Here is a 57,671-nt window from a genome sequence, read left to right on the forward strand (position 1 = left end):
GAACAGCTTATTGAACAGCAGCAGCACATCAGGCTGGCCGACACTCAGATTGCCAGCCTGACCGAATCCCTGATGACAAAAGTGCGGGAACTGGACGAACTCCAGCAACAGGCCGACGCCGACCAGCAGGCATACCTGACGCTGCAACAGCAAACCGCCGCCGCCCATGACCAGCTACGGCAGCGCAATCAGCAACTGGAGAAACTGAAACGTGAAAATCAACAGCTTCGTGAATGGGCTGATACTGCTTTGCCCGCTGATATTATCCGCCTGCACCAGCACACCACCATTACCGGCAGTGCGGCTTACCGTCAATTGCCCGAAACTGAGGCCCTGCCAGCTTCCGGCGCTGCAACCGCAGAGTAATGAAGATTTAAGCCGCGCACTGCTGGACACTGAAAACGCGTGGCACCAGTGCGCTGCGCAGGTGGATATGACGATTAGCTGTCAGGAGCGTATCGATGCACAAAGCGCAGCTCATCCGTGAACTGCTGGCCGCCAGCGTCCCGCATCTACAGCAGAACCCGGACGCGCTGCGGATCTTTATCAATAAGGGCCGGATCGTCGCCACCGCAGGGCGCAGCACCAGTTTTGAATACCAGTACACGCTGGAACTGTTGATCACCGACTACGCCGCCGATCCCGATACGCTGATGGTGCTACTGGTCGGCTGGATGTCGCTTCACCAGCAGGAAGCCTTCGCCAATAGCGACCTGCGCGAGCAGGCGTTTCAGTTTGAGGCCGAAGCCATCGACCATCAAAGCTACGATATCAGCATCAAACTGGCGCTGACCGAGCGCGTCATTGTTCGCCAGCGCGACGGTGGTCTGGAAGCAAAGCACTGTAACGACCAGCAGCCAGAAAGCGGTTACAACGGCTGGGAAATCGCCTGTCGCGGTGAAACGATTGTGAGCACCTGATGAGCGAAGACCTGCAACAACTCCACCGCTGGGCCGATGGCCTGCTCGTAAAGCTCTCCCCGGCAAGCCGAACCCAACTGGCGCGGGAAATCGCCCGCAGCCTGCGCCAGTCACAAAGCCAGCGGATAGCCGCGCAGAAAAACCCGGACGGCTCATCGTTCGCCCCCCGTAAGCCCCAGCTACGCAGTAAAAAAGGAAAGATCCGCCGCCAGATGTTCCGTAAGCTGCGTACCGCACGCTATATGAAAGGAAAAGGCGATGGGCAGGGTGTAACCATTTCGTTTCTCAGCAGCGTTCGACATATGGCCGCCGTTCATCAGTATGGCCTGCGCGATCGGGTAAATCGCTACGGGTTGGAGGTGGATTACGCACAAAGGCAGTTGCTGGGGGTTTCGGCGGAGGATGTGCGAAAGATAGAGGCGCTAATCGTTCACTTCCTGACTTGAAATGATATCAAAAAATGATATCATCATTATATCTTGGCGGAAGAATAAAATAACTTATGGAAAATACCCTGTATGAATACGTTAAGCGCCAAACATAAAAAAACCTTACAAGCTGTTTTTTCTACGCCAACACCTGTCACGCTGGAATGGCGAAAAATAGAAGCCTTATTTATTGCTTTGGGGGCTATTGCTACGGAAGGAAACGGTTCCCGCGTCAGGTTTGAAATTAATCAGGTTGTGGCTTCATTTCATCGTCCACACCCGGAAAAAGAAGCGAAAGCCTATCAGGTTCGCGATGCCAGAACATTCCTTGAAGCTGTAGGGGTAACACCATGATGAATACCATGACATATAGAGGCTATGCCGCAAAAATTGAATACAGCGATGAAGATCAATGCATTGTTGGTCACGTTGCAGGCATTCGGGATGTCATTGGCTTTCATGCCGATAATGTTGCCGATCTGCGTAAAGCGTTTGAAGAGGCGGTAGACGACTATCTGGCTTACTGCGAGGAACGGGGCCGGGAGCCGTTGCGTCCGGCCAGCGGAAAAATCAGCCTGCGTATTCCACCTGAAATTCACTCTGCCATTAACGTTGCGGCAGAAGTCTCCGGTAAAAGCGTTAACCAGTGGATTAACGATACACTGATGAAGGCTGCGCACGGTTAAGCTCTTTTTCGTTCAACGCCCCTACTCAGGGGCGTTTTACTTGTAGCCCATTATCCTACAAGCCTTAGCCCTTCCCTCTTCGCCCGCGAATCCCAATGATTCCGGCATGAGCGACGCAAACCACCCAGCCAACCTCGCCGAGCTGCACCGGCGCATTGAAAACCTGATCCGTACCGGCACCGTTGAAGAGGTGAAGGGCGATCGAGTACGCATTCACACTGGTGAACTGACCACCAACTGGATACCGTGGCTGACGCTACGCGCCGGTGATGCCCGGACGTGGTGGCGGCCATCAACAGGCGAACAGGTGTTACTGCTCTGTTTAAGCGGTGAGTTAACCACCGCCGTGGCACTTCCGGCCATTTACTCTGACGCCAACCCCGCCCCGCTGCTGGATGAACAGGTTCACCATAGCGTTTACCCCGATGGTGCGGTGATTGAATATGATCCGCGCTCCAGCACGTTAAAAGCTACCGGCATCAAGACCGCACTGGTCGAAGCCAGCACCCGCGTCACGCTGGATACACCGCTCGTCGTCTGCACCCAGCATCTGGAAACCGCCACGCTGTCGGTTAAAAAAGGCGGCACGCTTAAAGGTGCTTACACCCACAGCGGCGGCAGTTTTACCTCCAACGGCGTCACCGTTCATACCCACACGCACACAGGCGTAGAGCGCGGGGGTAGCAATACCGGAGGGCCGCAGTAATGTACCTCGGTATGAACGCGAAACCGGCAGAGTGTTAAGCGACGAGTTGCACATTAAGCAATCCGTAAAAGATATTTTGACCACGCCGGTAGGTACGCGCGTGATGCGTCGCGATTATGGCTCACTGATCGGCAACCTGATCGACCAGCCCAACGATGGCGCTACCCGGCTACGGGTGATGTCGGCAGTGGTCATGGCGCTGACGCGCTGGGAACCCCGCATCGAGATTATCGGTGTGGACTTTGCTGCGGATAATGCCGATCTTAGCGTCACTATTGAAGCCGAACGTACCGATATCCCCGGCCAGCCGTGGACATTCTCCATTCCAATCGACAGGAGACGTCCATGAGCGCACTGACCGATTTAAGCCAATTACCGATCCCCGATGTGGTGGAAACAGTCGATTTTGAAACCCTGCTAACCGCCCGCAAGCAGCGCTTTATCAGCCTGTATCCTGCCGAACAGCAAGCAGAAGTTACCCGCACACTGGGCTATGAATCAGAACCCTTCGTCAAGCTGTTGCAGGAAAATACTTACTTAGAGATGGCGCTGCGGGTACGCATCAATGAAGCCGCCGTTGCTAATATGCTGGCCCATGCCGCCGGGCGCGATCTGGATAATCTGGTCGCTAACTTTAAGGTTTTTCGCCTGCAAATTTCGCCCGGAGACAGTACGGCGATACCGCCCGTTGATCCGGTTTATGAATCCGACAGCGATTTACGAATGCGCGCACAGCAGGCGTTTGAAGGTCTGTCCGTCGCAGGCCCGACCGCCGCCTACGAATATCACGCCCGCAGCGCAGACGGGCGTATCGCAGACGTCTCCGCTATCAGCCCCTATCCTTGTTACGTCACCGTGTCGGTACTCTCCCGCGAAGGCAACGGGCTGGCCAGCGCAGAACTGCTGGCGATAGTCGATTCCGCCCTGAACGATATTGATATTCGTCCGGTAGGTGATCGCCCAACCATTCAGTCCGCCGAAGTGATCCCATATCAGATTGATGCCGTACTTTATTGCTATCCTGGCCCGGAGCAGGAACCCATTCGGCAGGCCGCCGAGCAGCGGCTAAAAAGCTACGTTAATGACCAGCATCGGATCGGGCGTGATATTCGCCGCAGCGCGATTTACGCCGCACTGCATGTCACCGGTGTTCAGCGCGTAGAACTGCTCTCCCCTGCCGTTGATGTCATTATCAACAAAACGCAGGCCAGCTACTGCACCGGATGGAAAATTGCCATCGGGGGAAGCGATGAATAGCTCCCTGCTCCCCAACAATGCCAGCCCGCTGGAGCAGAATCTGGCACAAACCGGCAGCCTGACTGAACAAGTGCCAGTCCCGCTGCGTAGCTTGTGGCAACCGGGTAGCTGCCCCGCCGCGCTGTTGCCTTATCTGGCATGGGCGTTTTCCGTTGACCGCTGGGATGAAAACTGGCCAGTCGATACCAAGCGGCAGGTGATTGCCGCCTCTTTCTACATCCATCAGCACAAAGGCACCATCGGCGCACTGCAACGTGCGGTGGAACCGCTCGGTTTCCTTATCCGGGTAACCGAATGGTGGCAACTGCGCCCGGAAGGTATTCCCGGCACCTTCGCACTGGAGGTCGGCGTGCGCGAACAGGGCATCACCGAGCAGATGTATGTGGAGCTGGAGCGCCTGATCGATGATGCCAAACCCTGTTCACGCCACTTAATCGGACTGGCGATCAGCCTGCAGAGCAACGGATACGTCTGGTTCAGCGCGACGAACTATACCGGCGATACGCTCACCGTTTATCCCTTTATTCCCGAACATGTATACAGCGTGGGCCGTAACTACCGCGGGGCTGCGCTGCATCTGATTGATACGCTAAGGATCGCCCCATGAGCGCTACCTATTTCACGCTATTAACCACTACCGGCGAATCCGCGCTGGCGACCGCCACCGCACAGGGTTCACCTCTTCATCTGACGCAAATGGCCGTGGGCGACGGAAACGGTAACCTGCCAACACCGGAGACTGGCCAAACCCGGTTAATCAACGAACGCCGACGTGCGCCGCTGAATACGCTCAGTATTGACCCTAACAACCCCAACCAGATTATTGCCGAACAGGTACTACCGGAGGATGTAGGCGGATGGTGGATCAGAGAAATTGGCCTGTACGACGAGCACGACCGGCTGATTGCCGTCGGCAACTGCCCGCCAACCTACAAGCCGCAGTTAATCGAAGGTTCGGGCCGCACGCAGATTATCCGCATGGTGCTGATTGTCTCCCATACGGAAAACGTGGAGCTGAAAATCGACCCTGCCGTGGTGCTGGCAACAAGACAGTATGTGGATGAAAGCCTGACGTGCCACGTGCAGTCCCGTAACCATCCTGACGCCACGTTAACTGCCAAAGGTTTTACTCAATTAAGCAGTGCGACCAACAGCATCAGCGAAACACTGGCCGCCACGCCCAAAGCAGTGAAAGCAGCCTACGATCTGGCTAATGGAAAATATACCGCACTGGATGCCACCACCTCACGTAAAGGGATTGTCCAGCTTAGTAGCTCCATCGACAGTATCAGCGAAACGCTGGCCGCCACGCCCAAGGCGGTGAAAGCGGCCTACGATATGGCTAATGGCAAATATACCGCTCAGGATGCCACCACGGCGCGTAAAGGGATTGTCCAGCTTAGTAGCGCCATCGACAGCACCAGCGAAACACTGGCCGCCACGCCCAAGGCGGTGAAAGCGGCCTACGATATGGCTAATGGCAAATATACCGCGCAGGATGCCACCACGGCGCGTAAAGGGATTGTCCAGCTTAGTAGCGCCATCGACAGCACCAGCGAAACACTGGCCGCCACGCCCAAGGCGGTGAAAGCGGCAGTAGACAAAGCGCTGGCGGCGGAAACCTGTCCGGTCGGCACGCCGATACCGTGGTCATCCGATGCAATCCCCAGCGGCTACGCCCTGATGGTCGGTCAGTCCTTCAATAAAACCGCCTACCCTAAACTGGCAATCGCTTACCCCTCTGGGGTAATCCCGGATATGCGCGGCTGGACAATCAAGGGGAAACCCGCCAGCGGACGCTCGATACTGTCTCAGGAACAGGATGGCGTTAAATCTCATAGTCACACAGCCAGCGCCACTAACACAGATTTAGGCACTAAAACTGCCAGTTCCACCGATTTGGGTACTAAAAATACCAGCGCGTTTGACTACGGGACAAAATCAACAGCGTCAGCCGGTGCTCACAACCACGACAGCGGATGGGGTGAAGCCAGCGGTGGACGTCACGGTTACTTCGACAGTACCCGTAATAATCAGGGGTCTGCAGACACAGACTGGGATAACTACAAATTCAGAACCAGTACAGACGGTGTCCATACTCACACAGTAGCCATCGGCGCTCATACCCATTCGCTGACTATCGGCGCGCATAACCACGCTATCGCCTTGGGTTCCCACAGCCACACTATTACGGTGAACGCCGCCGGGAACACCGAAAACACCGTTAAAAATATCGCTTTCAACTATATCGTGAGGCTGGCATGAGCACATTCGCATTTTCCGACGAACCGCAAACCCTGCGCATCTTTAACTACGCGGCAGATACTCAGGAATTTATCGGCGTCAGCGACGCCTATATCGCCCCCAACACCGGCTTACCGGAATGCTGTACCACTATCGAACCGCCCGAATGCCAGAGCGGCTTTGCCCTGACATTCAACGGAGAAACATGGCTTGCGGTAGAAGATCATCGCGGTAAAACCGCGTTTGATACCGATGCGGGCAGTGAGGTACAGCTTCATCATCTGGGGCCATTGCCGGATAACGTCACTCTGCTGAAGCCCGATAACGCCTTTGTCCGTTGGGACGGCAAACGCTGGCAGCCCGATATCGAAAAAGCCCGACAGGCAAAGGTGGCAGAAATAAAGCAGTATCGCGATCGAATCACCGCTGACTACATCATCATCGATAATCACCATTTCCACAGCGACGCTAACAGCCGCATCCAGCAGCTCTCGCTCACCAAAATGGGCGTGGCTAAACAAATACCGGCAGGCTTAATGTGGCAGACCAAAAATCACAACCTGATTGAACTAACCAACGAGATCGCCGCCCGGTTTGAAACCGAAACAATGGCGCACGATATGCGCCTGTTCGCCGCTGCCCAGCAGCATATTGCCGCCGTTGAAGCGTTGACGGAGGTGCAGGCGGTTATGGGTTACGACTACTCATCAGGATGGCAACCATGAGTCAGGTTTACATGGCGTTCTACCGTGGCCGGGCTGAACGCTTTTTCAGCCTTGCCCGGCTCTCCGACTGGTTGACGCGACAGGTCACGCGCGGCCCTTACTCTCACTGCGAACTGGTCGAACGCCTGCCGGATGGCCTGTTTATCTGTTACTCATCATCGGTACGGGATAAAGGCGTGCGCAGCAAACGAATGCCGCTGCCGATTGAGAAATGGGATTTACTCCCGATCAACGCCGATCCGCTGGCACTGGAAACCTTTTTTCGTCAGCACGACGATAAAGGTTACGACTGGCTGGGCGCCATGGGTTTTGTGTTACTCAGTCAGGGTAAACAGGAACGCCTGTTTTGCAGCGAGTTCTGCGCCGAATTTCTGCACCTGCGCGATAGTTGGCGCTGGTCTCCTAATCTGCTGTATGCGTTGGTCAGCAGTCGGTCTGGAAAATTGACAATTTGAATACGTTACCCGTTATTCCGTGGATCGGCGGTAAGCGCAGGCTGGCAAAACACATTCTGCCACTGTTTCCCAAACACCGCTGCTACGTTGAACCGTTCTGCGGGGCGGCAGCGTTGTTCTTTATGAAACAGCCCGCACAGGCCGAGGTGCTGAACGATATCAACGGTGACGTTACCAACCTCTACCGCGTACTTCAGCACCATTTAGAAGAGTTTGTCCGCCAGTTTAAATGGTCGCTGGTCAGCCGCGAAATGTACCGCTGGCTCCAGATCACCCCGGAAGAAACGCTGACCGATATCCAGCGCGCGGCGCGCTTCTACTATCTGCAAAAGCTGGCATTCGGCGGCAAAGTGGAAAGTCGCACGTTCGGTACCGCCACCACCTCACCGCCGCGCCTGAACCTGCTGCGTATGGAAGAGGATTTATCCGCCGCCCATCTGCGGCTGGCGCGCGTCTGCATTGAAAATCTGGACTGGGCCGACTGTATTCGCCGCTATGACCGCCCGCATACCCTGTTCTACTGCGACCCACCATACTGGAAAACCGAAGGCTACGGCGTACCATTTGGCCTTGAGCAGTACCAGCGTATGGCAGAGCTGGCGCGCACCATGCAGGGCCGGATGATTATCTCGGTTAACGACATCCCGGAAATGCGCGATATCTTCCACGGCCTGACATTCTCAACGGTAGGGATTCGCTATACCGTAGGTGGAAAGCCAGCCAGCACCACATCAGAACTGATTATCCTGAATTAAAAACCGCTTCTGCTTGTAGTGCCAGTGGTTACAAGTGGAAGCCGTCACCGCCCTTTTCGCTCTGTGCCACCATCGTCATTTATTGACCTGATGGAGGCTCGCCTCATGGCAACCGACTACCACCACGGCGCGCGCGTTATTGAAATCAATGAAGGCGTGCGCCCGATCCGTACCATTTCCACTGCCGTGATCGGCATTGTCTGTACCGGTTCAGATGCCGATGAAAAAACCTTTCCCCTTGATACCCCAGTACTGTTAACCGACGTGCGATCTGCGCTGGGTAAAGCCGGTGATAGCGGTACGCTGGCACACTCTCTGGATGCCATCGCCGACCAGACGCAGCCGGTGGTGGTCGCCGTGCGCGTAGCCGAAGGTGACTCCGCCGCCGAAACCACCGCCAATATCATCGGCGGCAGCACGCCAGCCGGGAAATACACCGGCATGAAGGCGCTACTGGACTCGCAAACCAAACTGAAAATAAAACCGCGCATTCTGGCGGTACCAGGGCTGGATTCTCTGCCCATCGCCACCGAACTGGTCAGCATTTCACAACAGCTTCGCGCCTTCAGCTATCTGTCGGCGTTCGGCGCGCAGACCAAAGAAGAGGCGGTGCTGTATCGCGATCAGCTAGGTGCGCGAGAGGCGATGATTATCTGGCCGGATTTTGTCGGCTTTGATACACAGGCTGCCGCCGAACGTACCCTATACGCCACCGCCCGCGCCGTGGGCCTGCGTGCAAAAATTGATGAAGAAACCGGCTGGCATAAAACGCTGTCCAACGTTGACGTCAACGGCGTGACCGGCATTTCCCGCAGCGTATTCTGGGATCTGCAGTCCACCGCCACCGATTCGGATTACCTCAACAGCCACGACGTCACCACGCTGATTTGCAACGCCGGCTATCGCTTCTGGGGATCGCGCACCTGCAGCACCGATCCGCTGTTTGCCTTTGAGAACTACACCCGCACCGCGCAGGTGCTGGCGGATACCATCGCCGACGCCCACTTCTGGGCGATAGATAAACCGCAACACGCTTCTCTGTTCCGCGACATTATCGAAGGCGTGAACGCCAAATTCCGCGAACTGAAAGGCAACGGCTACATCGTCGACGGCTCCGCATGGTTCGATCCCGCCGCCAACACGCCGGACATCCTGAAAGCGGGTAAAGCGTATATCGACTACGACTACACCCCGGTGCCGCCGCTGGAAAACCTGATGTTCCGCCAGCGCATCACTGACCGCTATCTGGTCAATCTGGCTGAATCCATCGCCACCACCGTGTAACAGGAGAACGCACCATGGCACTACCCAGCAAACTGAAATACCTCAACCTGTTTAACGAGGGCGATATCTATCTGGCACAGGTGGAGTCCTTCACCCCGGCAAAGCTGACGCGCAAGCTGGAAGCCTATCGCGGCGGCGGCATGAACGGCGCGGCGCATGTCGATCTGGGACTGGATGACGAGGCGCTCAGCGTGGAATGGTCAATCGGCGGCTATGAGCTGCTGGCGCTGCGGCAGATCGGCTGGACGAAGATCAGCGGCGTGATGCTGCGATTCTCCGGCGCTATCCAGCGTGAAGACAGCGAAGAGTACGACGCGGTGGAAATCGTGGTGCGTGGTCGCCACAAAGAGCTGGATCGCGGCGAATACAAGCAGGGCGAGAACTCCGCGACCAAAATCAGCACCCTTTGTACCTATTACAAAGAGAGCGTCAACGGTGAAACCATCGTCGAAATCGACACCGTGAACTTTATTGAAAATATCGACGGCAAAGACCGTCTGGCTGGCGCACGTCGCGCCATTGGCCTGTAAGGATGAACCATGAGCGAACGTAAAACCGTTACCCTGAATACTCCCCTGAAACGCGGCGAAACCGAATTTGTCGAGTTCCAGATCCGTAAACCACTGGGCGGCGACCTGCGCGGTGTCAGTCTGGTGGAGCTGTTAAGCCTTAACGTAGATGCACTCACCAGCGTTCTACCGCGCATCACCGCACCGCCGCTGAATAAGCATGAGGTGGCGCAACTGGATTTTATCGACCTGACGGCTTTCGGTACGGCGCTTGTCGGTTTTTTGCCGCAGACCTCGCCGGAAGCAACGGATACCCCGGACGCATAGAGGAGGCTCAAGGCGACATAGCCGTCATCTTCCATTGGCCACTATCCGCGATGGACGCATTAACCCTTGGCGAAACCCTTTACTGGCGGGAGCAGGCCCGCCAGCGCAGCGGTGTTGAATCATGAGCACACAAAACCTTCGTTTACAGGTACTACTCAGCGCCGTAGATAAAATCACCCGTCCGCTAAAAGCCGTCACGCAAAGCAGCAGCGACACCGCCAGAGCACTGAAAGCGGCGCAGCAGCAGGTCAAAGACCTGAACAAACAGGCCGGACAAATCGATGGCTACCGCAAGCTGGCGCGCGATGTCGCCGTCACCGGCAATCAGCTTAAAAGCGCGCAGGATCGCGTCCGGGCGCTGGCCACGGCAATGCAAAGCAGCACTGCGCCCACGGCTGCGATGCGTCGGGAGTTTGAACGTGCTCAGCAGGAGGCGCGGCGACTTAAAGAACGGCATGGTCAGCTTACTCAGGCCCAGCAGCATAGCCGCACCGTACTGCGCAACGCTGGTATCGATACCCGTAATCTCAGCCAGCGCCAGAGTGAACTACGGCAACGACTGGAGAGTGCTAACCGTAGCATGGAGGAACAGCGCAGGCGACTGGAACGGCTAAACCGGCAGCAGCAGCGGATGAACGCAGCAAAAAATAGCTACGCAGGAGCAATGGACGCCCGCAACAAACTGGCCGGATTCGGCGCAACCACGACGGCCACCGGCGTGGGTATGCTTTACGGCAGCGCGCGGGTAATGATGCCCGGCTACGATTTCGACGTGGGCATGTCGCGCGTACAGGCGTTAACACGCACCGATAAAAACTCTGATGAACTGAAACGGCTGCGAACGCAATCGCGAGATTTAGGCGCATCAACCAGCTTTACCGCCAACGATGTGGCGCAGGGGCAGGGTTTTCTGGCAATGGCGGGCTACACGCCAGATAAAATCGAAAAGGCGATGCCGCACATGTTGGATCTGGCGAAAGCGGCGGGGATGGACACGCAGCTTGCTCAGGTTTCCGATATCGCCTCCAATATTCAGAGCGCCTATAAAATCCCGGCAGACCAGATGCAACGCATGGCTGACGCGCTCACCTTCACGTTCACTACGTCTAATACCGACCTGCAGATGCTGGGTGAAACCATGAAATACGTCGGCCCGGCTGCACAGGCTGCGGGGCAGGACTTTGAAACCATGTCAGCGATGGTCGGGATGCTGGGTAACGTGGGGATTCAGGGAGCGCAGGCAGGTACATCCTTACGTATGGCGCTGTTGCGGCTGGCATCACAGCCGAAAAAAGCCGCCGCCGCGCTGGAAGACCTGAAAGCCTCGGTGGCGGACAGCACCGGAAAAATGAAAGAGATGCCGCAGCTACTGGCAGAAATCTCCGCCGCGTTTGAGAAGCAAGGGATCGGCGGCGTCGGCAACGTGAAGAAAATGTCCTACATCAAGGATATTTTCGGTGTGGAAGCCTCTTCCGCGATGATGGAACTGCTCGACAAACAGGCGTCACTCGATCCGTCGCAGCGTATTGAAGCCTATGCCGAACAGGTGAAAGCCTCCCTCGGTACCGCTGGCAAAGTTGCCAAAACGATGGCCGATAATATGAAGGGTGATCTCCAGAATCTTGACTCGGCGTGGGAAGATCTCGGTATTGAGATGTTCGAATCAGTTGACAGCCCGTTGCGCAGTATTACCCAACGCATAACCGGCGTTTTACAGTCCATCGGCGCATGGATGAAGGCCAACCCACAATTAACCGCCACGCTGGTGAAAATCGGCATGGCGATCGGCGCGTTCGCCGTGGCGCTCGGAGGCATATCCCTGACGCTGGCCGGTATCCTCGGCCCGATGGCGGCGCTAAAACTCAGCCTGTCGGTGCTCGGTATTAAGGGCGGCAGCGCGCTGGGGCTGCTGGCGAATGCCTTTAAAGGCGCGGGAAAAGCGGTAATTTGGCTGGGCCGCGCAATGATGGCTAACCCGATTCTGGCGGTGATTGCGCTGATCGCCGGTGCCGCCATCTGGATCTGGAGTAACTGGGACTGGCTGGGGCCGAAGTTCGCCGCGCTCTGGAATAGTTTTAAGCAGGTATGCAGCGATGCGTGGAACAGTGTAAAAGCCACAACCAGCGCCGTCTGGGAAGGGATTAAAACGTTTCTCTCCGGCTGCTGGAACGGGCTGGTGAATATCCTGCTGAACTGGACGCTTCCCGGCCTGATTTACCAGCACTGGGATACTATCAAAGCCAGTACCGCTGAGGCGTGGAACAGCGTGGTGGCATTTCTGGGGCAAATCTGGACGGGCATTACCACTACCGCCACCGGTATCTGGGAGGGAATTAAAACCACCGTCAGCACTGCCCTGAATGCCATCATTGCTTTTTTCACCAACTGGAACCTGTCCACGGTGTTTACCACAGTCTGGGATAACGTTCTGAACAGTTTCAGTAACCTGTCCACCCGCTTTACCGAGATCAGCGGCAATATCATGGAAGGGCTGAAACAGGGGATCTTTGCCAAATGGGAAGCGATTAAACAGGGCGTGCTGGATCTGGGCAGCAATATTTCCAACTGGTTTAAGGACAAGCTCGGTATTCATTCACCGTCGCGGGTGTTCGCCGAAATGGGCCGCTATACCGTGGACGGGCTGGCGGTCGGGATTGAGGGCAACACGCAAACGGCGCTGGCCAGCGTAGGGCAACTCTCGAAGCAGTTAATCGCCGCCGGTGCCGGGCTGACGCTCAGCGCCGCCGCTGTCGCCATGCCCCCTATCGCCGCCCTGCCGGATAATCGCGCCCCGCTCGCGCCAGCATCCCTTTCTGTACCGGCAGCCAGCGGCGGGCCTGTCACTATTCACATCCACGCTGCTCCCGGCATGAATGAACAACAACTGGCGAAACTGGTGGCGCAGGAACTGGACAAGCGCGAAAGGCAGAATGCCGCCAGAACCCGCAGCAGCCTGCGCGATATTGATTAAGGAGGCTCTTATGATGATGGTACTGGGGCTGTTCGTCTTCAGCCTGAAAACCCTGCCCTATCAGGATATGCAGCACGCCGTAGCGTGGCGGCATCCTGCCAGTTCCCGCGTGGGGCTACGTCCGGCCAGCCAGTTTATCGGCGTGGGTGACGAAACCATTACGCTAAACGGCGTGCTGTTGCCGGAACTGACCGGCGGGCGATTTACCCTGTTTTTCCTGCGAAAGATGGCCGATCAGGGGATGGCTTGGCCGCTGATTGAAGGCACCGGATCGCTGCATGGCTGGTTTGTGATTGAGAGTCTGAACGTCACCCGGAGCGTCTTTTTTCGCGACGGTGCGGCCCGGCGCATTGAGTTTACGCTGGCGTTAAAACGTGTCGATCCGCCGAAGCTGGGTGGCTTGCTGGGCGACATCATCACGATGGTAGACGGACTATGACGATGTTAAACGCACTCTTAAACGCCCAGCCGCAGCCGGAGTACAGCGTGGTGCTGAACGGTAAGGACATTACGCGGAATCTGGACAACCGCTTAATCAGCCTGCGTATCACCGACAACCGGGGCTTTGAGGCCGACGAACTGCAGCTCGAACTGGACGACAGCGACGGCCTGCTGGCGTTTCCGGCAAAGGGCGAAAAGCTAACGGTTTCTCTAGGCTGGAAGGGTGACGGCGTGATGCACCAGAATGTCTTCACAGTGGACGAACTGGAGCACAGCGGCGCACCGGACGTACTCAGCCTCCGCGCCCGCAGCGCCGATTTCCGCGATTCGCTGAACGTTAAACGGGAACAGAGCTACCATGATGCGACGCTGGGCGCGATTGTGCAAACCGTGGCGGCGCGTCATAAGCTGGAATCAACCGTCAGCGGCGAGCTGGCTGGGATCGCCATTGAGCACGTTGACCAGACTAACGAATCCGATGCCTCCTTCCTGACCCGGCTGGCGCAACTGCACGGCGCTATCGCCTGCGTGAAAAATGATGCTCTGCTGCTAATGCCGACAGGTTCCGGTAAAAGTGCCAGCGGCAAACCGCTGCCGGTCGCAACCATTACCCGCGAGGACGGCGACAGCCACCGGTTCAGCATCGCGGACAGGGAGGCGTATACCGGTGTGACGGCCTACTGGCTGGATACACGGCAGGCAAAAAAGCAGTCCACTGACATGAAGCGCAAGACACGGAAAAACCGTCCACAAACGCAACCAACAGAATCTCCGCCGTCAGACGCCTCATTCAATGCTGATAACGTGATGGTTGGCGAAGAGGGAAATATCAAGGTGCTGCGCCACACCTATGCCAACAAAAATAACGCCTACAGAGCGGCAAAAAGCGCGTGGGAGCAGCTACAGCGCGGCGCGGCAACGTTCAGCCTGAATCTTGCGCGTGGACGGCCCGATTTGTTCCCGGAATTACCGCTGCAGGTGAAGGGGTTTAAGGCGGAAATTGATGGCACCGCGTGGGTGATTACGCGGTGCGTGCATACGTTGGATGGCGGTACTGGTTATGTCACCGCATTAGAAATGGAATTAAGTTTATAGTAATCCTAAATGAACCATAATAGCCATTAAGATCATTCCACCACCTAAGGCTGTCGGAATCCAGCATAAGCATTGAAAGAAAAGAAGGTAACGATTTAACATGACCTGATTTTTGTCTAAATTATCCTTTGCATTGCATACTAATTTTTTCAAATCTTCTGTATAACCTACAGATTTTTTCACTAATGGGGAAAATATAATATCTTTAGCATCACAAATCATCCTAAACTGTGTGTATTGACTTCTTACAATAAAAAACATAATTATCGACGTGAGCAATACACCTAAAAAAACCACTAACATTTCCGGCAGGGTATTTAATTTTATCATGCCAAAAGTAGCAACCAAAGAAACAGGAATACCTAAAAGCTTAGCTATCATGTCTGACATTATTTTTGAAAAACGCTCAGCTAAATTAGCTTCTGCCTCTGCCACTTCCTTTCTTACTTTATGAAATGAAAAACCACTAAGATATACACCGAGGTTATTATGGTATAGTTTTAGAAATTCATCCCACTCACAGAATAAAAAATGAAACTGTTTCTTTACATCGATTGATTCAAGAAAATCGACCACCGTATTAATGAAAATCCCTTTTCGCTCAAAATAATTATCATCCGTTATAGCTTTTTTTCATCAGAAAAAGATTCGATGATTTTTAAATCCTTAATACCTGTTAAAAGAAGTGAATAATCAACATTAGTTTCAATAATTAAAGGTAATGACTTAGCATTAGTATTTTTCAAGAAAACTAACTTATGGCATACATCATCACTTTTACTATTGCTGTAGTGTGCAACTTTTGATAGACATAAAATAAAATCACAAAGATTCTTTAAAACAGATAGTTCTGGTATTTTTGCTAATCCCTCAACCATTCCTTCATTAAAATAAAAATCTTCCTCAACCAAGTAAAAAGACTTTCTTAAAATACCTCTATTTAACATCGGAGACTTTTGAATTAGATCTTTAATATCGATAAAAAATGACTCACTAGCTCCAGTTGATATAGAGATTGTCAGTGTTATTGATGTTCCTTTAGCGGGAAGGCTATCATCAACATCTATATCCACATCATCAATGACAATCTCTTCAATTTCTCCCCACGCTGTATGAGGTTGCAAAGAAACTAAGAGTTCATATATATGAGCATCATAAGAAATAGTTGCTGAAAAACGATTATTAATAGCATCAAATTTAGGACGCCCTACATATCTGAAAAGCTCAACAACCGTTTCAAAACATGACATATTAAGCAACCTTATTTTTCGCTATTTCTTTCTTTTATTAACTCATCAAGCAATTGAGCTATTTCACTTTTTTTCTCAGGAGTAATCCGAGTAAAAGTTAAATGTCCAGTTTTCTTATTATAGCATATCTCATTATCAAGAGTATTGCCTAGTAAACTAGATTTAAACTCAAAATTAACATTATCACTTGTATATTTAATATTTCTGTTTTTCTTAACTACTGATTTGCTTACCCTAAATTCCACAGGCACACGAATACTTTCACTATTCAAATGAGCATATAATTCTTCTGACAATTTATCTTTAATGTCATCTTCTAAATTAACCATATGCTTCGCCGCCATCTCACTAACAACAGAGAGCTTAGCTGAAATGTTATTTTCAGAACAATCGAATAAATACTCAATAATTTCATTTTTAAATTTACGGGCATTATCCTTTAATTCTTGATGATTTCTGAAGAAGTTAAAAGATTCATTAATTAAATTACTCGTAGCTTTAGTTGATGTATTACCTTTATCACAACCTAAGGCAGTAATGAAATACCCTGAAGTTGTCTGGTTAGAACTGGGACTAACAAAACTTAAATAATTAACATCCTGTCTTTCATTCTCATCAGCGGAAATATATTTATCATACAAATCATAGTTTATTCGTGCCGCCTGGTTTAGTTTTGCCAGATCAAGATGCTCTAACTCCTTTGGCTCTAATTTATCACTAATAACTATACCTTCCTTTTGCTTAATCATTGCAATAAGAAAGTAACGCACGGATTTACTGATATAATCAGCAAAAAGAAGTAATCCTCCTGATGCAGCAGGTCGATCCTTTGCCTCAATATATAACTGATGCATAACATTTTTTGATAATCCTATAAACAATTCATCGTCTAACTTCTTGGATGTATCATTCCGATATTTATCAAATTCCGCTGGAAAAGGCCCCCTGCGTGTTTCATCTAAATTAAATATACCATAATGCGAGCTATTAGATTTTTTACCATACAATGCGGCTATACTGGACACTAGTTTAATTACGATTTCATTATTTCGGTCAAGAACCGTATCACGGCGACTATATGGTTTTGAGTGATCGAAATCTTTATGTTGCTCTTTTATCAACCTATGAACAACCACGCACCCTAATGAAATATCAGACATATAACCTCACAATCCTATGGTAAATAAAAATCTTTTGCTTTATTTTCTAAATCAGTCCATCTACTGCTAATATTCTTTTCCTTACAAACAAGAAAAGCCTGATACCCTAAAAACTCTTTCGTTTTCTTTAAATTATCTTCAGTAACATGACTCTTTTCTTCATTGTTGTTTTTCCATCCACAGAAATATATTCTGTCTGCTTCTTCAACATCCCTGACATGCACAGCAATATCAGTATATTTTGCCTTATTCTTAACAGTAACCGATGTAGGGATTTTCCCATCAAAATCTTCAAAAAACTTACTTGTTCTAAATGGATTGGCAGGGTCATATTTCAAACCTAGCGCCTTGCATAATTCTTTATAAGTCTCACTTCCCAGATTAGGATTTATGACGAATCCCTTCTCGACTTTTAGACGAAAGCAAAGATTAGCGCCTAATGCTCCGAAAAGAAGCTCAAACGGTTTTCCATCAATAAAGAAAAATACATCAAAATGTAAATTATTGTGTCTGTATGGGAATTTAACCCTATCCAATTTTTGCTCTGTCATGTTCCTGTAAAGAGCAACCAGATTATTCAACTTCATTTTGCCTCCATACAGACAATAACCAAATTCATTCTACTCGTTATCCCTTAGCTGCTTTCCCTACTCCCGGTTGCGCAAGCGCAGCGCTAACCGTGTCAAGGGTGGACTGGTGTTCTGGCGTAGCAGAACGATAGTTCTCCACCAACACACTCTCTTTACTGGACAACGTAGCCACAGGCGTGCGGTTGCCTGTTAGAACATACAGAACATCAACTCCCGCTGCCGCTATGCCAGCAAGATAGTCACTGTCCGGCTTGCGCAGTCCATTCTCATAGTTACTTTGTGCGTTTTTCTTCACGCCCCCAAGTTGTCCAAAGCCGTCTTGATCAAGGCCAAGTCGGATACGTTCTTCCTTCAAACGGATGCCAAATTCTTTCATTTGGATATAATTACCATTGACAATTCACTCAATTGAGGGAATTATAGATTGTGTAATGTTAATAACCACAATATACCACCATGAAAACAAATGAGAACGTCTTACGCTCACGAGCACCCCGCGGGGTGATGTCGAACAAACCGGTGGCAATGCGTCTGCTCCCCGCTGAAATCGCGGAACTGTAAGCATTAGCGCTGGAGCAGAACCGTTCGATGTCCAGCATGGCAAGAATCATTTTTTTGAACGGCATCACACTATTTCGTCAGTCCGTTAACGAAAAGCGTTAGTGTTTCAGTTAGTTAAAAGTGGTAAGGAGATCGGACATGATGAAATGCCCACACTGCGACGGTAAGGCGATAATTCGCAGCAGCGAATATATGTCACCGCTGGTACGTAAGCTCTATTACCAGTGCAAGAACGTTAACTGTTCGTTTTCATTTATCGCGATGGAGACCGTGATGGGAACGGTAGTACCCAGCGGTTGCCCGAATCCTAAGATACACATACCGCTATCCACACGCGGGCAATTTCTGCAAAAGCAGAAAATCGCGTAACGCTCAGTAAATAAAAGACTCACAACCACAACGCATAAACAACGTGTCTATGCGACGGGTAAGTATTACCTGAATAAAGGTACTGGCAATGCAACCACAACTTCATCAGGAAATTACGCGGCGACTGCTAGCCGATTTTTCCTTTAAAGAACAGGGCGACTGGCTGCGGCAGGGCGTCTGCCCGGACTGCCAGAAAAAAGAGCTGTACACCTACGCCATCAGCCCGTGGGTACTGCGCTGCGGTCGCCTGAATAAATGCAATGCCGAAATCCATATCAAAGAGGTGTACCCGGATCTATTTGAAAGCTGGTCAGACAGATATCCCCCAACCCCGGAAAACCCACAGGCCGCCGCCGATGCCTACCTGCGCGAGATGCGCGGCTTTGACCTTTCGCTGCTCCGTAACTGTTACGCTCAAGAGAACTACTATGACGCACGGCGCGATCTCGGCTCGGCCACTGTGCGTTTCCCGCTGGCTGACGGCGTGTGGTGGGAGCGGATCGTTGACCGCCCACAGCGTTTCGGCGATCGCAAAGCCAATTTTCACGGCGCTTACAGCGGGCTATGGTGGCAATTGCCAACGCTTAAGCTGGAAGAACAGCAGGAGATCTGGCTGGTTGAGGGCATTTTTGACGCTATCGCCCTGCACCACCACGGCATTGCCGCCGTTTCCCTGATGACCTGTAACAACTATCCGGCGCAGGCGTTAAGCCAACTGGCCGCGCTGTTCGTGGATAAAAAGCGTCCTTTACTGGTCTGGGCGCTGGATAACGACAAAGCGGGCATGAATTACACCCGCCGCTGGGTAAAACGCAGCCGCGACGACGGCTGGCTTTCCACCGCCGCACAAACGCCCTATTCCCGCACCAAGCTGGACTGGAACGATTTGCACCAGCGCGATCGGCTAAACCCGGATCTGATTAAAAAATATCGTTACTACGGTTCACTGTTGATCGCTCCCAATCCGAATGCCAAAGCATTACTGATGCATGAGCGTACCGAACGCAAAGAGTTTCACTTCGAGTTCGACAGCCGCCTGTACTGGTTCAAGCTGGATATTGACCGTTATATGCGTGCCTTTGATAACGTGATGTATAACGGCAAAGAGGAGCTGGACGAAGAAGAAGCCAAACATAAAGCGCTACAGGAGTCAGCCGCCGTTGTTGAGATAGCCAACTGCTACCCGACCGCCCTCTACTATCAGGCCAACACCATTACCGACGAAAGCTGGTATTACTTTCGCATTAACTTCCCCGACGACACTCCACCGATAAAAAACACCTTCACCGGCTCCCAACTTTCCAGCGGCTCAGAATTCAAAAAGCGCCTGCTGCATATCGCGCAGGGCGGCATCTTCACCGGCACCAGTCAGCAGTTAGATAAGTTGCTGCTCAAGCAGCTTCCCAAAATCAAAACTGTCCAGACCACTGATTTTATCGGCTACAGCAAAGAATACCGCGCTTACGTGTTCAACGATCTGGCCGTTCGCGATGGTCGGCTGTACACACTCAACGAAGAAGACTTCTTCGACATGGGCAAACTTAGCCTTAAAAGCCTGAACCAGTCGGTCAGCCTGACGCTGAACGACAATTTAAAACAGATGGACAGCCAGTGGCCCCAGCTACTCTGGCAGGCGTTTGGCGCAAAGGGGTTTGTGGCGCTGGCGTACTGGTTTGGGACGATGTTTGCCGAACAGATCCGCGACAAGCACAAGAGCTTTCCATTTCTGGAAATCGTTGGCGAACCCGGCAGCGGTAAAACCACGCTGATAGAGTTCCTCTGAAAACTGTTGGGCCGACGCGACTATGAAGGTTTCGATCCGTCTAAATCAACGCTGGCCGCCCGCGCGCGCAACTTTGCGCAGGTAGCAAATATGCCGGTGGTGCTGATCGAGGGTGACCGTAATCAGGAGGGGGCAAAGCAGCGTGGCTTTGATTGGGAAGAGCTGAAAACCGCCTATAACGGGCGGTCGGTGCGTTCTCGCGGTCTGCGTAACAGCGGCAACGAGACCTATGAACCGCCGTTCCGGGGCGCGATTGTGATTGCGCAAAACGCCGATGTTAGCGCCTCTAACCCGGTGCTGGAACGTATTATTCACCTGTACACCGACCGCAGCGGCCAGAATACTCAGACCAAGGTCGCTGCCGAGCAGCTCGAACGCCTGCCGGTAGAACAGCTTTCCGGCTTTATGCTGAAGGCAGCGCTGGCGGAACAGGCCGTGCTGGAGTGCGTTAACCGTCAGATCCCGCTATACGAGCAGCAACTTCACTCCCACCCAGATATTCGCCATATCCGCATCATTAAAAACCACGCCCAGCTTATGGCGCTGCTCGACGCGCTGGCGCTGGTTATTCCGGTCACGGAAGAGCAGCTACAGGCGACCAGAGAAATGTTTATCCGCCTCAGTCTGGAGCGCCAACAGGCCATCAGCGCCGACCATCCTCTGGTGCAGGAGTTCTGGGATATTTTCGACTTCCTCGATGGCGACGACGAACCACAGCTCAACCACTCGCGCGATGAACAGCTTATCGCCGTTAACCTTAACCACTTTATTCAACTGGCTACCGAGCGCCGCCAGCAGATCCCGCCGATCAGCGATTTGAAGCGAGTGCTAAAAACCAGCCGTACCCACAAGTTTATTGAAGTCAGAACGGTTAACAGCGGCATCAACGCTGAATTTAACCGCCGTTACCCAGCCGCACCGCGCCGCCCGGCGACGGTGAAGTGTTGGGTTTTTCAACGTTAAAAAGGAAATTATGATGAAATCCTCTGGAAATAATTCACAAACACTCTCTGGCCTGCCAGAGAATAGCGGTGCGCCCTTCGCTGATTACGAATATCGGCTCAATGAACTCTATCCCAAAGCGGTCGAACTGGCCGAGGCGGAAGGCATTATCAGTATCAGCCGCCTGCAGCGCAAATTCAGAATTGGATGGAATACAGCTGCAACATTGAAAGAAAAGATGGAAGAGCTGGGCGTATTACACCCGATTGGATTATTAACGCTGGCAAAAGAAGATAACAGCCAGCAGAAACTCCGCGTCACGCCAGAGGAATATGGCGCAGCCGTCAATACACTTGCCAAAATCGCGCTCACAGAAACCAGCGGCGGACGCGCCGCCGCGCAAGTGCTACTTTCAGCATGGAATGGCTATGTGTGGCAACTGGATATTCCCGATCTCTGTTATCTGGACTATGGCCTGCTGGAACAAGCGCTGATCGTTATTCGGGGGCGGGTCATGTTGATGAAGGAGCCGCAGGAGGTGATCCCAGAGGGGAATGCGGTGATGAAACGGATTGCGGTGCAGTGGCGACACCTGAACGTAGAACGGCGTGGAGAAAAACTGGATGATTAAGCACCCTGCAATCCGCTACCACGGCGGCAAGTGGCGACTAGCTCCGTGGATCATTAGCCACTTTCCGGCCCACAGATGCTATGTGGAACCCTTCGGCGGTGCAGCCAGCGTACTGCTCAGAAAACCACGTAGCTACGCCGAGGTTTACAACGATCTGGATGGCGACGTCGTTAACCTGTTCGCCGTTCTTCGTACCCCACAACTGCGCGAAAGACTGGTTGAAGCCTGCAGCCTGACACCCTATTCCCGCACCGAGTTTATTTCGGCCTATCGCTATGGGAAAAATTCTGTTGAACAGGCAAGGCGTTTAGTGATTCGCGCCACGATGGGCTTCGGTTCTGCCGGGGCAACTAAAGGCACTACCGGCTTTCGGCTGGACACTAAACGCGCCAGTGGAACGGCCCAACACATCTGGAGCCGTATGCCCGATAATCTGGCCGCCGTTGGTCAGCGTTTTGAAGGGGTTCTGGTGGAAAACCGCGATGCCATCCAGTGTATTCTGGATCATGACGCCGCCGACACGCTGCATTTTGTCGATCCGCCGTATGTTCATAGCACCCGTAATCTGACTAACAAATATTATCGCCACGAAATGGACGATGGTGCCCACCTGCGCTTACTGGAGACCGTCACCCGGTTACAAGGAAGCGTGGTTATCAGCGGCTACGACACCGAAATGTATAACGATTTGCTAACCGGCTGGCGTAAAGAGACAAAGCAATCTGCCGCTGCTGGTAAAAAAGGATCTGTTATCAGAACTGAGTGCCTTTGGATTAAAGGAATAAACAATGAAAATTGCCATTAGAAAAAACGTGCTTTTACAGATGGTGCCACTCTCTGAAAGTACGATTTATGCGTTGGAGCAAAAAGGCCTGTTTCCCAAACGTTTTGCGCTAACGAAGCGCGCCGTCGCGTGGGACAAAGAGGAAGTGGAACGCTGGCTCAAAGCACGGCAGGAAAATAACCATCACCATATTGATAACGCGGTACAGAAAAATCTGGCCAAAGTCCCAAAGCGCTCTGGTACCAAGATCCCCGCATAGTACTTACGGGCGGTATTGCTTGATCCACCCATCAACCATATCCGCCCACTGCTGCAACATATCACGGCGCTGCTCTGCGTATTCCGCTTTGTTATAAACGGCTCTGACGCTTCTTTCCTCGTGCGCGAGGCATTTTTCTATCCAGTCGGAATTAAACCCCGCCTCATGCAATAACGTCGATGCCGTTCGGCGCATATCGTGAACGGAAAACGACGCCAGCCTGATCCCCCGTTCCTGCGCCTGCTTAACCGTAAGATTAATGACCCGGTTTAAGGTCGCCGCCGACATGGTCTTATGCGACGACTGATTGCATGAAGGCAAAACCCAATCACTGCTTCCTGCGCACATTTTCAGGGCAATCAGAATGTCCTGTGCCTGCCGGGACAGATAAACATTATGATCCCGTGATCCCTTCATCCGGCTGGCGTCAATCGTCCAAAGGCAGGCATTAAAATTAACCTCACCCCACGGAGCGTTCAGCAGTTCACTTTTACGTACCATCGTTAATAAAACCAATTTAATGGCCAGCTTGATGGTGGGTAATGTACCCGTTTGTTCAAGCTGATTGAAAAACCAGCCTATCTCCTCTGGCTTGAGCGCCCTGTCGCGCGCTTCGAATGTCGCAATTGAAGCCGGTAAAACCTCTTCGGCAGGATTGGGGTAATAGTCGCCGTGAAGCGCGGCGAACTTAAATACCGCACTAACGATATTGCGAACCTGAATCGCCGTCGCTGGCGCACCACGCGCTTTTATCTTGTCGCAATACTCACGTAGGAGAGAGGGGGTTATCTCTGACAGCAGCTTGCGCCCCCATACTGGCGTGATGTCTCTGTCGATAATGCTTTGCTTCATCGCCCTTGTGCTGTCCGCCAGCCGGGTGTGTTTCATGTAGCTGACGGTAAAATCGTGGAGTGTCTTTTCTTCTTTTCGCTTTGTTTTACCGTCACGCTTCTCTCCAGCGGGCGATATTCCTGCATTTACGCGTTTTTTGGCTTCCACTAATTTTTCGCGCGCCTGCGCCAGAGAAATACCGTCACCATAGCGACCAATAGTTAACGTTTCACGACGACCATTGATTCGATAGTCATAGCGAAACGTCACCAATCCCTTGGGAGATACGGTTACATACAGCCCATCACGGTCTGCAACTTTATAAAGTTTTTCCCGCGCTTTGAGGTTTTTCAGTTTGGTATCGGTCAGCATCGGGTCACTCTCCATTGTGAAATTTTACCGTCACCGCTGGCTAAAACCTGACGGTAAAATGGAGTGTAACACTGACTAAAAATTTCTTATACCGTCAAATTTACCGCTAAAAACAACAGATAGTAACTGATGGTTATTAATGACTGAAAATAAAAAAACCGCCTGTAAATCAAGGCGGTTAGTATTATTTTCGATGGGTGTTAATCGCAGAAAAGCGTTAACGAATCATTCCCACTCAATAGTCGCCGGTGGCTTGCCGCTGATGTCATACACCACGCGGGAAATACCGTTCACTTCATTGATAATGCGGTTGGAAACGCGACCAAGGAAATCGTACGGCAGATGCGCCCAGTGTGCGGTCATAAAGTCGATGGTTTCGACGGCACGCAGAGACACAACCCAGTCGTATTTACGACCATCGCCCATTACGCCAACAGAACGTACCGGCAGGAACACGGTAAACGCCTGGCTAACTTTGTCGTACAGGTCCGCTTTACGCAGTTCTTCAATGAAGATGGCATCAGCACGGCGCAGCAGGTCGCAGTACTCTTTCTTCACTTCGCCCAGCACACGAACGCCAAGGCCTGGTCCCGGGAACGGGTGACGGTACAGCATGTCGTACGGCAGGCCCAGCTCCAGACCAATTTTACGCACTTCGTCTTTGAACAGCTCTTTCAGCGGTTCAACCAGGCCCATCTTCATCTCTTTCGGCAGGCCGCCCACGTTATGGTGAGATTTGATGACGTGAGCTTTACCGGTTGCAGACGCGGCAGATTCGATAACATCAGGGTAGATAGTACCCTGCGCCAGCCACTTCACATCTTCCAGTTTCAGCGCTTCTTCATCGAATACTTCAACGAAAACGCGACCGATGATTTTACGTTTTGCTTCCGGATCGTTTTCACCAGCCAGCGCTGACAAGAAGCGATCTTCTGCCGGAACGTGAACAATGTTCAGACCAAAGTGATCGCCAAACATATCCAGAACCTGCTCTGCTTCGTTGAGACGCAGCAGGCCGTTGTCAACGAATACGCAAGTCAGGTTTTTGCCGATTGCGCGGTGCAGCAGCATTGCAGTCACGGAGGAATCCACGCCACCAGAGAGGCCGAGGATCACTTTATCGTCGCCTACCTGCTCGCGGATACGGGCTACTGCATCGTCGATAATTTTCGCTGGCGTCCACAGGGCTTCACACTGGCAGATATCACGCACAAAACGCTCCAGCATGCGCATCCCCTGGCGGGTATGAGTCACTTCCGGGTGGAACTGTACGCCATAGAAGCGTTTTTCTTCATTTGCCATGATGGCGAACGGGCAGCTTTCGGTGCTGGCTACGGTGATGAAGTCGGACGGGATAGCGGTAACTTTATCGCCATGGCTCATCCAGACATCGAGCAGAGGTTTACCGTCTGCTGTCAGCGCATCTTCGATACCGCGAACCAGTGCGCTGTCGTTTACGACTTCAACCTGCGCATAGCCAAATTCACGTTCGTTAGAGGCTTCAACATGACCACCCAACTGCATTGCCATGGTCTGCATACCATAGCAAACGCCGAATACCGGTACGCCTGCTTCAAAGACATACTGCGGCGCACGCGGGCTGTTTTCTTCGGTGGTGCTTTCCGGGCCGCCGGAAAGAATAATGCCGCTTGGATTGAAGTCACGAATTTGTGCTTCTGTCACATCCCACGCCCACAGTTCGCAGTAAACACCCAGTTCACGCACGCGGCGCGCAACCAGTTGGGTGTACTGAGAACCGAAGTCCAGAATGAGGATGCGATGCTTATGAATGTTTTCCGTCATTGACGCTTATTCCGAGGCAAGTGAAACAGATAATATAAATCGCCCGACATGAAGTCGGGCGAAGAGAATCAGGAGCCCAGACGGTAGTTCGGGGACTCTTTAGTAATGGTCACGTCGTGAACGTGGCTTTCCTGAATGCCCGCACCGCTGATACGTACAAACTCCGCTTTAGTACGCAGTTCGTCGATAGTACCACAGCCGGTCAGGCCCATACAGGAGCGCAGGCCGCCCATCTGCTGGTGAATGATCTCTTTCAGGCGACCTTTATAGGCTACGCGACCTTCGATACCTTCCGGCACCAGTTTGTCGGCAGCGTTGTCGCTCTGGAAGTAACGGTCAGAAGAACCTTTGGACATCGCGCCCAGAGAGCCCATCCCACGGTAAGACTTGTAAGAACGGCCCTGGTAGAGTTCGATTTCACCCGGGGATTCTTCCGTACCTGCCAGCATGGAGCCTACCATCACCGCGCTTGCACCAGCAGCGATAGCTTTCGCGATATCGCCAGAGAAACGAATACCACCGTCAGCGATAACCGGAATCCCGGTGCCTTCCAGGGCTTCTACTGCGTCAGCAACGGCAGTGATCTGCGGTACACCGACGCCAGTAACAATGCGGGTAGTACAAATAGAACCTGGGCCGATACCCACTTTAACGGCACTGCAACCGGCTTCTGCCAGCGCGCGGGCACCTGCAGCTGTTGCCACGTTGCCGCCGATGATTTGCAGGTCAGGATATTTAGCGCGAGTTTCACGGATACGCTGCAGAACGCCTTCAGAGTGACCGTGAGAGGAGTCGATCAGCAGAACGTCAACGCCTGCGGCAACCAGCGCATCAACACGCTCTTCGTTACCCGCACCTGCGCCAACCGCTGCACCTACACGCAGACGGCCTTGTTCGTCTTTACAGGCGTTCGGTTTACGTTCCGCTTTCTGGAAGTCCTTCACAGTGATCATGCCGATCAGGTGGAATTCATCATCAACCACCAGCGCTTTTTCAACGCGTTTTTCGTGCATTTTTGCCAGCACCACTTCACGGGCTTCGCCTTCACGCACGGTTACCAGACGCTCTTTCGGCGTCATGTAAACGCTAACCGGCTGGTTCAGATCGGTAACAAAACGCACGTCACGACCGGTGATAATGCCGACCAGTTCGTTTTCTTCGGTCACAACCGGATAGCCTGCAAAACCGTTACGCTCGGTCAGCTCTTTCACTTCGCGCAGCGTCGTGGTTGGCAGAACAGTCTGCGGATCGGTTACCACGCCAGATTCGTGTTTTTTCACGCGGCGAACTTCTTCAGCCTGGCGTTCAATGGACATGTTTTTGTGGATAAAGCCGATACCGCCTTCCTGAGCCAGGGCGATAGCCAGGCGCGCTTCCGTTACGGTATCCATTGCTGCGGAGAGCATAGGGATATTCAGACGAATAGTTTTTGTCAGCTGGGTGCTGAGGTCAGCGGTATTCGGCAGAACGGTAGAATGTGCAGGAACGAGGAGAACGTCGTCAAACGTCAGAGCTTCTTTAGCGATACGTAGCATGGGCAATATCTCGACCAGAGTGGTTAATAAATATTGCCGCGGCATTATACAGAGCGTAACCGATTGCATCTACCCCTTTTTGCAAAAAATGCTTGCTATCCCCGGAGGGCGGGTTACTATCGACTGAATAACCTGCTGATTTAGAATTTGATCTCGCTCACATGTTACCTTCTCAATCCCCTGCAATTTTTACCGTTAGCCGCCTGAATCAAACGGTTCGTCTGCTGCTTGAGCATGAGATGGGGCAGGTGTGGATCAGTGGCGAAATCTCTAATTTCACACAACCGACTTCCGGTCACTGGTACTTTACGCTTAAAGACGATAACGCCCAGGTGCGCTGCGCGATGTTCCGCAACAGCAATCGCCGGGTGACCTTTCGCCCGCAGCATGGGCAACAGGTTTTAGTTCGCGCCAACATTACGCTGTATGAACCGCGCGGCGATTATCAAATTATTGTCGAAAGTATGCAGCCCGCCGGTGAAGGTTTGCTGCAACAGAAGTACGAACAGCTTAAAGCGAAGTTGCAGGCTGAAGGGTTATTCGACCAGCAATTCAAGAATCCGCTACCGTCTCCTGCGCACTGCGTGGGCGTTATCACCTCAAAGACCGGTGCTGCACTGCACGATATTTTGCATGTGTTGAAACGCCGCGATCCGTCTCTGCCGGTGATCATCTACCCGACCGCCGTTCAGGGCGATGATGCGCCGGGGCAAATCGTTCGCGCCATTGAGCTGGCGAACGCCCGCAATGAGTGCGACGTACTGATTGTCGGGCGTGGCGGTGGTTCGCTGGAAGATTTATGGAGTTTTAACGACGAGCGGGTAGCGCGGGCGATTTTTGCCAGCCGCATTCCGGTGGTCAGCGCCGTCGGGCATGAAACCGATGTGACGATTGCCGACTTTGTTGCTGATCTACGTGCGCCAACGCCGTCAGCCGCCGCCGAAGTGGTGAGCCGCAATCAGCAAGAGTTACTGCGCCAGGTGCAATCAGCCCAGCAGCGGCTGGAAATGGCGATGGATTACTACCTCGCCAACCGCACGCGACGTTTTACGCAGATTCATCACCGTTTACAGCAGCAGCATCCACAGCTCCGGCTGGCGCGTCAGCAAACCACGCTTGAGCGTCTGCAAAAGCGGATGAGCTTTGCGTTGGAGAATCAGCTTAAACGCGCCGGTCAGCAACAGCAGCGATTAACACAGCGGCTGAATCAGCAAAATCCACAGCCAAAGATTCATCGCGCACAAACGCGGGTCCAACAACTGGAATATCGTTTAGCGGAAAACATGCGCGCGCAGCTTAGTGCCATGCGCGAACGCTTTGGTAACACAGTGACGCACCTTGAAGCGGTGAGTCCACTGTCCACACTCGCGCGCGGTTATAGCGTTACCAGCGCCGCTGATGGCGCGGTGCTGAAACAGGTTAAGCAGGTGAAAGTGGGTGAGACACTGACCACTCGCCTGGGCGATGGCGTAGTGATCAGTGAAGTGAGTGCTGTGACGAAAATCCGCAAGCCTCGCAAGAAAACCTGAAGACGTATTGCGTACCAGACTTTCCCCCGCTTACAGACCCGATAAGACTACTGGAAACAAGTCGCAAACCCTGCGGTACTGGATGCCTGAATACCGCAGTTTTGTGTCCCCGCCCCTTCATCCATACCACAATAGAACGAACCGGCCCGATCGGTAGAGAAATAGGGGAAGCTTATCGATGATGGCCATCCCAGCGCGCTAAAACCGCTATGCAATGACTGTAAATCGGTATAGCTCGGTGCTCTACTAAAGTCACCGCACTGCTTTGCAATATCCCATTTTTGAGCATCGATCACATGTGCCAGCGCCCAGATTTCATTATTCACCGTTGGCGCTACTGCCGCTGTAGCCCCTGACGGCAACTCTGATTTCAATAGCGGGCGATGTAACGTCTTGCCACTTACGGTGGCGGTATCCGCCATATGCCCCCAGAAATACGCCGTGGCGACATTCGGGCTGGTCGGCACGGTGAAAATCGTATCCAGCGTCGCCGTTATTGTGGCGTTATCCGTCAGCGTCACCGTCAACGGCGTTTTATATCCTGGCGTATTATCCTGACGAACGGCAAAACTTGCCGTACCGTCCGCCCCTGTCACACCGTCGATCGTATTCCCACTGTCAGCCAGCGTTACCACCGTCCCGCTGGCAGGTTGTACCGTCATATCATCCATCGCCGCAACATCACCATACAACGTCGCCCCGCTGTTACGCGGCACGGCATCACCACGTTTTAAGGTGAAAGCGACATTAGGTACCGGCTTCCCGGCGCTGTCTTTTACGGTAACAACGACGGGCGCGGCTTCACCTTTTTTTACCTTCGCCGCCTGCGTAGTGGCATCTATCGCCGTCGATGTCAGCGTGACGCTGGAGACGGTCGCGCGGGGATTGACCAGACATCCCTGATACCCCGTACTCGCCGTCGACGACTCAAAACCATTATTCAGACTGACAACCAGGGCATTCCCCTGCTTGTTATCCAGTGCCCACCATGCATACTTCGTAGACCAGCCGATTTGAGTCGTCAGCGTGTTCCCCGGATAGCGCGCGTAGAGCGATAATAAATCATCGCTCAATGGCCGACGTGCCGCTTCACAAGGACTGAGGCTGCTATCTTCCCTTTGCGTTGCCTTAAACAACGGCCACACTTCATTGTTATCCGTCACCTGACTGACTCCGGCGCTCGACGGCAGCTCTTTCAACAATTTAGGCCGTTCAAAGACCACGCCGTTTTCCGCCGTTACCGTATCCGGCATATGGCCCCAGTAGGTCGCCATTGCGGAATCCGGGCTGGTGACGACGGTAAAGATCGCATCAATGACGCTGGTAGTTGCGACATCTCGCGCCAGTATAGCGGTGAACGAGATAGCCAGGCCGATGGTCTCAGGCTGTTCAACATTGAAAGTGGCCGTACCATCACTACCGGTGAAACCTTGCCATTGCGTATCGTGTGCGGCCAGAGAAAACTCCGCCGACACAGGTGTCAATTCTGTCAACGTCATTGCATTTGCCGGCGTGCCCACTCCTGCTCCTGAACGACTCATCGCTGAACCACGCCTGAGCGTCACGGCCTCTCCCGCCAGCGGGTTGCCATCACGATCTTTGACCGTCACCACAATTGGCAGTGGGTTACCTTTTTTCACTGACGCGCTGGGTCGCCCGCCATTACTGAGGGTTCTGGCGTTATCCATTGCGGATGACGTCAACATTACGCTGACGCCTGCCGGATGCGGCTTCGCCAGGCAAAGCATCAGCGCGTTGTTTGCCGAGCTCTTCGCGATATCTCCTGCGCTCAGGCTGACAGTCTGATACTGCCACGTATATAAATCCGGCATGACCATATCATAAGCCCACCACTTGCCTGCATATATCGGCAGCCCCAGGTCAGTCATTATCGCGCCGTTGGGATGATCATTATACAAATCCAACAATTCATTACTGCGCGGTTGATTCTCCAGCGGACAATCTGTCGATGTTAAATTTTGAACGTTGCTCATATACGACCACACTTCACCATTGCCGTTAGTGCTAATCGATGACCCTGAAGTCGCTTCGGCTTTCAGGAGCGGTCGTCTGAAGGTGACGCCTGCCGAACTGGTAAAGGTGTCCGGCATGTGTCCCCAGAATTTCGCGCTCGGTGAGTCCGGGCTGGTTATCACCGTGTAGATAACATCCAGCGTGGCGGTTTTGGTTGTATCGCGCGCCAGCGTGACGGTTATCGGTGTCGCCAGACCTGTCGTGGCATTCTGGCTCACTTCAAAGGTGGCAGTGCCATCACTGCCCGTTGTTCTGAGCACTTTTGCCCCATTTGCCGTCAGCCCAGCGTCGCTGTTCGCGGGTATCAATGACTTCACGGTAAGATCGTCCGCACTCGAGTTAACGGTTGCTTTCGAGCGATCCAGCGTCGTTCCACGCGTGAGGGTAAAGTCGGCGTAGGGTACCGGATTCCCGGTGCTATCACGTACGGTCACCGTCAGCGGAATCGTCTCACCTTTCTTCGCTACGGCGCTCGGTCGACCACCATTGCTGACCGTTTTTGCCGCATCCTGTGCTGTTGAAGTGATCTCTATCATCGCCGGAACGGTATGCGGTTCCACCAGGCACATCACTACCGCCGTATAACTGGACGATGCCTGAACTGTCTGACCATTAACGAGCGAATATGCCTGGTTGCTCCAGCTGCTGCCAGAAACCGTCATCATGTCGTAGGCCCACATATACCCGGCGGAAGTCGGCAAGCCGAGCACCGTGCCCAACTGGTTGTTAGGGTAATCCGCATACAACCCCTGCATGTCAGTCATCAGCGGTTGATAACTCTCATCACAACCCGCCTTGCTGGCATCCGTTTTCTCCGTTGCTGTCAGGCGCGACCAGACTTCATTATTGGTCGTTACCGCCGTACCACCAGAAAGTTCAGCTTTGAGGAAAGGCCGTTTGAAGGTGACGCCCTTGCTGCTGGTAAAGGTTTCCGCCATATGCCCCCAGTTGGCCGCCAGCGGTGTATCCGGGCTGGTGACGACGGTGAAGATCACTGGCAAGGTGTTCGACGACACGCCGGTATCGTTCAACAGAGCATAAAAGTCGGTTTTGAGTCCAGTAGACGCATCCTGTCGGAGTGTCATCGTGGTGGTTCCGTCTGGCCCGGTCACGCCATACACGGTGGCCGATGCATTGGTATCAACTGTACTGGCCGCTGCGGGTGTCACCGAAACCGTCTGCATCGTCACTAATGCATTCTGGCGATTGAAAGAACTGCTACGCTTCAGTGTAAACGGCGTATTACCCACCGGGTTTCCTTGCGCATCTTTGGTCGTGACGCGAATAACAACCTCATCGCCTTTTTTCACCTTAATGGCGCTCAGAGTATCGTCAACCTTAACGAATTGCGTGGCGTCCGCAGGCTCCAGAGACACCTGGCTGGCAATAACCGCAGGCGTTGTGCGACAAGTTTGTAATGCCAGCACGGTGGTCACGATTTGAGAAACCGCGCCGGAATTCAGTTGCACCACATTGTAATAACGGTTACTGGGTTGCGTATCACTCGGTGTATTGGTGAGATAACTATTAGCTACCGGCCATCCCTGCACTGTACTCATCGCATTACCACTATTGGCACTGTACAAGGACTGCAGGCCATCCAGTGTCGGCATATACTCTGCACCGCATCCATCCATATCGGTGTTATTTGACTGAACCACACTGAATCTTGCCCAATCTTCACCATTCTCAAAAGTGCTATAGCGTGCATAGTTATTGGTAAGTTCTTTAAACAGTAATGGTCGCTTATACGTCATGCCATCAGCGGCCGTTACCGTTTCAGGCATGTGTCCCCAAAAATTCGCTTTAGGAGAATCTGGACTGGTTACCACGGTAAAGACCATCGGGAGGGTCGCCTGAACGCTGCTGACGCCATCCAGTGATGCCGTGAGATCGGTTCTTAACCCGGTACTGTTATCCTGTTTCAGCGTAAAGGTTGTCGACCCGTCAGCCCCCGTCACGCCATAGATCATTTCAGTTGTTGCCTGAAAATTACTCCGCGTATTTCCCCAGGCATCGGTTACAGTCAGCGCACCTACACTCGCTGTCGCTGATGTATACCTCCGGTTTATGCTGGTGGCACGTTTCAGAATAAACGCCGCATTGCCAACCGGGTTACCTTGCGCATCTTTCGTGGTGACGCGCACTACCGACTCTTCGCCTTTTTTGGCTTTAACCACACTCAGTGTATCGTCAACATAAATCAGAGCCGCAGGATCTGCCGCTTCCAGCAGAATCTGGCTCACCGTGGTGACTGGCGTGGTTTGGCAGGTCAGTAGATCCAGTGTCGACGTTGACACCATGGCACTGGTGCCATTGCCGAGATCCACCGCTTTGTAGTTACGCTGTTCCATGCCAGTGTTGTCGGGCGTGCTGGATAAATAACGCGTTACTACCGGCCAGCCCTGGACGGTTTTGATGGTATTGCCAGCGTGATTATCAAACAACGACAACAACCCTGCCTGAGTGGGAACATAGCTAGTGCCGCAGCCGTTACTGGTTGAGTTCGCCTGGGTTTGAGTAAACAGCGCCCAGTTTTCATTGTCTTCGAATATTGCTGTTCGCCCGGTCTGACTCGACAGTTCCTTTATCAGCAATGGGCGTTTAAAAACGGTACCATCTGCCGCCGTTAAGGTTTCCGGCATATGGCCCCACATTTTCGCTTTGCTACTATCCGGGCTGGTGACCACAGTAAAGATTGTATCCAGGCTGTCTTTTTTTGTTGGATCGGAATACAACGTCGCCGTCAGCGCCGTTTTGGTACCGTGAGTATCCGGGCGGGTAATATTGAGGATTTTGCTGCCGTCGCTGCCGGTCATGGCAGTATAAAATCCCGCGGTGTCGTTCAACGTCGTTTCATCCGCCAGCCCACTGTTAATCACCACCGGTGCCACCAGCGCATCGCCACTACCGGCAATATGTTTTTCGCCCGTGCGGGTATAACCGTCTCCGCGACTCAGTTTAAATGGCATATCCGTGAGCGGATTACCCTGCGCATCTTTTACCGTTACCTTAACCTGTAGCGTTTCGCCTTTTTTCAGCTTCGCCGCGTTATTTCCGGCAGCCCACTGTGCGTTATCAACCACATCCAGCGTAATGCTGCTGGCAGGTTTGTTCGCCGTCGTCAGGCAACTGACGTAAACCGGCGTATCGCCGCCGATGGCCTGTGCGCCGTTATCCAGGGCAATGGTGTAATTGTGCGGCGTTAAATCCGCGGGGGAACTGCTCCAGTAGGGCTGACGCTGCGTCGGCCAGCCGTGTGTGGCTTGCACCGCATTACCGTTATTAGCGTCATAGAGCGCACTGAGCTGGGAGCGGCGCGGCAGCATATTGGTTCCGCAACCGCCTTTACTGGTAATGGCCGTACTGGCCTGGCTAACGCGCGCCCAGACTTCGTTTTTTTCCGTTAATGTGCCATCCGGACTGGTGATTTCTGCTGCCAGCTTAGGCCGGGTAAAGGTTAATGAATCAACGGTAATCGTTTCATCCATATGGCCCCACATCTGCGCCCCACTAACATCCGGGCTGGTTGGGGTGGTAAAAATAACATTGTAATTAATGGCATTTGGTAGATGGGAATTGACCGGCGTAATGCTCAGCACGGTTCTTAACCCCACCCCCTGGGGTTGCTCTATTTCGACCGTTGCCACGCCTTGTGCATCTGTCGTACCTGTGTAGACCATCGACGGCTGAGATGTGCCGTATTGCGTGCCATTCATCGAGATTGCGCCGCTGCTCGGGTCATCAAACCCGCTCACCAGCCCCGCTCGGTTATACCCCATGCCTTTAGTGATGGTGAAGGCAGTAAAGGGAACGGGGGTATTATTGAGCGCGTTAACCGTACGCACGGTCATCACGACGGTGTCTCCCACTTTGGCCTGCGCTTTGGTGCCAGGGGTGACATCGTGATCGGTGCTCACTTCAACCTTCGCGACCATCTCATTGCCCGAACAGGAGAGGTAATTTCGCTTAAAGCCGGGGTAGCTGTCGACGTTTCCGTTCGCCAAATTCACCGATGAATGCGTGGCTTGCTCCACCGCGCTTAGGTAGTTCTGTTGTGCGGTGGGCCAGCCATACTCAGTGCCAATCGCGTTACCGGGATGGGCTGAAAAAAGGCTTTCCAGCCCACTCTGACTTGGCGTATGGCCGACGCCGCATTCAGCCTGCATACTGGTGTCTTGATCGAACAGCGCCCAGTCTTCGTTATTTTCCCGCACCGATCCCAGTTCATGCTCAGTTTCATCCGCCAGCACTGGGCGTTTGAACAGACTGCCAGATACAACAATGCCGCGCATATGGCCCCACATCCGCGCCTTGTCGCTGTCCGGGCTGGTGATCACAGTAAAAATCACGTCTTTGGCATCTGTAGCCGTAAAATTGCTGCGCATTTTCGCCGTGATATGGGTTTTCACGCCTGCGCCGTCGGGCTGACTCAGGGTTAGCGAAGCCTGACCGTTGACATCGGTCATGCCTTCATAGGTGTGAGCATCAACCTGTTGCAAATTCGAACCACCAGTAATCTGCACCGGATGGGCTTCCCAGGCGGAATCGGTTTGATTTTTGCGGTTAACGCCGTCATCCAGATGCAGCGAGAAGTAGTAATACGCCAGTGGTTGATCGTTATTTTTATTGTCGGTGATCGTCAGACGCATCGTGGCGTCTTCGCCCACCTGCGATTTCATCGCCTGTGCCGTATCATCATAGTTTTCGGGCGTAAGGACGATTTTCGGCTCGACATCAGGCGCGGGTTTATCCACGCAGCTTACAAGAAACGGGGTGCTATCCGGCTTTTGCGTTTCACCACGGTTAGAGACATCCGCCGCATGGTGCTGCCCGGTGGTGCCCGCCAGCGATGACCAGTAATAATCCCCCTGCATCGGCCAGCCAAGGACTGTCTGCACCGATGTGGGGATAACGGTCGCCAGCGCGCCGAAGTGGCGCATGCCGGGCAGCACGGTGCAGTGGTTATCTGCGCCGCTCCAGGTGAAGGTGGACCAGGTTTCGTTGTGATCGACGACCGTGGCGCTTTCATTGCTGACTTCTGCCGCCAGCTTTGGTCGACTGAAGGTGTAACCGTGCGCTTCTACCGTTTCCGCCATATGGCCCCACATCGTAGCCTGCGCCGCGTCCGGGCTGGTGAGCACCGTAAAAATCACCGCGGTTTCGCTGGTTTGCGCAATGCCGGAAATGCTGACCACCAGTGGCGTTTTGACGCCAGGGCCGTTCGGTTGGCTCACCGTGATGGTGGCCGTGCCGTTGGCATCAGAGGTGCCATGGTATTCGGTAGCCGTCGTCGTTAACTCGGTGCTATCCAGTACCACTGGCGCACTATTATTCACTGCCCCCTGGCGATTTTCAGCATCTTTACGTTTGATAATAAACGGAATATTACCCGCGACGTTGCCCTGACAATCTTTAGTGGTGACGGTGAGCGTGATGGTGTCGCCAACGGTGGTTTTTGCCGCCGCGATCGTTTCGTTATAACCGCTGGCGCTCACCGAGATTAAATCGCCCTGCGCGGGCGCGATGTTCAGGGTCACTTTCTGGTCCACCAGCGCCACCGTCCCCGCATAGGGATAGCCGGTCGAGGTCAACAGGTAGAGCAGTGGGAGGGTTTGCTGCGCATCAATCTGCGGCCAGGCCACCAGCGAGCGTCCGGCCAGCCCCTGAGCGCAAAAGCTACGGTTAGCAATAGGTTGTGGGTTAAGGGGCACATCGGGCGTGGCGGCATCGGCCCACACCAGGCTGACGGTAGGGGGTGTTTGATTTTCCCAGCGCAGCGCAGGTGGTGTGGAAAACTGGTCGCCTTCATTGTCCTGAGGATTAGCGACAATCAGGTTAGCAGCGTCATCGTCAACGCTAAATTCATTCGGTTTAGCAGAAAACCCGACATCATGAGATTCAGCAGGATTAAGCTGAACACTGCCCTGATAGACGGGTACGCTGGCGCTGTCGGCAAAAGGAACGGTTCCGTTAAACTCGCCTGTAGAATCAGGATATGTCTGCCATTCCGCCCCTGCCCGTGCAAAGTCAGACAGCATAAAAGCTGCCAACATGCCCAGAAGCATAATGATTTTCCCTGGTTTCAGACATACCGACATGTAGAAAACTCCAGCATGATAAACAAAACATCAACCTGTTTTGCTTAACGCGTCGCTAAGCAAAACAGGCGAAAACAGCATTCCCGTATGGGAATGCTGTTGTGCGCATTAGTGGTGTTTGTAAATGATAGACAGCGTATAGCCCTGAACGCCGTCGCCGTTTGCCGGGATCGCAAGACCACTCTTACCATTACGATCACTACCGTTAAGGCTGGTTCTTGCTTCTTCGTTAGTTTGCGGGATAACAATGTCATTGTTATCGAAGCTGGCATTAGCAATACCGCCCGCCGCAGCAAGTTGTTTACTGTTACCGTTAAAGACCCATGCAAAGTCATAGTTAGCGGTAACGTCCATATCCGTACCTGCGTCGTATTTATCGTTCTGGTTTTCATCCGAGTACAGTTTGGCCACATACGTTTTATTAAGCGCAATGGCCGTGTTACCACCGATAAGGTTGGTAGTGGTGCCTTTCTCGAAGATGGCAACTTTCAGATTCTGGTTCACAACCGGGCCGGGATCGACATTGTCCGTATCGCTGCCGCCACCGCTGGCCGTTGAAATATCCAGCAGAGTCAGCGACGTTCCCTCGAAGGGATTACCGGTCTGGGTGATGGGCTGGATTTCAACACCGATATAACGCCCACGATCGTCATCAGTGAGTTTATAACTCGTCTTGCCTGCCGCTGCGGTCAGCTCCGTTTTATCGCCACCCGCATTATTGCTGTAGCTGTACCATTTGATAGTGGCCGTCGTTTTCGCATCAATGCCTGCGGGACCATCATCAACATCCCCTTCGGTATCGCCGATATCCCATCCCAGCGTGATGGTATCCCCTGAGTAAAGGCGTTTATCCGTCTCGCTACCTGCAGGGCGGGTCCCTTACTTTAATGTGATCCGCATCTTCCGAGTTAATCGTGGCATTCCCCCCTTCGCGATAGAGCCAGGGTATAGTCCCTTCGAATTCAGCGGTCGCTCCACTGGCGACCCAGGCGGCATCTTCCGCCATAGCGGCTGGTACGGCACAGTATCCAGCCAGCATCAACGCGAGCGCGACTTTTGTCAGGCCACGTTTCATATCAGGTTTCATAAACACTCTCCTTGATTAATATTCAGCGGTGGCCCGATCAGCCATGGCGCCGACCCTATTTCTTGCTGTAATTGACCTGCAAACCGTATCCCTGCACGCCATCGGTTACCTGGGCACTAAACTTTGCTGCCGCTTCCTTGTTGGTTGCCGGGATCTCTATATCGACGTTCGTGGTATTGGTTTGCGCACCGGTATTGCCATTTACGCTATGCCCCGTGAATTCCCACTGATAGTCATACTGTTTCATCTCATCGTCAGTGAGCTTCTCAGAAAGCTGGAACACGCCGTCTTTGTTAGCGTCGCGCCACAGCACAAAGCGATAGCGGCTATTGAGAGGCAACGGTTCTTTGTTGCCGATAAGATTGACGGGCTTAGCTGCACCAACGCGGTAGATAAAAGCATTCAGCCCGCCGATGTCAGAACCCAGGAACGTTACGTCAACATAGTTACTGTCATCATAAGGGGCGGCTTTCGCTTTCCAGCGGAAGGTGCCGGGCAACGTACTGGAGAGCGTAACGGTCCCCTTTTCTTTATCTTGTTTGGCGATAAAAACGCACGGCACCTCGGTGGTGCAGGGTTTATTTGTCAGCGTCACTTTTTTATCATTGGCGTCAAACAGCTGCGGGCTGAGATTATCCTGCGGCAAGACATTACCGTTACGGTCAGTGTTGTCGCCAAAACTATCGGTAACGTCGAGATCCATGACGACACCATCTACACCATCCGCTTGCGCGCTGGCTTCGTGGCTGTGATTGTTCTCATCCGGTACATTGGCGATGTTGTTAACAATGAGCTCAATTTTACGGTCCTGCTGAACGGTAATTTCCACCACGCCGGAGTTCTGCCGATTGCCCTTTTCATCTTCCAGCGACAGGCGTACCCGCCAGGTATTGAGTTTTTCCTGGTCGGCTTTATCAGAGCTGTACTGCCAGGCAGGCAGCACCAGATTCCAGTGATTGTTGTTCCCTTCGGTAAGCGTATTTTCTTTGATAACCGGCATCACCAGCGTACGTGCAGCATTGTTTTTCGCCTGCCAGGAGGCAGCAACGATTTTGTAGTGATGATTAATGAGCGCGTTAATGGTCCACTTACATTTTTCCAGCCCGATGGCTGCTTCTGGCGTATCTTTAATCACGCACTCGGGATGTTCATTCGTCGCATCGGCTTTCAGCCACAAAGTGACATCGAGGGGATCTTTCTCTTTGTATTCCAGAACAATAAAGTTGTTACGTTCAACAAAGTCGTGACGGCTGCCCATGAGCGAGTGAGCCGCGCTCACTTTGTCAGGATCAAGCTGGTCTTTGAGCGGGACACCAAACTGGTAGTTCAGCGTTGCGTTAACAGAAAGATCGGTATTATCGCCAGTGCCGGCTTTGAAATCCGTTCCTACGGCAATGAGTGGTAGGGGCTGGTATTTCACACCCAGCGTGACGGCGAAGGGATCATTCTCCAGATTATCGGTGCCAAAAAGCGCGACTTCATCACCGTAATACTGTTCGAAAACGATTTTACCGCCAAGCTGCGGGTAAGCAGGTAGCCAGGCTTCGGCGCGAATATCCCAGCCGCGCGCCGGGCGCTCCTCATAAAAATCGAAATCTTCGGAGTCTTTCCAGTCAGAAAGCGGGTGATAATAGTTGCCAGAGAATTTTAAATAATCAGTCCACGCTTCGGCGCCTAAACCTAAACGGCGATGCCCACGGGTAAAGTCATAATCATAAAATATATTTCCACCCAATAACCATCTATCAAAATTATGTCTTACACCAAGCCCAATATTCCCGATCGTACGATCTTCTTTTCGTTGTGCAGAAAATTGGCTGAAATAAACAGTAGTTTGATTATCATACCAGGGAACAAAATAATCGATGGAACTGCCATCCAGATCGCCGCCCTGACCAAGAGAAAGATTCGTTCGGACCTTACCGTAGGGGGAGAGTGTATCCTCAATATAAGATTGTGTCGTAGAGGTAATTTGACTTTGCAGATAGCTTCTGGCCTGGGACTCCAGCGCCTCGGGTGTCAGGTTTTCAAACCCTTGCGTGGCAGAGTTAATGACGTAATCGGCACCACGCTCTTTTAGCGATTTACCCTTGTTAGTTTGCTCTTCCTGTTGTGCGGCCTGACTACCTAAATCAGGTAACGATTCTTTATGCTCAACATTTATCTCTGGAGCCGCAAAAGCAGCTCCAGAGATAAATGTTAGCATAATACAGCGTTTCCATCGCAGCATGCACATCCCCTGTGACATTAATAATGCTTAAAATTAGCTCTAATATTCTATTCCAGATTATTCAGAAAGGCACGCCAGGAAAACTAAATATAATCTTAAATTTATAACACAGTGATTTCGCTCACTTACATTTGCGTTTCAACAAATAAAATAGGATGCAATCATTTATATTATGAATACAAATGATTACACCATATATTTAAATAATATTAAGCAACAATAAATTCAACGCGCTTTTTGGATATTAAACCGTGCCCATGCTGGCAGAAATAATCTACTGCACCACAAGCTTTTAACACCTGTAATGGCTGATGGCAGTCAGGACAAAGCGCCTGAATGGTGAAATCTTTGGCACAAGTTGCACAGTGGGCAGTTTCACCGTTGCGTTCGAGAGGGTTATGGCAGGTTGGGCAGTTGAGTTCCATAAATACTCCTCGCCTGTTGTTCAGTTTCCCTCTCCGTTTGGAAAGGGAAACCAGATAAGTGATTACTTACTTTTCTTAATATGCTTCATCAAACGCTTACGCTTGCGCATCTGGGTCGGCGTCAGGGTGTTACGCTTGTTCGCATATGGGTTTTCCCCTTCTTTGAACTGAATACGAATCGGCGTACCCATCACGTCCAGAGACTTGCGGAAGTAATTCATCAAGTAGCGTTTGTACGAATCAGGCAGGTCTTTCACTTGGTTGCCGTGAATCACCACAATCGGCGGATTGTAACCACCGGCGTGGGCATATTTCAGCTTCACACGACGCCCGCGAACCAGCGGCGGCTGGTGATCTTCAACCGCCATGGTCATGATACGCGTCAGCATAGATGTCCCCACACGACGGGTGGAGCTGTCATACGCTTCACGTACTGACTCAAACAGGTTACCAACGCCGCTGCCGTATAATGCAGAGATAAAATGCACACGGGCGAAGTCGATAAAGCCCAGACGGAAGTCCAGCGTCTCTTTTACTTGCTCTTTCACTTCCTGGCTCAGGCCGTCCCACTTGTTCACTACAATGACAAGTGAGCGCCCACTATTGAGAATAAAGCCCAGCAGGGAGAGATCCTGATCGGAAATACCTTCGCGAGCATCAATCACCAACATCACCACGTTGGCATCTTCAATCGCCTGCAATGTTTTGATTACGGAGAATTTCTCTACCGCATCGGTGATTTTGCCGCGTTTACGTACGCCCGCAGTGTCAATGAGTACATACTCACGCCCATCGCGTTCCATTGGAATGTAGATACTGTCACGCGTAGTGCCCGGCATGTCGTAAACTACGACGCGTTCTTCGCCAAGGATACGGTTAGTGAGTGTAGACTTACCGACGTTAGGACGACCCACTATCGCCAGTTTGATTGGCAGACTTTGCGGGTCAAAGTCGTCTTCCTCTTCTTCTTCGCCGTTCTCTTCCGCTTCAAATTGCGCCCAGTACTCAGCGTCTTCATCCACTTCTTCTTGTGGTGCGATATCTTCCATCCACGGCAACAGCACGTGCTCCAGCAGACTTAATACGCCACGACCGTGAGACGCGGCGATAGGATAGATTTCACCTAAACCGAGCGAATAGAAATCAACAACGGCCTGATCCGGATCCAGACCATCGGTTTTGTTTGCCACCAGAAAGGTGGGTTTTTCGCGGGAGCGCAGATGTTTGGCAATCGCTTCATCCGCAGGCATCAGGCCCGCGCGCGCATCCACCATAAACAGTACGACGTCCGCTTCTTCAATCGCCAGCAGCGACTGTTCCGCCATGCGGGTTTCTACACCGTCTTCTGTTCCGTCAATCCCGCCGGTATCAATACAGATAAACTCGCGGCCTTCAATTTCCGCACGACCGTACTTACGGTCACGAGTCAGACCCGGGAAATCCGCAACCAGCGCATCTCGGGTGCGAGTTAGACGGTTAAATAACGTGGATTTTCCTACGTTAGGGCGCCCGACAAGCGCGACCACAGGTACCATGTTTAAAGCCTCATTTTTATAAATCATCAGACAACGCACGCTATATTCGTGTCGTTGTTAAAAACAGGAAAACGGCCCCTGTCCAGGAGCCGTTTTCAAAGTGAACGACAGAGACGATTAACGTGTAATAGAGTACACAGTCCCGTCTTTTGCCTGGATCAGCAGTTTGCCGTCAGCGGCAACCGGTTCAGTCTGGAAACCGGAACTATCAACTTTTTGCTGGGCAACGAAACGACCATCTTCGACGTTGATCCAGTGCAGATAACCTTCACTGTCACCTACCACCAGGTTGCCATTATACAGCACCGGAGAAGTCAACAGGCGATGCAGCAGATCGCTTTGTGTCCACAGCGTAACGCCGCCATCAATGGTCAACGCCATCACCCGGTCATTTTGATCGACCAGATAGATGCGGTTGCCGTCGACGATGAAATCATTCACCGAACCCAGTTCGCGCTTCCACATAATCTGACCGCTGCGCAGATCAAGCGCTGTCAGGTTACCATTATAGGCCAGCGCGAAAACAACGCCGTTAACAATGACGGGAGTCGTGTCAACATCGCTCAGGCGGTCAATTTCGGTAGAACCGGTCGCCTGGGAAATACGCTGCTGCCAAATCATCTGGCCCTGTTCCATTAGCACTGCGCTGACGCGACCATTATCGCCACCCACGACGGCCGCACCAAAAGCCGTTGCTGGCGCAGACTCGCCACGCAAAGAGAGTGAAGGCATATCGAGGTTAACTGTCCATTTGACAGCGCCGTCAGCTTCGTTCAGGGCTTGCAACTGACCGTTACTGGTGTGGATTAACACCAGACCGTCGCTGACCACCGGGCGAGAAAGCGCTTCACCCGCGACTTTAGTTTGCCATGCCACAGTACCATCGCTGGTATTCAGCGCGTAAACCTGCGCCTTTTCGCTACCAATGTAGACATGTCCGCCAGACACGGTCACGCCGCCAGAAAGTAATGCAGGCTCTTTAGAGAACCAGCCATCTTTCTCGGCCAGACTGACAGACCAGATTTCTTTGCCATCATCCGCATTCAGCGCTTTTACTAAACCAGCGCGGTCTGCTGCATAGACAATGTTGTCCGCCAGTGCCGGATGAAGATTGGAATAGAAGTTGCCAATGCCGCTACCAACGGAAGTGCTCCACGCCGTGGTCGGCGTAAACTGGTTTTCAACGGTTGGCAATGGGGACATCTTTACCACATCTTCTTCGCTGTTAAACAGCGAACAGCCGCTTAAAAGGGTAACGGAAAGCAGTCCTGGCAGCAGTAATTTACGCAATTGCATCGGGTCCCTCTCAGATGGACAAATTATTAATTTTCATCTGCATCATTTCGCTCAGTGCCGGGGTAACATCGCTTTTCACGCCTGCTTCCCATGCACTACGCGCACCTTGCTTATCACCTTTGCTCAGCAATGCTTCACCACGCAGGTCGGCAACAATGGCAGCCCACCCTTCACCTTTGATGGTATCAAGGGTTTTCAGCGCGGCATCAGCCTGCTTGAGCTGAACCTGAACGCGAGCAAGACGCAGATTTATCACGGCTTTGAGATTTTCATCGCTCGTGTCCGCCAATCCCTGTTGTAACTGGGTGGCAGCTTTCTCTAGTTCATTTTTGTCAACAAATTGCTGCGCAAGTTCCAAAGAAGCCAGCGCACCATAGGTATTTTTATTTTCAGCAGCAAATTTTTCCGCCGCCGGGATGCTATCCGGTTTGCCTTCGCTCACTGCGGTAACCGCATTTTGATAGGCAAGAGAAGCGGAGCGTGTAGAATCAACCTGATGGCTGTTCCAGTAGCGCCAGCCAATCAATGCGCCAACGCCCAAAATCACCCCAACAGCCAGTGCTTTGCCATTTTCAGCAAAAAAGCGTTTAACCGCTTCAACCTGGTCGTTTTCGTTCTCGTAAATTTCCACGCTGTCCTTCTCCTTCCTTAACCCAGTAACGTGCGCAAATGCGCGGCTACGCTATCCTGCGCAACTGCCGTTTGCTCACCAGAGCGCAAATCCTTCACTACTGCTGTGCCGTTAGCCACTTCAGACTCACCCAGCACCACAGCAACGCGGGCGCCCCATTTATCAGCACGGGCAAACTGCTTCTTAAAGTTGCCGCCGCCGTGGTTGGTCATCAGTTTCACGCCCGGTAATTCATCACGCAAACGCTCTGCTAATGCCATAGCCGCAGATTGTGTGTCAGCACCTGAAGCCACCAGATATATATCGACAACAGGATCGGCTTTAAATTCCGGATTAACGGCCTGAACTAACAATACAAGACGTTCGAGGCCCATCGCGAAACCGACTGCCGGTGTTGCACGACCACCCAGTTGTTCCACCAGACCGTCATAACGACCGCCTGCGCACACGGTGCCCTGGGAACCGAGGCTGTTAGTCACCCACTCAAAAACAGTACGGTTATAGTAATCCAGACCACGCACCAGACGCTGGTTTACGGTGTAAGCGATACCCGCGCTCTCCAGCAGTTTGCACAGACCAGCAAAGTGCTCACGAGATTCCTCGTCAAGATAGTCACCTAATGCTGGGGCGTCGTTGAGAAGGGCCTGCACTTCCGGATTTTTGGAATCCAGCACGCGCAGCGGGTTAGTGTACATGCGGCGTTTGCAGTCTTCGTCCAGCTTTTCTTTATGCTGCTCAAGGAATGCAACCAGCGCATCGCGATAATTGGCGCGTGCTTCCAGCGAACCGATAGAGTTCAGCTCAAGAGTTACGTGTTCAGAGATACCCAGCGCACGCCACCAGCGGGCGGTGAGCATAATCAGTTCAGCGTCGATATCAGGACCTTGTAGACCGAAAACTTCGCAGCCCAACTGGTGGAACTGACGATAACGCCCTTTCTGCGGACGCTCGTGACGGAACATCGGCCCGATATACCATAGACGCTGTTCCTGATTGTACAGAAGACCATGCTCGATGCCGGCGCGTACACAGCCCGCCGTCCCTTCAGGGCGCAGAGTCAGGCTGTCGCCATTGCGATCCTCAAAGGTGTACATCTCTTTTTCAACCACGTCGGTGACTTCACCAATCGCACGTTTGAATAGCGGGGTCTGCTCTACAATCGGCAAGCGGATTTCACTGTAACCGTAGCTGCCGAGCACGTTTTTCAGTGTGCCTTCAATGCGCTGCCAGATGGCCGTTTCGCCAGGCAGGTAATCGTTCATGCCGCGAATGGCTTGAATGTTTTTTGCCACGTTTATTCTCTTTCTGAATATAAAAATGAACCCTCAACGCGCCCCTCAATATTTCGGGAGCCATGCGGGTTCAATCATACACGGGAAGCGAGGCGCTTCCCATCACGTTATTATTTTTCAACCTGCTGAATGTCAATTCGACGCGCTTCATCCAGTTGGCTGGCTTTCGCACGAATGCGCGCTTCCAGCTGGTCGATCATATCGTTGTTGTCCAGACGGTCTTTGCGCACGCCATCTTCATAGAGGCCGCTTTTCTTGTTGCCGCCGGTGACGCCGAGTGTAGAAACCAGCGCCTCACCTGGTCCATTCACCACGCAGCCGATAATCGAAACGTCCATCGGAGTGATGATATCTTCCAGGCGTTGCTCCAGGGCGTTAACCGTACCGATAACGTCAAACTCCTGACGCGAACAGGTCGGGCAGGCGATGAAGTTGATCCCGCGCGAACGGATACGCAGCGATTTCAAAATATCGAAACCGACTTTGATCTCTTCGACCGGATCGGCCGCCAGCGATACGCGCAGCGTGTCGCCGATGCCTTCAGACAGCAGCAGGCCTATACCAATGGCAGATTTTACTGCCCCACTACGTGCGCCGCCCGCTTCGGTGATCCCAAGATGCAGCGGTTGATCGATCTGTTTTGCCAGCAAACGATAAGACTCAACAGCGAGGAAGACGTCAGACGCTTTCACGCTGACTTTGAACTGATCGAAGTTCAGGCGATCGAGATGATCAACATGACGCATGGCAGATTCCAGCAACGCCTGCGGCGTCGGTTCGCCATACTTTTCTTGCAGATCTTTTTCCAGCGATCCAGCGTTAACGCCAATACGGATCGGAATGTTTTTATCGCGCGCGCAGTCAACCACCATGCGAATACGCTCTTCATTACCGATATTGCCAGGGTTAATACGCAAACAATCGACCCCGTATTCCGCTACTTTCAGCGCAATGCGATAGTCAAAGTGGATATCAGCCACCAGCGGTACGTTAACCTGTTGTTTGATGAGCTTGAACGCTTCTGCCGCGTCCATCGTCGGTACGGAGACACGGACGATATCAGCGCCAACACGTTCCAGCGCCTTAATTTGATTGACCGTAGCTTCGACGTCTGTCGTACGCGTATTGGTCATGGACTGTACGGCGATGGGGGCACCATCGCCAATCGGCACATTCCCAACGTAAATACGTGTTGATTTTCTACGTTGAATTGGAGCCTGGTTATGCATGAAAAATCTCCCGCGTTACCCGTCTGTTACTGCGCCGGTGATTGTTCGGCATTTAGGGTCAGACGCGCAACCTGGTTAGTTCTGATAAAACGACTCAGATCGACAGGTTTCCCTTGATACTGGATCTGTACTGCGGCTGGCGCACCAATTTTCAGTTTATACGGAGCCTGGCCGGTTAAGTTCAAATTACCGTCTTTACGCTGCATACCGCTAAACAGTTTTTTACCGGTAGCATCAGTGACTTCCAGCCAGCAATCGGCAGTAAAGTTCATCACCAGCGCATTCGGGTCAGCCGCCGGCGTGGTCACGCCAGCCTGATCGGTTGGCAACGGCGCAGCACCATCTGGCGTTGTTGTTGCCGTTGGTGCCGGGGTCGCAGCGGTATCAACATTTGCCTGCGAAGGTGAAACAACTGCATTCTGTTGTGAATCAACAGCTGGTGCTGGCGAAGTTATGGCAGGTGTTTGCGTGTTAGTTGCGGTAGTATCCACAGACGCTGGCGGCGTGGACGTCGTAGTCGGGTCTGTGGTTGTCGACGTATCTAACGGAACACTCTGCCCCTGTTCGTTATTACTGCTCAGTTCCGCAGAAGATTGATCGGCCATAGTAGTGATCTCTTCCTGCTGAGCTTTGTGGTCTTGCCACCACCAGGCACCGCTCAGGCCAATAACCACAAACAACACCAGCCAGGTGAAGGTCATCAGCCAGCCGTCACGTTTTTTGCGGCGTTTACCGAGGGAAAAACTCTGCATCGGCGCAACTTTTGCAGCTCGTAGTGGAGCCTGTTTTTCCAGCCCCGGTAGCAGTTCTTCTTCTGGAATATGTACCAGACGCGCATAAGAGCGGATATATCCGCGCAGGAATGTTGAAGCAAGATCGGCAGGTGCCTTATCTTCTTCAATGTCGCGTACCGTGGAAACCTTCAGGCAAAGTCGCTCAGCAACGGCCTGCTGACTAAGTCCTAGTTGTTCGCGAGCATTACGCAGGCGAGCGCCGGTAGTAAGTGCTTCATTTTGGTCGTGCGTGGCTTCAGTATTCATTCGCTGCAGGTACGTTTAAATGAGAATTGAGATGCCGGTGAACCATCATGCTCACCCACACCGCGAAACATCCGTTAAGTTAACCGTTATCATACAGTATAAGACCGTCTGTGTGCTCGTGACAAAGCCCACATTCACTAAGGCTAACTTACTGTTGCATCGTTACATACTGCCTTAAAGTCAGCAAAAACGCACCGTTAATATTGACCAGACAATTGCAACTTAATACTTCATTCATAAAAGATTACGCCACGGTACATAAAGTAACCGTGGCGTAATGGCTATCAGACCGCTTTAATGTCGATGGCCTCACCCTGCATTCGTTTACGCAGGGTACGTTTCGTACGGTCGATAACATCGCCCGCCAACTGACCACAGGCAGCATCGATATCATCACCACGAGTTTTACGCACAATAGTGGTGAAACCGTAGCTCATCAGCACTTTTGAGAAACGGTCGATACGACTGTTTGAGCTGCGTCCATACGGCGCGCCAGGGAACGGGTTCCACGGGATCAGGTTGATCTTACACGGCGTATCTTTCAGCAGCTCCGCCAGTTGGTGCGCGTGTTCAGTGCCGTCGTTAACGTGATCAAGCATCACGTATTCAATAGTGACTCGGCCCTGATTGGCGTTAGATTTCTCCAGATAGCGGCGCACCGCAGCAAGGAACGTTTCGATATTGTACTTTTTGTTGATCGGCACAATTTCGTCACGAATTTCGTCGTTCGGCGCGTGCAGGGAAATTGCCAGCGCTACGTCGATCATATCGCCCAGTTTATCCAGCGCCGGAACAACGCCTGATGTAGAGAGCGTAACGCGACGTTTAGACAGACCAAAACCGAAATCATCGAGCATGATTTCCATCGCCGGAACGACGTTGTTCAGGTTGAGCAGCGGCTCGCCCATACCCATCATCACTACGTTAGTGATTGGGCGCTGACCGGTGACTTTTGCTGCGCCAACGATTTTCGCTGCACGCCACACCTGGCCGATAATTTCCGACACCCGCAGATTGCGGTTAAAGCCCTGCTGGGCGGTGGAACAGAATTTACACTCCAGCGCACACCCCACCTGCGAGGAAACGCAAAGCGTGGCACGGTCGTCTTCCGGGATATACACCGTTTCAACGCGCTGATCGCCAACGGCAATCGCCCATTTAATGGTGCCGTCAGATGAACGCTGTTCTTCAACCACTTCCGGTGCGCGGATTTCCGCCACCTCTTTTAGTTTGCCGCGCAACACTTTGTTGATGTCGGTCATCTCATCAAAGTTGTCGCAGCAATAGTGATACATCCACTTCATCACCTGATCGGCGCGGAAGGGTTTTTCACCTAAATCTTTAAAAAACTCCCGCATCTGCTGACGGTTGAGATCCAGCAGGTTGATTTTTCCATCTTTCGTGGTGACGTTTTCAGGTGTGACTAATTGTTCAGACATATGCTATTCCGGCCTCGTTATTACACGTTATGGCCCCTGGAGGGTTGAAAAAAGAAACGCCCCGGTGAGCGGCTGCTCGTCCGGGGGCGCTGCATTGTACAAATTCTGGCGCATGGATGCCACGTTTGCACGCGGCATTTACGAAATTATTAACGCGTGCGCGAGCACACTTCACCTTCGCCGAAGAAATAAGCGATTTCGCGAGCGGCAGATTCGACGGAATCAGAACCGTGAGTACCGTTTTCGGTCAGGCTGTCAGCGTAATCAGCACGCAGAGTACCAGCCAGTGCGTTTGCCGGATTGGTCGCGCCCAGCAGATCGCGGTGACGCTGAACGGCGTTTTCACCTTCCAGCACGGAAACCACGATCGGGCCAGAGGTCATGAATTCAACCAGACCATCAAAGAACGGTTTTCCATCGTGTTCAGCATAAAAGCCACGAGCCTGTTCAACGGTCAGGTGCAGCATTTTGGTGCCGACAATTTTGAACCCTGCAGCTTCAAAGCGCGCAAAGATATTGCCAATGACGTTTTTTGCTACCGCGTTCGGTTTGATGATGGAAAAAGTACGTTCAATAGCCATTTTTACCTCTGTAAATTATTCTGTTGTTGTCTGTACCAGCGTACGAGATGGCGCGGATTATAATGAGCAACAGGGCCGTTGACTATTGATGAAGGTAACATTTTTTTAAAATAAAACGAGTTTAAGCAACAAATATGAGCAAAACAGACTACTGCATGACAAATCTCACTGTCGCCACCTGCCCCATTTCGTCCATTACCAGCAATTGATAATCGCCTTTCTCTGTCAAATGCAGAGTCACGTTACGCCCGCGTTCAGCTAACGGTTCACCATTAAGAAACCACCAGCGTTCGCCTGTTCCTCCGCTTAATTGTACTGGTAATGACGCATCAGTAGCTCCTGGCAGACGTTTGATAATTACGCCATCACGCACACCAATCAACTGTAAAGGTACCTGAGCATCGCGACCATAGGGCGGGCAATTTGTTGATGCTCCAGGTAAGCGCGCTACTCGTCGTTCAGCAGCAGGTAGCCAGGGTTCAAGTGGTAATGGCCAGACATTAATCATTTCTTGTCGAGCCTGAGGACAATCAGCAGCAACACGTTTACCTTGCTCATCAAGCCAGATGGGGAAACGAATCCCACTTATTCCTTCTTGCTCCGGTAAAAGTAATGTTGGTGGCTGGCTATCTTCGAGCAGCCAGGTGGCAAGACGACGGCGGCAATTGCTATCGCCTTCTGGCAATGATTGCCCACCCGGCCAGCAGATAACGCCACGGCTTACAGAATCAGGACGCGGGTCTTCCGGCAGATTCGCACTGCGCGACAGTAAGATATTATTGACCTGATTCAACAGCGGTACGGCGCTGGCAAAGCCAAACTGACCGACAACGGGCGTACCGTCCGGTCTGCCAGTCCAGATCCCAATTACGTAACGAGCGTTAACGCCAATAGCCCATGCATCGCGATAGCCATAACTGGTTCCTGTTTTCCACGCCAGTGGTACGACGCGTGGCAAAGCGCCATCCGGAAGCGGCTGCGCTTCATCTGCCATAATACGGCGGATAATCCACGCGGCCCCCGGCGACATTAACGGTCGCTCAAGTAATGGGTCCCCCGGCTGTAAGCGCAACTTACCCGCCTTACCGTGGCGAGCAAATGCGGTATACGCTGCAGCCATATCCTCCAGTTTTGCACCTGCGCCGCCGAGAATGAGCGAAAGATTCGGTGCAGCGCCGTTGGGCAGATATAACGGCAATCCAACATTGCGTAACTTTGCCGCAAACCGTTTCGGCCCATAGGCTTCCAGCACCTGCACAGCAGGTAAATTCAGAGAGCGCACCAGCGCCTCGCTCATGCTGATCGGGCCATGAAAACCGCTGTCAAAGTTGCCTGGTCGATAATCACCAGTGCGCCGGGGAACGTCTTGCAACAGCGATGCAGGGTGGATCAAGCCTTCATCCAGCGCCAGACCATAAACAAACGGTTTGAGTACCGATCCCGGCGATCGGATCGCATTGACCATATCGACATGCCCAAAGCGGGAATCATCATTAAGATCAACCGATCCTACCCAGCCGCGCACACTCATATCAGTATGATCAACAACGATCATTGCCAACGAACTGCGCGGTGGCAATCGTCCTTTCCAGTTTTGCGCCAGTTCTTCCAGACGACGCTGTAAACCAGCATCCAGCGTAGTAACGATTTTGTCGCTTTTGCTTTTACCGAGCATCATGCGCGAAAACAGCGGTGCCAGTTGCGGCATTTGTCTGGGTGCCAACCAGATGGGCTCTTCACTAGATTCTTTTACCTGCTCACGGGACCACACACCTTGCGCAGCCATCCGATTGAGCACTTTATTACGTGCGGCCTCGGCTCGTTCCGGCCAGCGATCCGGACGCAGTCGGCTGGGCGCTTGTGGTAACACCGCCAGCATTGCCGCCTCGGAATAGCTTAAATTCGCAGGCGATTTTCCGAGATATGCCCAGCTTGCCGCACCGATCCCCTGCAACGTACCACCAAACGGAGCGCGATTAAGATACAAGGTCAGAATGTCACGTTTAGACAAGTGCCATTCCAGTTGAAACGCGCGCCAGAGCTGGCGAATTTTGCCGCCAAAAGTTTTGGGGTGAGGATCAAGCAGACGAGCAACCTGCATGGTGAGTGTGCTGCCGCCGGAAATAACCCGTCCCGAAGTGAGATCTTGCCATGCTGCGCGCGCCACCGAGAATGGATTCACCCCCGGATGCTTCCAGAACCAGCGATCTTCATAATTGATCAGTGCTTCAAGGTAACGCGGAGAGACATCTTCGATGGTTACCGGATAGCGCCAGATGCCCTCAGCATCGGCGAAACGCCAGAGTGGCGTACCATCCTGCGCCACGACTACGCGTGCGGGATTGACTTCATGCAATGGCAGGGGCCAGAGTTTATCTGCTCCCCACGCGGCAAAAAAAAGGAGAAAAGGCGCAGCTGCCAGCGCTATCCAGCAGCCGCGTTTGGTTAACAGGCGAGGCATTTACGGTCTGACAATCAACAGATCTTCAGCCGCGCCAGTCGCCCGCCAGTGGGGAACATACATCGATTCCACCATTGGTTGCGGAACATTGTATGTTCCCGGCGTTACCGCCCGCGCCAGATACACCAGCGTGACTGGTTGATATTCATCAACGGCAACCGCCGCCACAAAGCGATCGTCACGAAACTCAATATGCTTAATGTTCGCTTGTTGCATTTGACTGAGTAGGTTTTGCACTTCGCTACCACTTTGCTCCAGGCTGGCGCTGCCGTTAGCCAGGTTCTGGTTTTCCAGTTCCAGGCCAGCAGGCAGTAAATCAACGACCAAAGCATCCGGCACGCTGTTACTGGCTTTGACCTGCAACCAGACCAGTACCAGATCGCCGCTACGTAACGAATCCAGCGATTTGCTCTTACCGTCAGTGCCAAGAATATGGCGCTCGATTTGCAGCACATTGCTCGCCGGTAAAGGGGCGGATTGCGGATAACCGCTGGCATCCACACGCAGCCATAACGGCTGATCGCCACTGTTGGTCACCTGTAAGGTGGCAAGTTGATCGCTATTCAGATTGCTGGTTTGCGCTTTCTCACCTGTCAGCAGCTCAGCAGAGAAAGACGTTTGCGCCTGCCATTTGCCCGGTAAATCCTGAATCGTACGGGCAGCCAGGAACAGCGCGTTACTTTCCTGAGTTGATAACCAGCGTTCACCGAACGCCTGCTGCGAAAGTGTGTTCAGCAGAGGGTACTGCTCATCGGATAGCAATTTGTTCTCTTCCAGCAAGGAGAGCATCAATGCGTTGTCGCGCAGTGGACTACCGTAATCACCCAGCCATATCCGCTCATCACTATTGCGCGGCGTTTTCAGCGCCAGCACAATCGCTTCTTCACCACGCGTTGCATCGCCCATGGTTTTCAGCGCAACGCCAAGTTGCAGCAGCGGTAATCCAGACGCAGCATCGGCACGATGCTCCCAGATTTCACGCAGCGCACCCAGCGGTGCCTTTTGCTGACGGGCCAGCACCAGCGCAGCGTAAGACTGTACGGCGAATTTACTGGCTTTGAGATTATCCGCATACGGAATCGACATCATGCCCGGATCTTGTAAATAGCGCAGTAGACGCTCATTCCCCCGGTTAATGGCTTCTGTCGGCACGCTGTAACCCTGCTCACCTGCGCGGACCAGGAAATCCATCACGTAAGCCGTCAGCCAGTACTCTTCATCACCGTTTTTATCCCACAGCGCAAAGCCACCGTTATCACGTTGCATTTGCAGTAAACGAGAAATGCCGATATCGACTGCCGCACGGCGCTTCTCATCACTGTCGCCTTTGATTCCCAACGCCTGCAGTTGGGCTGCGTTGGTGTAAAGTGACGGGAACAGGCCGCTGGCGGTTTGCTCCAGACAACCGTACGGATACGCTTTTAACTCTTTGATATAACGTGCAATATTCAACGGTGCTTTGCCGCTCAACAACAATTGCCCTTCCAGCGTAACAGGCGAGAAGTTTTGCAATCCATCAGCTGGAATCGCCCATGTCTCACCAGGCTGCAACGCCGTACCGTAATTGACGGTTTGTGCCGGAAATGCCGGACGGACACCCATTTTCCACTGCTTATGCTGATCGGCAACGGTTTCGCCCGGTAACGCTAACCCGCTAATAGTGGCCTGAATTTCACCATCACCATAACCCGGCAATGCTCGCACCGGGATAAACAGCGTGGTTCGCACGCCCGGCGCTAATTCAACGGCTGCGGGTGAATCGCTAACCAGTTCAAGCAAGCCACTGGCGGTCAGAGCAACGTTCAGTTTTTGCGGTTTATCGGTAAGATTAGTGATATCCAGCGTCAGACGTGAGGTGTCACCGCTGGCCATAAAGCGCGGCATATTCAGTTCTGCTATCACCGGTGCGGCAACAACCACTTTGCTTTCGTTGCTACCGAAATCATCTGCCGTCCATGCTTGTGCCATGACGCGCAATTCACCGTTAAAATCACCAATCGGCAATGTAACCGTGCCTTCGCCCTGTTCGTTGAGTGTTACCGGTAGCGCCTGTTGCGCAACAATATTGACGTGATTTACTGGCGGTTTACCACCGCGTTTCAGTTCATCACCATCGCCACCAAAACGCAGAGCTGCCAGACGCCCCTGACCTTCAATAACCTGACCGTAAATATCGTAAATATCTGCGCCATAGCGTTTCTGACCAAAGAATGCCTGCCACGGATCTGGCGTGACATAATCAGTAATATTCAGCACACCGCTATCAACCGCAGACACCAGCACATTCACCTGTTTTGGCATCTCACCATTTTTATTGCTGGCTTTAATTTTCACGGTTAATGGCTGATTGGGGCGTATTTTCGCTGGAGTTTCCAGCGCCAGATCGAGACGACGGTTTTCATCGCCAAGCGGCAAATGCAACACGCCAACTGCGCGTTTTGGCGTCGCGGAGCGAGATTTATCGCCAGGACGTACCACCAGCGTACTTAAATAAAGATCATGACGATTCCAGGTTTTATCGACCGGAATCGTCAGATCCAGCCCTTGTGCCGGAACATCAATCTCCTGCCACCACAGCGGCCCTTCACTGGACTCGACCATCGCATAGCCTTTACCCGCCGTTGGTGCGGCAATGTGCAACTTAATGGTATCACCAGGGCGATAACTGGCTTTATCCAGTTTCAGCGTGACACGGTCTGGTCGCACAGCACCGCTACCGTCGCTATTGTCCTGCCAGCTATAGCCAGCCCAGAAACGCACACTACTGACCGCTTCATTCGGCGCTTTGACTTCCAGACGATAAGCGCCCCACTCTACCGGGAAACTGACTTTACCGGTTTCATCAGCCTGAAGATCCAGTGTTTGTTCATTTTCGATCAGATCTTTTTGATCAAACTGTGACTGCCAGCCTTCATCTTCTGACCAGTTCCAGTAGTAATCGCGGCGTTCGCGAATCAGGCGCACTTGTAAGCCAGACACAGCTTTTTTGACGCCCTGTGCATCGCTATAAACGATGTCAAAAGCGGCGTTACTGCCTTCATCAACAATGGGCTGTTTTACCGTACTGTCAGTGCGATAATCGTAAACCGATTTCGAGGCGAATTGCGGACGGATCCCCGGCAATGCATCGGCAGGCCAGATAGCCTGCTCAGCACGGCGCGTCACCGGGCGACCGCCAGACTCCAGCAAACTGCCCTGGAAAATAACCTGTAATGGGGAATGCGTTTCCTTCCACTGGCTTTCTGTAGAAACTTCGCCGCGCCCTTTATCATCCAGCGTCAACTGAACTTCATCCAGCGTGCGCGAAAGGTTTTCAGCAGCTATATCGCCGAATTCGAAACCAGGTAAGGCTGACACAGCTTCACGCAGTGGGCGCAGGAAAAGTTGCCCTTGCAAAGTATTACCATTAGCAGGCGCCCCGTACAGGTAGTAACCCACCACGGAGAATTTCACTTCATCTTTCGGCGTTAACGGGGTTTTCTCACCGGTCAGATTCAGCGCCATGCGCTCTGGCATAAAATCTTCGACGTGGAAATCCCACATCCGATACTGGTTATCGCCCGTGTTGGCTCGGATATGCCACATGCCGGTGGCCGCATTACTATCGAGTGGCCAGGTAAAGTGATAGAGGCCATTCTCCGGCTGACTAACGACGCTCCTGAGTACCTGCCCGTCGGGTTTAATTACGTCCAGCTTGATGGGTTGATCGGGCAACGCTTTACCGTCTGCATCACGCAATAAACCATTAAGGATGACTGTTTCACCCGGGCGATAAAGATCGCGCGGGCCAAACATGAAAAACTGTTTGTTATAGCCTGGCGCGCCAGCAATGTTAAATTCTGCTAAGTCCAGCGCCGGAAGTTTTAAATCGAGTAGCGTTGTCTGACCGTCTTTACGCGCCAACAGTAATGCCGCGTTTTTATCATTTTCCAGCTGCACATGCCCCTGGGCGTCACTGGTTGCCTGAGTCAGAGTCTGCCCTTTCTCATTTAATAATGAGACTTCAACTCCTTGCTGGGCCGCGCCGTTTCCCAGGCTTTGGGTAAAGATATCCAGACGATTGTGATAACGGTGGGCCGATACGCCGATATCACTTAATGTAAACAGCGTCGCGGGATTACTGTAATCGTAACGTCCAGCCTGATTCATCACAGCCAGATACACACCCGCCTGCTGAAGCGGTTTGATATCACCCAGCGGCAGCAATAATTTTTCACGGGTGTTACGCGCAGGATTGAGATCAAAACGTCCGGTATAAACCAGATCCGCCATTTGCAGCAGTTTGTCTGACTGCCAGTTCGCCAGCGAATTTCGGTATTCCCATTGGCTAATAAATGCTGGCAGAGATTCTGGCTTAACACGGAAGAAGTTAACATCGACATTGTTAACATTGAGCGCCATTACCGGCAGCCCTTCAATAACTTTTCCAGGCAGCAGCGAACCACGGCTGGCAAAACCGACGCTCGGCTGGATATCGCGGGTAGTTATAGTTTTTTCGTAATCTTTACTGAAGGTTGCGTTGTTGAGTGCCTTGACCTCCTTGCCAATAGTAACGATCAAATCACGTTTCGGCTCGAGGTGGCGTAAACGCAGCTCTTTAAGATTATCTGACAACTCCCAGGCACCATCCACTTTGCCGCTCTTTTTATCGACGACGTGAATAACGCGCGAGAAATCCTGATCCGGGTCGAGAGGGATAGAGAAAGTCAGCACCAGCGTGGCTGCGCCATCGAGTTGGACTTCAGACAGATCCAGCAATGTCAGCGCCTTACCGGCACTCTGTTGTGCCAGTTTTTGTCGCTCCGGTGCAGAGAGTTTTGCTGAACTCGCGTTTTCTGAAGATGCCGCTTTAGTAACTTCAGAAGGTGCATCTTTTTTCACCGCTGTTGGCGCGTTATCGTTGTTGTCGCACCCTGCCAGCGCCAGCATTAGCATGCAGGCGGCTACGCGTAACTTTTTCATTTTTCATCCCTGCCACAATGGCCCGTTAGCAACGTCGAATAATTATTATGCGTGAGAATTTACGTTATGTAATTCAGTATCGCGCTCATGGAATCCGAATTTTAGTGAGAATTGTGGCTCAGACAG

The 57,671-nt window shown here is 52.5% G+C and carries 47 protein-coding genes and 2 pseudogenes (1 of these 49 running past the window's edge); 27 read left to right on the forward strand and 22 right to left on the reverse strand.

The window, feature by feature from the left end; translation table 11 throughout:
- The 21 genes from lysB to QUE34_RS15305 all read left to right on the forward strand — a co-directional run.
- Positions 1 to 366 carry the 3' portion of an Rz-like lysis system protein LysB gene (gene lysB, locus QUE34_RS15195; protein ID WP_103253388.1) on the forward strand. Its footprint begins 84 nt before the window's first position, so 366 of the gene's 450 nt are visible here — the last part of the coding sequence; the start codon falls outside the window, past its left edge; it ends in the stop codon at positions 364 to 366.
- Entirely contained in the window at positions 260 to 487 is a 228-nt protein-coding gene (gene lysC, locus QUE34_RS15200; RefSeq protein WP_374693226.1) for an Rz1-like lysis system protein LysC, read from the forward strand. The genes lysB and lysC overlap by 107 nt, the downstream gene beginning before the upstream one ends.
- A complete protein-coding gene (locus tag QUE34_RS15205) occupies positions 462 to 920 on the forward strand; it encodes a phage tail protein (protein WP_103253387.1) in 459 nt (152 codons plus the stop codon). Before lysC ends, QUE34_RS15205 begins: the two co-directional genes overlap by 26 nt.
- Entirely contained in the window at positions 920 to 1,366 is a 447-nt protein-coding gene (locus QUE34_RS15210; RefSeq protein WP_103253386.1) for a phage virion morphogenesis protein, read from the forward strand. Before QUE34_RS15205 ends, QUE34_RS15210 begins: the two co-directional genes overlap by 1 nt.
- A 72-nt stretch (positions 1,367 to 1,438) precedes the next feature.
- Positions 1,439 to 1,702, forward strand: a complete 264-nt coding sequence (locus QUE34_RS15215) for a type II toxin-antitoxin system HicA family toxin (RefSeq protein WP_001094738.1) — start codon at positions 1,439 to 1,441, stop codon at positions 1,700 to 1,702.
- Between the two features lie 8 nt (positions 1,703 to 1,710).
- Positions 1,711 to 2,034, forward strand: coding sequence for a type II toxin-antitoxin system HicB family antitoxin (locus QUE34_RS15220; protein WP_241957485.1), 324 nt, complete (start codon positions 1,711 to 1,713; stop codon positions 2,032 to 2,034).
- A 106-nt stretch (positions 2,035 to 2,140) separates the two neighbouring features.
- Complete coding sequence (locus QUE34_RS15225) at positions 2,141 to 2,740, forward strand: phage baseplate assembly protein V (protein ID WP_103253385.1); 600 nt, start codon at positions 2,141 to 2,143, stop codon at positions 2,738 to 2,740.
- Between the two features lie 31 nt (positions 2,741 to 2,771).
- Entirely contained in the window at positions 2,772 to 3,089 is a 318-nt protein-coding gene (locus QUE34_RS15230; protein WP_241957484.1) for a GPW/gp25 family protein, read from the forward strand.
- Positions 3,086 to 3,997, forward strand: coding sequence for a baseplate assembly protein (locus tag QUE34_RS15235; RefSeq protein ID WP_103253383.1), 912 nt, complete (start codon positions 3,086 to 3,088; stop codon positions 3,995 to 3,997). Before QUE34_RS15230 ends, QUE34_RS15235 begins: the two co-directional genes overlap by 4 nt.
- Complete coding sequence (locus tag QUE34_RS15240; RefSeq protein ID WP_103253382.1) at positions 3,990 to 4,604, forward strand: phage tail protein I; 615 nt, start codon at positions 3,990 to 3,992, stop codon at positions 4,602 to 4,604. Before QUE34_RS15235 ends, QUE34_RS15240 begins: the two co-directional genes overlap by 8 nt.
- The gene (locus QUE34_RS28630) at positions 4,601 to 6,262 is read left to right on the forward strand and encodes a phage tail protein (RefSeq protein ID WP_103253381.1); all 1,662 of its coding nucleotides are present in this window, start codon (positions 4,601 to 4,603) and stop codon (positions 6,260 to 6,262) included. The genes QUE34_RS15240 and QUE34_RS28630 overlap by 4 nt, the downstream gene beginning before the upstream one ends.
- Positions 6,259 to 6,966: a DUF4376 domain-containing protein gene (locus QUE34_RS15260; protein WP_103253380.1), complete on the forward strand. Its 708-nt coding sequence runs from the start codon at positions 6,259 to 6,261 to the stop codon at positions 6,964 to 6,966. Before QUE34_RS28630 ends, QUE34_RS15260 begins: the two co-directional genes overlap by 4 nt.
- Positions 6,963 to 7,421, forward strand: a complete 459-nt coding sequence (locus QUE34_RS15265) for a hypothetical protein (protein ID WP_000084748.1) — start codon at positions 6,963 to 6,965, stop codon at positions 7,419 to 7,421. The genes QUE34_RS15260 and QUE34_RS15265 overlap by 4 nt, the downstream gene beginning before the upstream one ends.
- A complete protein-coding gene (locus tag QUE34_RS15270; protein WP_103253379.1) occupies positions 7,418 to 8,176 on the forward strand; it encodes a DNA adenine methylase in 759 nt (252 codons plus the stop codon). The genes QUE34_RS15265 and QUE34_RS15270 overlap by 4 nt, the downstream gene beginning before the upstream one ends.
- Before the next feature lie 105 nt (positions 8,177 to 8,281).
- Positions 8,282 to 9,460: a phage tail sheath protein gene (locus tag QUE34_RS15275; protein ID WP_103253378.1), complete on the forward strand. Its 1,179-nt coding sequence runs from the start codon at positions 8,282 to 8,284 to the stop codon at positions 9,458 to 9,460.
- A gap of 14 nt (positions 9,461 to 9,474) precedes the next feature.
- Positions 9,475 to 9,990: a phage major tail tube protein gene (locus QUE34_RS15280; RefSeq protein WP_024247624.1), complete on the forward strand. Its 516-nt coding sequence runs from the start codon at positions 9,475 to 9,477 to the stop codon at positions 9,988 to 9,990.
- Between the two features lie 9 nt (positions 9,991 to 9,999).
- Positions 10,000 to 10,296, forward strand: a complete 297-nt coding sequence (locus tag QUE34_RS15285) for a phage tail assembly protein (RefSeq protein WP_103253377.1) — start codon at positions 10,000 to 10,002, stop codon at positions 10,294 to 10,296.
- Complete coding sequence (locus QUE34_RS15290) at positions 10,293 to 10,421, forward strand: GpE family phage tail protein (protein ID WP_071791965.1); 129 nt, start codon at positions 10,293 to 10,295, stop codon at positions 10,419 to 10,421. Before QUE34_RS15285 ends, QUE34_RS15290 begins: the two co-directional genes overlap by 4 nt.
- Positions 10,418 to 13,267, forward strand: a complete 2,850-nt coding sequence (locus QUE34_RS15295; RefSeq protein ID WP_105268357.1) for a phage tail tape measure protein — start codon at positions 10,418 to 10,420, stop codon at positions 13,265 to 13,267. The genes QUE34_RS15290 and QUE34_RS15295 overlap by 4 nt, the downstream gene beginning before the upstream one ends.
- A 10-nt stretch (positions 13,268 to 13,277) precedes the next feature.
- Positions 13,278 to 13,706 carry a phage tail protein gene (locus tag QUE34_RS15300; RefSeq protein WP_000980377.1) on the forward strand — a complete coding sequence of 143 codons (429 nt, stop codon included), beginning with the start codon at positions 13,278 to 13,280 and terminating at the stop codon, positions 13,704 to 13,706.
- Entirely contained in the window at positions 13,703 to 14,803 is a 1,101-nt protein-coding gene (locus QUE34_RS15305) for a phage late control D family protein (protein ID WP_103253375.1), read from the forward strand. The genes QUE34_RS15300 and QUE34_RS15305 overlap by 4 nt, the downstream gene beginning before the upstream one ends.
- Here the strand turns inward: QUE34_RS15305 and QUE34_RS15310 are convergent.
- From QUE34_RS15310 to QUE34_RS15330, 5 genes are read right to left on the reverse strand one after another with little or no spacing between them, the layout of a single operon-like run.
- Positions 14,798 to 15,379: a hypothetical protein gene (locus QUE34_RS15310; RefSeq protein WP_103253374.1), complete on the reverse strand. Its 582-nt coding sequence runs from the start codon at positions 15,377 to 15,379 to the stop codon at positions 14,798 to 14,800. The two genes, QUE34_RS15305 and QUE34_RS15310, sit on opposite strands and share 6 nt — an antisense overlap.
- A 44-nt stretch (positions 15,380 to 15,423) precedes the next feature.
- Positions 15,424 to 16,053, reverse strand: a complete 630-nt coding sequence (locus QUE34_RS15315) for a hypothetical protein (protein WP_103253373.1) — start codon at positions 16,051 to 16,053, stop codon at positions 15,424 to 15,426.
- Positions 16,054 to 16,064: 11 nt separating this feature from the next.
- Positions 16,065 to 17,213 (reverse strand): nucleoid-associated protein, encoded by a 1,149-nt coding sequence (locus tag QUE34_RS15320; protein WP_103253372.1) that lies wholly within the window; start codon positions 17,211 to 17,213, stop codon positions 16,065 to 16,067.
- A 14-nt stretch (positions 17,214 to 17,227) separates the two neighbouring features.
- A complete protein-coding gene (locus QUE34_RS15325; RefSeq protein WP_103253371.1) occupies positions 17,228 to 17,800 on the reverse strand; it encodes a DUF6037 family protein in 573 nt (190 codons plus the stop codon).
- Positions 17,801 to 17,840: 40 nt separating this feature from the next.
- Complete coding sequence (locus tag QUE34_RS15330) at positions 17,841 to 18,179, reverse strand: helix-turn-helix domain-containing protein (protein WP_123059876.1); 339 nt, start codon at positions 18,177 to 18,179, stop codon at positions 17,841 to 17,843.
- A 323-nt stretch (positions 18,180 to 18,502) separates the two neighbouring features.
- On the opposite strand from QUE34_RS15330, the gene QUE34_RS15335 reads away from it, so the two are divergent.
- From QUE34_RS15335 to QUE34_RS15360, 5 genes and pseudogenes are all read left to right on the forward strand, one after another.
- Positions 18,503 to 18,733, forward strand: coding sequence for an Ogr/Delta-like zinc finger protein (locus QUE34_RS15335; RefSeq protein ID WP_000973912.1), 231 nt, complete (start codon positions 18,503 to 18,505; stop codon positions 18,731 to 18,733).
- Positions 18,734 to 18,821: 88 nt separating this feature from the next.
- Positions 18,822 to 21,479, forward strand: a pseudogene (locus QUE34_RS28635) (toprim domain-containing protein).
- 10 nt (positions 21,480 to 21,489) lie between these two features.
- Positions 21,490 to 22,089 (forward strand): DUF7673 family protein, encoded by a 600-nt coding sequence (locus QUE34_RS15350; RefSeq protein ID WP_165289435.1) that lies wholly within the window; start codon positions 21,490 to 21,492, stop codon positions 22,087 to 22,089.
- Positions 22,082 to 22,894 (forward strand): DNA adenine methylase, encoded by an 813-nt coding sequence (locus tag QUE34_RS15355; RefSeq protein WP_103253369.1) that lies wholly within the window; start codon positions 22,082 to 22,084, stop codon positions 22,892 to 22,894. The genes QUE34_RS15350 and QUE34_RS15355 overlap by 8 nt, the downstream gene beginning before the upstream one ends.
- Positions 22,878 to 23,132, forward strand: coding sequence for a helix-turn-helix transcriptional regulator (locus QUE34_RS15360; RefSeq protein ID WP_103253368.1), 255 nt, complete (start codon positions 22,878 to 22,880; stop codon positions 23,130 to 23,132). Before QUE34_RS15355 ends, QUE34_RS15360 begins: the two co-directional genes overlap by 17 nt.
- A 3-nt stretch (positions 23,133 to 23,135) precedes the next feature.
- Here the strand turns inward: QUE34_RS15360 and QUE34_RS15365 are convergent, their stop codons facing one another.
- The 3 genes from QUE34_RS15365 to guaB form a co-directional block, all read right to left on the reverse strand.
- Entirely contained in the window at positions 23,136 to 24,335 is a 1,200-nt protein-coding gene (locus QUE34_RS15365; protein WP_053898333.1) for a tyrosine-type recombinase/integrase, read from the reverse strand.
- A 225-nt stretch (positions 24,336 to 24,560) separates the two neighbouring features.
- Entirely contained in the window at positions 24,561 to 26,138 is a 1,578-nt protein-coding gene (gene guaA / locus QUE34_RS15370) for a glutamine-hydrolyzing GMP synthase (protein WP_000138270.1), read from the reverse strand.
- Between the two features lie 68 nt (positions 26,139 to 26,206).
- Positions 26,207 to 27,673, reverse strand: a complete 1,467-nt coding sequence (guaB, locus tag QUE34_RS15375) for an IMP dehydrogenase (RefSeq protein WP_001299507.1) — start codon at positions 27,671 to 27,673, stop codon at positions 26,207 to 26,209.
- 161 nt (positions 27,674 to 27,834) lie between these two features.
- On the opposite strand from guaB, the gene xseA reads away from it, so the two are divergent.
- Positions 27,835 to 29,202 carry an exodeoxyribonuclease VII large subunit gene (gene xseA, locus QUE34_RS15380; RefSeq protein WP_032303549.1) on the forward strand — a complete coding sequence of 456 codons (1,368 nt, stop codon included), beginning with the start codon at positions 27,835 to 27,837 and terminating at the stop codon, positions 29,200 to 29,202.
- A gap of 47 nt (positions 29,203 to 29,249) precedes the next feature.
- Here xseA and QUE34_RS15385 read toward each other — a convergent pair whose 3' ends face one another.
- From QUE34_RS15385 to yfhM, 14 genes and pseudogenes are all read right to left on the reverse strand, one after another.
- A complete protein-coding gene (locus tag QUE34_RS15385) occupies positions 29,250 to 37,337 on the reverse strand; it encodes an adhesion domain-containing protein (RefSeq protein ID WP_103253367.1) in 8,088 nt (2,695 codons plus the stop codon).
- A 108-nt stretch (positions 37,338 to 37,445) separates the two neighbouring features.
- Positions 37,446 to 38,424 (reverse strand): annotated as a pseudogene (locus tag QUE34_RS15390) (SinI family autotransporter-associated protein).
- 55 nt (positions 38,425 to 38,479) lie between these two features.
- Positions 38,480 to 40,654, reverse strand: coding sequence for an intimin-like inverse autotransporter SinH (gene sinH, locus QUE34_RS15395; protein WP_103253366.1), 2,175 nt, complete (start codon positions 40,652 to 40,654; stop codon positions 38,480 to 38,482).
- A 209-nt stretch (positions 40,655 to 40,863) separates the two neighbouring features.
- Positions 40,864 to 41,079: a zinc ribbon domain-containing protein gene (locus QUE34_RS15400; protein WP_000422357.1), complete on the reverse strand. Its 216-nt coding sequence runs from the start codon at positions 41,077 to 41,079 to the stop codon at positions 40,864 to 40,866.
- 62 nt (positions 41,080 to 41,141) lie between these two features.
- Positions 41,142 to 42,614 carry a ribosome biogenesis GTPase Der gene (gene der / locus QUE34_RS15405; RefSeq protein WP_032303592.1) on the reverse strand — a complete coding sequence of 491 codons (1,473 nt, stop codon included), beginning with the start codon at positions 42,612 to 42,614 and terminating at the stop codon, positions 41,142 to 41,144.
- Positions 42,615 to 42,731: 117 nt separating this feature from the next.
- Positions 42,732 to 43,910, reverse strand: a complete 1,179-nt coding sequence (gene bamB / locus QUE34_RS15410) for an outer membrane protein assembly factor BamB (protein ID WP_032303550.1) — start codon at positions 43,908 to 43,910, stop codon at positions 42,732 to 42,734.
- A 10-nt stretch (positions 43,911 to 43,920) separates the two neighbouring features.
- Complete coding sequence (yfgM, locus tag QUE34_RS15415; protein WP_000409211.1) at positions 43,921 to 44,541, reverse strand: ancillary SecYEG translocon subunit YfgM; 621 nt, start codon at positions 44,539 to 44,541, stop codon at positions 43,921 to 43,923.
- A 17-nt stretch (positions 44,542 to 44,558) separates the two neighbouring features.
- Positions 44,559 to 45,833 (reverse strand): histidine--tRNA ligase, encoded by a 1,275-nt coding sequence (gene hisS, locus QUE34_RS15420; protein ID WP_001107167.1) that lies wholly within the window; start codon positions 45,831 to 45,833, stop codon positions 44,559 to 44,561.
- 110 nt (positions 45,834 to 45,943) lie between these two features.
- On the reverse strand, positions 45,944 to 47,062 hold the full coding sequence (gene ispG / locus QUE34_RS15425) for a flavodoxin-dependent (E)-4-hydroxy-3-methylbut-2-enyl-diphosphate synthase (protein WP_105268356.1): 1,119 nt from the start codon (positions 47,060 to 47,062) through the stop codon (positions 45,944 to 45,946).
- 26 nt (positions 47,063 to 47,088) lie between these two features.
- The gene (rodZ, locus tag QUE34_RS15430) at positions 47,089 to 48,102 is read right to left on the reverse strand and encodes a cytoskeleton protein RodZ (RefSeq protein ID WP_032184883.1); all 1,014 of its coding nucleotides are present in this window, start codon (positions 48,100 to 48,102) and stop codon (positions 47,089 to 47,091) included.
- Between the two features lie 284 nt (positions 48,103 to 48,386).
- Entirely contained in the window at positions 48,387 to 49,541 is a 1,155-nt protein-coding gene (locus QUE34_RS15435) for a bifunctional tRNA (adenosine(37)-C2)-methyltransferase TrmG/ribosomal RNA large subunit methyltransferase RlmN (protein ID WP_000003317.1), read from the reverse strand.
- 149 nt (positions 49,542 to 49,690) lie between these two features.
- A complete protein-coding gene (gene ndk / locus QUE34_RS15440) occupies positions 49,691 to 50,122 on the reverse strand; it encodes a nucleoside-diphosphate kinase (RefSeq protein WP_000963838.1) in 432 nt (143 codons plus the stop codon).
- Positions 50,123 to 50,270: 148 nt separating this feature from the next.
- Complete coding sequence (gene pbpC, locus QUE34_RS15445) at positions 50,271 to 52,583, reverse strand: peptidoglycan glycosyltransferase PbpC (protein WP_103253364.1); 2,313 nt, start codon at positions 52,581 to 52,583, stop codon at positions 50,271 to 50,273.
- The gene (yfhM, locus tag QUE34_RS15450) at positions 52,584 to 57,545 is read right to left on the reverse strand and encodes an alpha2-macroglobulin (protein WP_103253363.1); all 4,962 of its coding nucleotides are present in this window, start codon (positions 57,543 to 57,545) and stop codon (positions 52,584 to 52,586) included.
- Positions 57,546 to 57,671: the final 126 nt, after the last annotated feature.

The organism is Escherichia sp. KS167_9B, assembly GCF_030295215.1.
Lineage (GTDB): Bacteria > Pseudomonadota > Gammaproteobacteria > Enterobacterales > Enterobacteriaceae > Escherichia > Escherichia coli_F.

Excerpts from the sequence above, each read along its gene's own strand:
- QUE34_RS15220 (WP_241957485.1), top strand. The coding sequence starts at position 1,711 with ATGACATATAGAGGCTATGCCGCAAAAATTGAATACAGCGATGAAGAT.
- QUE34_RS15365 (WP_053898333.1), bottom strand. The coding sequence starts at position 24,335 with ATGCTGACCGATACCAAACTGAAAAACCTCAAAGCGCGGGAAAAACTT.
- guaB (WP_001299507.1), bottom strand. The coding sequence starts at position 27,673 with ATGCTACGTATCGCTAAAGAAGCTCTGACGTTTGACGACGTTCTCCTC.
- sinH (WP_103253366.1), bottom strand. The coding sequence starts at position 40,654 with ATGCTGCGATGGAAACGCTGTATTATGCTAACATTTATCTCTGGAGCT.
- QUE34_RS15360 (WP_103253368.1), top strand. The coding sequence starts at position 22,878 with ATGAAAATTGCCATTAGAAAAAACGTGCTTTTACAGATGGTGCCACTC.
- guaA (WP_000138270.1), bottom strand. The coding sequence starts at position 26,138 with ATGACGGAAAACATTCATAAGCATCGCATCCTCATTCTGGACTTCGGT.
- QUE34_RS15355 (WP_103253369.1), top strand. The coding sequence starts at position 22,082 with ATGATTAAGCACCCTGCAATCCGCTACCACGGCGGCAAGTGGCGACTA.
- yfhM (WP_103253363.1), bottom strand. The coding sequence starts at position 57,545 with ATGAAAAAGTTACGCGTAGCCGCCTGCATGCTAATGCTGGCGCTGGCA.
- QUE34_RS15215 (WP_001094738.1), top strand. The coding sequence starts at position 1,439 with ATGAATACGTTAAGCGCCAAACATAAAAAAACCTTACAAGCTGTTTTT.
- QUE34_RS28630 (WP_103253381.1), top strand. The coding sequence starts at position 4,601 with ATGAGCGCTACCTATTTCACGCTATTAACCACTACCGGCGAATCCGCG.
- xseA (WP_032303549.1), top strand. The coding sequence starts at position 27,835 with ATGTTACCTTCTCAATCCCCTGCAATTTTTACCGTTAGCCGCCTGAAT.
- QUE34_RS15315 (WP_103253373.1), bottom strand. The coding sequence starts at position 16,053 with ATGTCATGTTTTGAAACGGTTGTTGAGCTTTTCAGATATGTAGGGCGT.
- QUE34_RS15385 (WP_103253367.1), bottom strand. The coding sequence starts at position 37,337 with ATGTCGGTATGTCTGAAACCAGGGAAAATCATTATGCTTCTGGGCATG.
- QUE34_RS15225 (WP_103253385.1), top strand. The coding sequence starts at position 2,141 with ATGAGCGACGCAAACCACCCAGCCAACCTCGCCGAGCTGCACCGGCGC.
- QUE34_RS15285 (WP_103253377.1), top strand. The coding sequence starts at position 10,000 with ATGAGCGAACGTAAAACCGTTACCCTGAATACTCCCCTGAAACGCGGC.
- QUE34_RS15280 (WP_024247624.1), top strand. The coding sequence starts at position 9,475 with ATGGCACTACCCAGCAAACTGAAATACCTCAACCTGTTTAACGAGGGC.
- ndk (WP_000963838.1), bottom strand. The coding sequence starts at position 50,122 with ATGGCTATTGAACGTACTTTTTCCATCATCAAACCGAACGCGGTAGCA.
- QUE34_RS15265 (WP_000084748.1), top strand. The coding sequence starts at position 6,963 with ATGAGTCAGGTTTACATGGCGTTCTACCGTGGCCGGGCTGAACGCTTT.
- QUE34_RS15240 (WP_103253382.1), top strand. The coding sequence starts at position 3,990 with ATGAATAGCTCCCTGCTCCCCAACAATGCCAGCCCGCTGGAGCAGAAT.
- QUE34_RS15330 (WP_123059876.1), bottom strand. The coding sequence starts at position 18,179 with ATGAAAGAATTTGGCATCCGTTTGAAGGAAGAACGTATCCGACTTGGC.
- QUE34_RS15325 (WP_103253371.1), bottom strand. The coding sequence starts at position 17,800 with ATGAAGTTGAATAATCTGGTTGCTCTTTACAGGAACATGACAGAGCAA.
- QUE34_RS15295 (WP_105268357.1), top strand. The coding sequence starts at position 10,418 with ATGAGCACACAAAACCTTCGTTTACAGGTACTACTCAGCGCCGTAGAT.
- QUE34_RS15320 (WP_103253372.1), bottom strand. The coding sequence starts at position 17,213 with ATGTCTGATATTTCATTAGGGTGCGTGGTTGTTCATAGGTTGATAAAA.
- QUE34_RS15350 (WP_165289435.1), top strand. The coding sequence starts at position 21,490 with ATGATGAAATCCTCTGGAAATAATTCACAAACACTCTCTGGCCTGCCA.
- QUE34_RS15400 (WP_000422357.1), bottom strand. The coding sequence starts at position 41,079 with ATGGAACTCAACTGCCCAACCTGCCATAACCCTCTCGAACGCAACGGT.
- bamB (WP_032303550.1), bottom strand. The coding sequence starts at position 43,910 with ATGCAATTGCGTAAATTACTGCTGCCAGGACTGCTTTCCGTTACCCTT.
- QUE34_RS15435 (WP_000003317.1), bottom strand. The coding sequence starts at position 49,541 with ATGTCTGAACAATTAGTCACACCTGAAAACGTCACCACGAAAGATGGA.
- QUE34_RS15300 (WP_000980377.1), top strand. The coding sequence starts at position 13,278 with ATGATGATGGTACTGGGGCTGTTCGTCTTCAGCCTGAAAACCCTGCCC.
- QUE34_RS15260 (WP_103253380.1), top strand. The coding sequence starts at position 6,259 with ATGAGCACATTCGCATTTTCCGACGAACCGCAAACCCTGCGCATCTTT.
- QUE34_RS15235 (WP_103253383.1), top strand. The coding sequence starts at position 3,086 with ATGAGCGCACTGACCGATTTAAGCCAATTACCGATCCCCGATGTGGTG.
- QUE34_RS15275 (WP_103253378.1), top strand. The coding sequence starts at position 8,282 with ATGGCAACCGACTACCACCACGGCGCGCGCGTTATTGAAATCAATGAA.
- ispG (WP_105268356.1), bottom strand. The coding sequence starts at position 47,062 with ATGCATAACCAGGCTCCAATTCAACGTAGAAAATCAACACGTATTTAC.
- QUE34_RS15205 (WP_103253387.1), top strand. The coding sequence starts at position 462 with ATGCACAAAGCGCAGCTCATCCGTGAACTGCTGGCCGCCAGCGTCCCG.
- QUE34_RS15210 (WP_103253386.1), top strand. The coding sequence starts at position 920 with ATGAGCGAAGACCTGCAACAACTCCACCGCTGGGCCGATGGCCTGCTC.
- rodZ (WP_032184883.1), bottom strand. The coding sequence starts at position 48,102 with ATGAATACTGAAGCCACGCACGACCAAAATGAAGCACTTACTACCGGC.
- pbpC (WP_103253364.1), bottom strand. The coding sequence starts at position 52,583 with ATGCCTCGCCTGTTAACCAAACGCGGCTGCTGGATAGCGCTGGCAGCT.
- QUE34_RS15335 (WP_000973912.1), top strand. The coding sequence starts at position 18,503 with ATGATGAAATGCCCACACTGCGACGGTAAGGCGATAATTCGCAGCAGC.
- der (WP_032303592.1), bottom strand. The coding sequence starts at position 42,614 with ATGGTACCTGTGGTCGCGCTTGTCGGGCGCCCTAACGTAGGAAAATCC.
- QUE34_RS15305 (WP_103253375.1), top strand. The coding sequence starts at position 13,703 with ATGACGATGTTAAACGCACTCTTAAACGCCCAGCCGCAGCCGGAGTAC.